40 protein-coding genes (1 of these 40 cut by a window edge) are annotated in these 43260 nt (G+C 39.5%); all 40 read left to right on the top strand.

What is annotated here, in order from left to right; all coding sequences use genetic code 11:
• Nucleotides 1–919 precede the first annotated feature (919 nt).
• On the top strand, nt 920–1978 hold the full coding sequence (gene gmd, locus HMPREF9304_RS04750; protein ID WP_036926911.1) for a GDP-mannose 4,6-dehydratase: 1059 nt from the start codon (nt 920–922) through the stop codon (nt 1976–1978).
• 114 nt (nt 1979–2092) lie between these two features.
• Nucleotides 2093–3304, top strand: a complete 1212-nt coding sequence (locus HMPREF9304_RS04745; RefSeq protein ID WP_036926909.1) for a GDP-L-fucose synthase family protein — start codon at nt 2093–2095, stop codon at nt 3302–3304.
• A 44-nt stretch (nt 3305–3348) separates the two neighbouring features.
• Complete coding sequence (locus HMPREF9304_RS04740; RefSeq protein WP_036926907.1) at nt 3349–4419, top strand: AAA family ATPase; 1071 nt, start codon at nt 3349–3351, stop codon at nt 4417–4419.
• 6 nt (nt 4420–4425) lie between these two features.
• Nucleotides 4426–5049 (top strand): DUF4276 family protein, encoded by a 624-nt coding sequence (locus HMPREF9304_RS04735; protein WP_036926903.1) that lies wholly within the window; start codon nt 4426–4428, stop codon nt 5047–5049.
• A 73-nt stretch (nt 5050–5122) separates the two neighbouring features.
• Complete coding sequence (locus HMPREF9304_RS04730) at nt 5123–6373, top strand: nucleotide sugar dehydrogenase (protein ID WP_036926902.1); 1251 nt, start codon at nt 5123–5125, stop codon at nt 6371–6373.
• Nucleotides 6374–6424: 51 nt separating this feature from the next.
• Entirely contained in the window at nt 6425–7666 is a 1242-nt protein-coding gene (locus tag HMPREF9304_RS04725) for a hypothetical protein (RefSeq protein ID WP_036926900.1), read from the top strand.
• Between the two features lie 43 nt (nt 7667–7709).
• Nucleotides 7710–7913, top strand: coding sequence for a hypothetical protein (locus tag HMPREF9304_RS04720; protein ID WP_036926899.1), 204 nt, complete (start codon nt 7710–7712; stop codon nt 7911–7913).
• A gap of 574 nt (nt 7914–8487) precedes the next feature.
• Nucleotides 8488–9123 (top strand): type II toxin-antitoxin system toxin DNA ADP-ribosyl transferase DarT, encoded by a 636-nt coding sequence (darT, locus tag HMPREF9304_RS04715; protein WP_008125831.1) that lies wholly within the window; start codon nt 8488–8490, stop codon nt 9121–9123.
• A gap of 4 nt (nt 9124–9127) precedes the next feature.
• The gene (gene darG, locus HMPREF9304_RS04710; protein ID WP_036926897.1) at nt 9128–10180 is read left to right on the top strand and encodes a type II toxin-antitoxin system antitoxin DNA ADP-ribosyl glycohydrolase DarG; all 1053 of its coding nucleotides are present in this window, start codon (nt 9128–9130) and stop codon (nt 10178–10180) included.
• A gap of 25 nt (nt 10181–10205) precedes the next feature.
• Complete coding sequence (locus tag HMPREF9304_RS14335; RefSeq protein ID WP_156104762.1) at nt 10206–10463, top strand: hypothetical protein; 258 nt, start codon at nt 10206–10208, stop codon at nt 10461–10463.
• 199 nt (nt 10464–10662) lie between these two features.
• On the top strand, nt 10663–10866 hold the full coding sequence (locus tag HMPREF9304_RS04705; RefSeq protein WP_036926894.1) for a hypothetical protein: 204 nt from the start codon (nt 10663–10665) through the stop codon (nt 10864–10866).
• 39 nt (nt 10867–10905) lie between these two features.
• Entirely contained in the window at nt 10906–11580 is a 675-nt protein-coding gene (locus HMPREF9304_RS04700) for a plasmid pRiA4b ORF-3 family protein (RefSeq protein ID WP_052045906.1), read from the top strand.
• 187 nt (nt 11581–11767) lie between these two features.
• Nucleotides 11768–13141, top strand: coding sequence for an NDP-hexose 2,3-dehydratase family protein (locus HMPREF9304_RS04695; RefSeq protein WP_036926893.1), 1374 nt, complete (start codon nt 11768–11770; stop codon nt 13139–13141).
• 2 nt (nt 13142–13143) lie between these two features.
• A complete protein-coding gene (locus HMPREF9304_RS04690; RefSeq protein ID WP_036926892.1) occupies nt 13144–14127 on the top strand; it encodes a Gfo/Idh/MocA family protein in 984 nt (327 codons plus the stop codon).
• Nucleotides 14117–15208: a DegT/DnrJ/EryC1/StrS family aminotransferase gene (locus HMPREF9304_RS04685; protein WP_036926935.1), complete on the top strand. Its 1092-nt coding sequence runs from the start codon at nt 14117–14119 to the stop codon at nt 15206–15208. Before HMPREF9304_RS04690 ends, HMPREF9304_RS04685 begins: the two co-directional genes overlap by 11 nt.
• Before the next feature lie 10 nt (nt 15209–15218).
• Nucleotides 15219–16778, top strand: a complete 1560-nt coding sequence (locus HMPREF9304_RS13995) for a glycosyltransferase (protein ID WP_156104761.1) — start codon at nt 15219–15221, stop codon at nt 16776–16778.
• Between the two features lie 15 nt (nt 16779–16793).
• The gene (locus HMPREF9304_RS04670) at nt 16794–17768 is read left to right on the top strand and encodes a glycosyltransferase family 8 protein (protein ID WP_036926889.1); all 975 of its coding nucleotides are present in this window, start codon (nt 16794–16796) and stop codon (nt 17766–17768) included.
• Nucleotides 17765–18928 (top strand): glycosyltransferase, encoded by a 1164-nt coding sequence (locus tag HMPREF9304_RS04665; RefSeq protein WP_036926888.1) that lies wholly within the window; start codon nt 17765–17767, stop codon nt 18926–18928. Before HMPREF9304_RS04670 ends, HMPREF9304_RS04665 begins: the two co-directional genes overlap by 4 nt.
• Nucleotides 18925–20004: a glycosyltransferase gene (locus HMPREF9304_RS04660; protein ID WP_036926887.1), complete on the top strand. Its 1080-nt coding sequence runs from the start codon at nt 18925–18927 to the stop codon at nt 20002–20004. The genes HMPREF9304_RS04665 and HMPREF9304_RS04660 overlap by 4 nt, the downstream gene beginning before the upstream one ends.
• An 8-nt stretch (nt 20005–20012) precedes the next feature.
• Entirely contained in the window at nt 20013–21068 is a 1056-nt protein-coding gene (locus HMPREF9304_RS04655) for an EpsG family protein (RefSeq protein ID WP_036926886.1), read from the top strand.
• A gap of 154 nt (nt 21069–21222) precedes the next feature.
• Nucleotides 21223–22266, top strand: a complete 1044-nt coding sequence (locus HMPREF9304_RS04650) for a glycosyltransferase family 61 protein (RefSeq protein ID WP_036926885.1) — start codon at nt 21223–21225, stop codon at nt 22264–22266.
• Between the two features lie 154 nt (nt 22267–22420).
• Nucleotides 22421–23881: a lipopolysaccharide biosynthesis protein gene (locus HMPREF9304_RS04645; protein ID WP_036926884.1), complete on the top strand. Its 1461-nt coding sequence runs from the start codon at nt 22421–22423 to the stop codon at nt 23879–23881.
• Nucleotides 23882–24344: 463 nt separating this feature from the next.
• Entirely contained in the window at nt 24345–25310 is a 966-nt protein-coding gene (locus HMPREF9304_RS04640; RefSeq protein ID WP_036926883.1) for an ATP-grasp fold amidoligase family protein, read from the top strand.
• A 224-nt stretch (nt 25311–25534) separates the two neighbouring features.
• Nucleotides 25535–26419 (top strand): glycosyltransferase family 2 protein, encoded by an 885-nt coding sequence (locus HMPREF9304_RS04635; RefSeq protein ID WP_036926881.1) that lies wholly within the window; start codon nt 25535–25537, stop codon nt 26417–26419.
• 239 nt (nt 26420–26658) lie between these two features.
• On the top strand, nt 26659–27495 hold the full coding sequence (locus tag HMPREF9304_RS04630; RefSeq protein ID WP_197061638.1) for an MBOAT family O-acyltransferase: 837 nt from the start codon (nt 26659–26661) through the stop codon (nt 27493–27495).
• Complete coding sequence (locus HMPREF9304_RS13785) at nt 27440–28006, top strand: MBOAT family O-acyltransferase (protein WP_081953646.1); 567 nt, start codon at nt 27440–27442, stop codon at nt 28004–28006. The genes HMPREF9304_RS04630 and HMPREF9304_RS13785 overlap by 56 nt, the downstream gene beginning before the upstream one ends.
• A gap of 12 nt (nt 28007–28018) precedes the next feature.
• Nucleotides 28019–28915: an SGNH/GDSL hydrolase family protein gene (locus HMPREF9304_RS04625; protein ID WP_036926880.1), complete on the top strand. Its 897-nt coding sequence runs from the start codon at nt 28019–28021 to the stop codon at nt 28913–28915.
• A gap of 69 nt (nt 28916–28984) precedes the next feature.
• A complete protein-coding gene (locus tag HMPREF9304_RS04620) occupies nt 28985–29905 on the top strand; it encodes an SGNH/GDSL hydrolase family protein (protein WP_036926879.1) in 921 nt (306 codons plus the stop codon).
• Entirely contained in the window at nt 29902–31038 is a 1137-nt protein-coding gene (locus HMPREF9304_RS04615; RefSeq protein ID WP_036926877.1) for a glycosyltransferase, read from the top strand. Before HMPREF9304_RS04620 ends, HMPREF9304_RS04615 begins: the two co-directional genes overlap by 4 nt.
• 11 nt (nt 31039–31049) lie before the next feature.
• A complete protein-coding gene (locus tag HMPREF9304_RS04610; protein ID WP_036926929.1) occupies nt 31050–32087 on the top strand; it encodes an NAD-dependent epimerase/dehydratase family protein in 1038 nt (345 codons plus the stop codon).
• Nucleotides 32088–32190: 103 nt separating this feature from the next.
• Nucleotides 32191–33507, top strand: a complete 1317-nt coding sequence (locus tag HMPREF9304_RS04605) for a UDP-glucose dehydrogenase family protein (protein ID WP_036926874.1) — start codon at nt 32191–32193, stop codon at nt 33505–33507.
• 654 nt (nt 33508–34161) lie between these two features.
• Complete coding sequence (locus HMPREF9304_RS04600; protein WP_036926871.1) at nt 34162–35145, top strand: acyltransferase family protein; 984 nt, start codon at nt 34162–34164, stop codon at nt 35143–35145.
• A gap of 33 nt (nt 35146–35178) precedes the next feature.
• Complete coding sequence (locus HMPREF9304_RS04595; RefSeq protein WP_036926869.1) at nt 35179–36003, top strand: glycosyltransferase; 825 nt, start codon at nt 35179–35181, stop codon at nt 36001–36003.
• A gap of 73 nt (nt 36004–36076) precedes the next feature.
• Nucleotides 36077–36940 carry a glucosamine inositolphosphorylceramide transferase family protein gene (locus HMPREF9304_RS04590; protein WP_156104760.1) on the top strand — a complete coding sequence of 288 codons (864 nt, stop codon included), beginning with the start codon at nt 36077–36079 and terminating at the stop codon, nt 36938–36940.
• Nucleotides 36937–37992 (top strand): glycosyltransferase family 4 protein, encoded by a 1056-nt coding sequence (locus HMPREF9304_RS04585; protein WP_156104759.1) that lies wholly within the window; start codon nt 36937–36939, stop codon nt 37990–37992. The genes HMPREF9304_RS04590 and HMPREF9304_RS04585 overlap by 4 nt, the downstream gene beginning before the upstream one ends.
• The gene (locus HMPREF9304_RS04580) at nt 37989–39107 is read left to right on the top strand and encodes a nucleotidyltransferase family protein (RefSeq protein ID WP_036926862.1); all 1119 of its coding nucleotides are present in this window, start codon (nt 37989–37991) and stop codon (nt 39105–39107) included. The genes HMPREF9304_RS04585 and HMPREF9304_RS04580 overlap by 4 nt, the downstream gene beginning before the upstream one ends.
• A gap of 12 nt (nt 39108–39119) precedes the next feature.
• Nucleotides 39120–40289 (top strand): glycosyltransferase family 4 protein, encoded by a 1170-nt coding sequence (locus HMPREF9304_RS04575; RefSeq protein ID WP_036926859.1) that lies wholly within the window; start codon nt 39120–39122, stop codon nt 40287–40289.
• A 47-nt stretch (nt 40290–40336) separates the two neighbouring features.
• Nucleotides 40337–41221 carry an ACP S-malonyltransferase gene (gene fabD, locus HMPREF9304_RS04570; RefSeq protein ID WP_036926856.1) on the top strand — a complete coding sequence of 295 codons (885 nt, stop codon included), beginning with the start codon at nt 40337–40339 and terminating at the stop codon, nt 41219–41221.
• 139 nt (nt 41222–41360) lie between these two features.
• The gene (locus HMPREF9304_RS04565; RefSeq protein WP_036926854.1) at nt 41361–43031 is read left to right on the top strand and encodes an alpha-amylase family glycosyl hydrolase; all 1671 of its coding nucleotides are present in this window, start codon (nt 41361–41363) and stop codon (nt 43029–43031) included.
• Between the two features lie 144 nt (nt 43032–43175).
• Nucleotides 43176–43260, top strand: the beginning of a protein-coding gene (locus HMPREF9304_RS04560) for a GDSL-type esterase/lipase family protein (RefSeq protein ID WP_081953648.1). The gene runs 2048 nt beyond the window's last position; the window shows 85 of its 2133 coding nt (coding positions 1–85); its start codon is at nt 43176–43178; the stop codon falls past the right edge of the window.

Below are 43260 nucleotides of genomic sequence, written 5' to 3'. Positions count from 1 at the left end.
TTTGTCCTGTAATTTTACCAAAAAACGGCCATCTAAAATCTTCAAAATAGAAAAATTTAATAGGCAAACGATATATAAAATTACGCTGATTTTAGCAAAATAAACGTCTTTTCAAGCTGAAACATCAACTTAGCAGGCTTGGAAACATGTATTAGAGGCATTATTCACATGCTTCAGCCGTCTTAAAGCATGCAAATTGCAGGCTTATCTTAATGCTTTAGTCGACAAAAAACGGTAAAAAAGGGAGTGAAAATAAATTCTTTATGCGTAATATATTCAATATCAACGTGTTATAAAAGTCGCTCATTTTTTGCGTATTTGCGACCAACTTTGATGTTGGTTGTTTTTATGCGAGTTATGAGAGGCACTTTGTAAAGAAAATTCAGCATTTATTTTCTTTGAACAAGGCAGTGCATGACCAAATTTACCAGCGCTATTTTATGATTGGATTTCATTGAAGGATAATGGCTATAACAGAAACTAAAAACAGATTATTCTTTACAATAACCCCCTTTCTTTGGCGAAATCTGCAGTTTCTTTGGTGTGAAATAACAGATACAAACGTTTGCGTTGTAAATAAAAATATTTATCTTTGCAAACTGAACAAATACACTTCATAATGAAAGCTCTGCGGGCTTGAACAACCCTACAGTGGAGGTGAAAAATGGAGATGATACCTTATATCGCTTGTTAGTAACGACTGACAAGGAGAGGAGGGTGTCTCTATTTTTCTAACCCCTTTGGAGGAGCATTCATGGGTGTATTGATGTTTAGATACAGGTTTTTTCTTGTGCGATAAGTGATACGTTTTTCTCGCTATCAAGTTATTTCTTTCTGTTTATTGAAATCCCGAATCGCTCACTTAGTTCAGCATGAGATGAAATCTCACCTATAATATTCATGTTTTAATTTTATATTTATGACAAATCGTAAAGTGGCTCTTATTACCGGTATTACTGGACAAGATGGAAGTTATCTTGCAGAGTTTTTGATTGATAAGGGATATGATGTACATGGTATTCTTCGCCGTAGTTCATCTTTCAACACAGGACGTATAGAACATTTGTATTTAGATGAATGGGTGCGGGATATGAAACAGTCTCGCTTGGTGAATTTGCACTGGGCTGACATGACCGATTCGTCCTCTCTCATTCGTATCATTGGTGAGATTAAACCTACCGAAATCTATAATCTTGCAGCACAGAGTCATGTCAAAGTGAGTTTTGATGTGCCCGAATATACGGCAGATACGGATGCCATAGGGGTGCTCAGACTGTTGGAAGCAGTGCGTATTTGCGGCTTAGAAAAGAGTTGTCGCATCTATCAAGCCAGTACTTCCGAACTTTTTGGAAAAGTTCAAGAGGTGCCACAGAAAGAAACTACGCCCTTCTATCCACGTTCGCCTTACGCTGTGGCAAAGTTGTATGGCTTTTGGATTATGAAGAATTATCGCGAGAGTTACGGTATGTATTGTTGCAACGGCATTCTGTTCAATCATGAGAGTGAGCGGAGGGGCGAAAATTTTGTGACCCGCAAAATTACCTTGGCAGCTGCACGTATAGCGCATGGGTTGCAAGACAAGCTGTATTTAGGTAACTTGGATGCTCGACGCGACTGGGGTTATGCGCCCGATTATGTGCAATGTATGTGGTTGATGTTGCAGCAAGAGCAGCCTGACGATTTCGTCATTGCCACAGGTGAATATTATAGTGTGCGCGATTTCGCCACCTTGGCATTCCATCATGCTGGCATCGAACTTGAATGGCGTGATAAAGGGATGAATGAAAAGGGCATTGACAAGGCGACGGGCAAGGTGCTGGTTGAGGTGGATCCCAAATATTTCCGTCCCGCAGATGTTGAACAATTGCTCGGTGATCCGACAAAGGCGAAAGAACAGTTAGGCTGGAATCCCCGCCAAACCAGCTTCGAAGAACTGGTGAAGAAGATGACAGAGTTCGATTTGAAGAATGTGAAATAATAAGGAATAGCTTTTTTATTTCTAAATTCCCTAGATTTCCTAGAATTCCTAGTATCCCTAGTATTCCTAGTGCTCCTAGTATCCCTAGGAAATCTTAAACCCCATCCATTAATCATGGCATTATCAAAAACATCTAAGATATACATTGCTGGACATCACGGCTTAGTGGGTTCTGCGATATGGAAGAATCTTGAAGCAAGAGGATACAGCCAACTGATAGGGCGCAGCCATAGCGAATTAGATTTAACTAATCAGCAGGCCGTTGACGACTTTTTCAAGACGGAACGTCCTGATGCGGTGGTGTTAGCTGCTGCCTTTGTGGGAGGTATCATGGCGAACAGTCTGTACCGAGCCGACTTCATCATGCAAAACATGATGATGCAATGCAACGTGATTTCGTCAGCTTATAAATATGGTGTGAAGAAGTTACTCTTCTTGGGTTCTACCTGCATCTATCCAAAGAATGCACCACAACCCATGAAAGAGGATGTGTTGTTGACCTCGCCTTTAGAGTACACCAACGAAGAATATGCCATTGCCAAGATTGCAGGACTGAAGATGTGCGAGAGCTATAACCTGCAATATGGCACGAACTATATTGCAGTGATGCCCACCAATCTATATGGACCCAACGACAACTTCCATTTGGAGAACAGTCATGTGATGCCTGCCATGATGCGCAAGATATATTTGGCAAAACTGATTCACGAAGATGACTGGGAAGCCATTCGGGTGGATATGAACAAGCGAGCGATTAATCCCGTTAAAGCTTTGGCAGAAAAGATAGGAAAAGACAATGTTGACGGTGAGTGCAGTAAAGAACGAATCTTGCAGGCATTGAAGTTTTATGGCATCGAAGACAATAAGGTAACACTCTGGGGAACAGGCTCGCCATTGCGTGAGTTCCTTTGGAGTGAGGATATGGCGGATGCTTCGGTACACATCCTTCTAAATGTAGATTTTAAGGATATTATCGGCATAGACAAATATTCGAGCGTGTTTTACGGCACTGCTACCGATGGAGAGGTAAATCGCAACAATAGCGAGGGGCGTGGCGGTGCCATTCCCTCCCTTGGCGAGATACGCAACTGTCATATTAATATAGGTACGGGAAAGGAACTGACCATCAAGCAACTCTCCGAACTCATTGTACGAACTGTTGGCTTTATAGGAACCGTTGTGTGGGATGAAAGCAAACCCGACGGTACTCCGCGCAAACTCATCAATGTGTCAAAGCTGCACTCTTTGGGTTGGACGCACAAGGTGGAAATAGAGCAGGGCGTGCAGAAGTTGTACGACTGGTACAGGCAATCGCTGCAAGGATAGAATGCCATCTGGTTTCTACTCCATTCCTTTATAAAATTAACACCATGGAATCTATCGAGATTAAAGGCTATAAATCAATAAGGGATTTGAAGCTGAAATTGTCACCCATTAATATATTAATAGGTGCAAATGGCAGTGGAAAGTCTAATTTGTTGTCTTTTTTTGAACTGTTGAAAAATATGTATCTTCAACGGTTGAAAGAATATGTGGCTTTGCATGGAGGAATGGATAAATTCTTGTTTGAGGGAAGCAAGATAACAGATACGATTTATTCTCATCTTGATTTTGGTAAAAATGGATATTCCTTTGAGTTGAAAGCTGGTACAGAGGGGTTTGTATTTACCAAGGAGGGACTATGGTATGCCAACAATCCGTATATGGATAATCCCATTGACATATCTTCTTTTCAGACCGAATCAAAGATTAATGATTCATCTGTTCCGCGAGCAAATTTCATCAAGGATTACTTGGCTGGTTTAGAGAAGTACCATTTCCACGATACCAGCGAGCATTCGCCATTTACACAGTGGTCAAATATACATAATGATATTTACCGCTTATATGATAAAGGTCAAAATTTAGCAGCTTTCTTGTATCATATTAAAAATGATAATCTGCAAAAGTATAATTTTATCGTTAAAACGGTACAGAGCATAGCGCCATACTTTCGTGATTTCTCTTTTCATCCTAATGCGAAAGGCGATTTGAGATTGCAATGGGAAGATCGGTATAGCTCTATGGTGTATGGTGTTAATGATTTGTCAGATGGCACGATGCGTTTTATCGCTCTTTCTACTTTATTCCTTCAGCCAACCTTACCTCAAGTAATCATCATTGACGAGCCTGAGTTAGGATTGCATCCTGCCGCCATTAGTAAGTTGGCTGGGCTCATTAAGTCGGCTGCCGCAAAAGGATGTCAGGTGATAATAGCCACACAATCGACAGAGTTGCTTTCCAATTTTGAACCACAAGATGTAGTTACCGTGGACCAGATAAACGGTGAGAGTCATTTTGAGCGATTGGATGCAGACCAACTTTCCCAATGGGTTGATGAATATACACTGGATGAATTGTGGAAGCTTAGCATTATCAGCAGAGCCCAACCTAATACCTGATACGGGATGTCAGTAAAACGACTGATTATAATATGTGAGGGACAGACAGAACAAGAGTTCTGCAAAGCCCTGTTGATGCCTGAATTGTCCAAACAGAACATCAGTGTATACTGCCCACGCATAAAAAAGTCAATGGGAGGAATCGTTAAATGGGAAGATTTGAGAAAACAGATATTAAATCATCTCAGAGAAAACGCTTTTGTTACCTTGTTCATTGATTATTACGGTTTAACAGATAAGCATCACTTTCCTGCTTGGGAGGAGGTGCAGTGTAAGCAAGATAAGCAGGAGATAATAAATCGCTTATGCGAGGGAATGGCATGTGATATCAATGATAGGCGTTTCATACCTTACATTCAGTTGCACGAATTTGAGTCCTTGCTATTTCATGACATAGATAGTTTTGATCATGTCTTTTCTGATAAAGATTACATTGATAGAAACGAGCTAACTCGCATCCTTGAACAATATCCAAACCCAGAAGAAATCAATAATGGGCGTGATACATCACCTTTGCACAGGCTATCCAAAATAATCAATGGTTATCAAAAGGTGATATATGGTAATATCATTGCCTTGGAGATAGGACTTGATGGGATAAGAAATAAATGTCCCTTGTTCAATGAGTGAGTAGAGAGATTGTTGGCTTTGAGCTAAGGTTACTTTTGTAAATGGTAAACCAAATGAAATATAATTCTATCCTATGAACAAAAAATATACCATCGCCGTTGCGGGTACTGGTTATGTCGGCTTAAGCATCGCCACGTTGCTCAGTCAACATTATCATGTGTTGGCTGTAGACGTGGTGCAAGCGAAGGTAGACAAAATTAACCGGCGGGAATCTCCCATCAGCGATGAATACATAGAAAAGTTCTTTGCCGAGAAACAACTTGACCTGCAAGCTACCCTTGATGGCGAGACAGCGTATAAGCAGGCTGACTTTGTGGTGATTGCCACACCAACCAACTACGACCCCGTGAAAAACTTCTTCGACACCTCGCATGTGGAAGAGGTCATTGAGCTGGTGATGAAGGTAAATCCTCATGCCATCATGGTTATCAAGAGTACAGTGCCTGTGGGGTATACTGCGAGCGTCAGTGAGAAATACAGTTGTGGAAACATCCTCTTTGCTCCTGAGTTTTTGCGTGAAAGCAAGGCTCTCTATGATAATCTCTATCCCAGCAGAATTATCATTGGTCGGCCAGCGGGTAACGAAAAGTTAGAACAGGCAGCACACGCTTTTGCCACGCTGCTACAGCAAGGCGCAATAAAAGAAAATATCGACACGCTCTTCATGGGAACCACCGAGGCAGAGGCGGTGAAGCTGTTTGCCAATACTTATTTAGCACTTCGAGTGAGTTTCTTTAACGAGCTGGATACTTATGCTGAGATGAAAAACCTCTCCACCAAAGACATTATCCAAGGGGTAGGACTTGATTCACGCATTGGTTCGTTCTACAACAATCCCTCGTTTGGTTATGGAGGTTATTGTCTGCCTAAGGACACCAAACAACTTTTGGCCAACTACGAGGATGTTCCCGAGAATCTGATAGAAGCTATTGTTCAGAGCAATCGCACCCGTAAAGACTTCATTGCTGACCGTGTCTTGCACAAAGCTGGTTATTACGATTATTTCAATCGGGGAGCCTTTGATACCTCTAAAGAGAAAAAATGCGTGATTGGTATCTATCGCCTCACGATGAAGAGCAACAGTGACAACTTTAGGCAGAGCAGCATTCAAGGCGTGATGAAACGCATCAAAGCCAAAGGTGCAGAGGTGATCGTTTACGAGCCTACGCTCAAGGACGGTACTACCTTCTTTGGCAGTAGGGTAGTGAATGATTTGGAAACATTCAAGCAAGAGTCGCAAGCCATTGTTGCCAATCGTTATGACAGCTGGTTGGATGATGTGGAAGAGAAGGTATATACACGCGACATCTTTAAGCGAGACTGATTCGTTTATCTACTTAATAACAGAGGAACACTTTCATTCAAATCCTTACTCATGAAAACGTATGTAAATTTTTGGCTATTATGTTTTATGCTGTTATTTCTTGCAGAGGTAGAAACACATGCACAAAGGTTCTACTTTAAGACGTTATTCAATAATTTTGTGTATAAATATGGCAAAAAACAAACTCAGACAACATTTGAGCCTACCGATAAACTTTATAATCATCAATGGGAATTGACAGTAGATGGAGTGCTTGCTGATAGCGATGTGGATTGCCTGCATGTGGGGAAACAAGAAGAAAAATCTCAAATTATTTGTTTAGCAACCACAACACCGTTTAAGGATGTGGATTTGGTAAGAGTGTCCACAGATATAGCAGACAGACGAAATGGGAGAGGTTACGAAGTAAGAATGACCCTCGGTTCGGATAAAGACAAAAGTGATACATGTAAATACACGAAAAAGAAAAAAGACTCAAATAATAATCTAAGTAATTTTTATATCACGAAGGGTAAAATAAATAGTGGAACTCTTACGGTTGAAATGAAAGGAGACAATTATGAAAAAGGAGCTCTATATTTATATTTTATAGAAGTTGCCTCCGTTTTATCCGGTCAGCAAAAATTACAAACCCAACACATCAAACCTGGAGAGACATATTCATATCAAGTGCAGCGCACGTTTGCATCAGACCATTGGAACACCATCTGTCTGCCGTTTGATGTGAGCAAGGAAGCTTTAAAAGAGGCAATGGGAAATTGCACATTGCTAAAGTTTACTAAAAAGATTGAAAACAACGTGCTGCAGTTTAAGGATACTGTTGTGATTGAGGCTGGTGTTCCTTATCTCATCAAGCCTGTGGTCAAGGTCAAAAATCCTATTTTCTCAAACGTAGTTTATCAAGATGTGAAACCGCAGACAGTTCAAGATGAAACAGGGCAATATGCTTTCGTTGGCACATTCGACCCTGTTAACTTAAGTGTTGATGGCTCCGAATTGTTTTTGTTGGCTAATGGCAACCTTGCCAAACCTAAATCCGAAGAGGAGAGTGAAATGTATGGCATGCGGGCCTACTTTAAAATAAACAAACAAACCAGTTCTTCGGCCAAGCAGATTACTTATGCCATTGATTGTGGCAGTGAAACGGTGAATGGAATACAATTGCTGCACTCACATCCTTCAACGCACAACCAGCACATTTACAATTTGCAAGGTGTAGAAGTAGGAACAGACATCCATTACTTGCCAGCAGGTGTGTATGTGATGGGTGGGAAGACGATAATAAAAAGGTGAGAAGTAAGACAACCCCTATTTACTCACTCATTCTCTAATAATCATGAAACAACACACGGCTCCTACACTGACTATCATTCATTTGGATGAGGCTGCATGCACTCTTTTATCTGCCTCCTCAGTGAAGCAAATCAATAAAGAGAATAATGTCAATATCATCGGCAGCACCGAAGAAGATGATGCTCATAATGCTTGTTCCAAAGGGCTTATGTTTCTGGACGAAGATGACTTTGATGATTGGGAATGATTTCTTCCAAGTTAGATAGTGATAAGATTAATTAATTCCAGATGGCTATCAATAAAGAAAAAATTGAAAAGCTGTCATAATCCGAACTGGTATTCGATTTGTAGCCTCATGATTTGTATAGTTTCGTTGACAGGCCATACTGTTGTATGCTGAACATAACCGAGATACGTGAAGCTGTCGAGGACATCCTCTCAGTCTACTAAGCGTGGTAAAAAGGAGGAGTGGCAAAATAGACTACCCAGTAAGGTCCTATTGCGTTAGAAACAGACGACACCGAATTGTTTCTTGGCGACGATGACAGACTGTAGATGCCGTTAACCTCTGATAGACAAATGTACGGAATATATGCTTTTTCAGAATACAATCAGATGCCATACCGCGACCAAGTCATATTACGCCATCGCATTTGAAGATAAAACGACAGGTATTATCCTCCACCAAGATAAGAACTCTATGTTAGACGAACTGTTAGTTTGTCCTGTTTATGTTGCTGTCGGGTGTATTATGGGAGTAACAGGCGTGTTTATGTGTATAGAGTCGTGCAGGACTGTTTTCTGCAAGCATTTGATAAATAATGTCTGATAATAAGATTAAATACGCATTTAGGATAGTTCACATTGATAATATTCCATATATTCTTGAAAATGGAATTGTGAATGCTGCTAAATCTACAAAGAAAGATGATAGCTATATCTCTATTGGCGACGAAAGTTTAATAGAAGTGCGACGAAATCAGAATATCATTCATACAGAAAGTTGCATAGGCGATTATATACCTTTTTATTTTGGGCCTCGAACACCAATGTTATATACTATCCAGCATGGATATAATGGAGTAAAAAAATGTGATGCCACGAATTTGGTATACCTTGTATTAAAAATTTCGGATATTATAAAAAGCGGATTTCAAGGGTATTTTACTGATGGGCATGCTCGAAATATTTGTTCACATACCTATGAAATAGATAAATTAAATCAGCTTAACGAACTTGTTCATTACGAAAATGTATATCGAACATATTGGTCTATTAGAGAAGATAATAGTGGGGAATATAAACGATTGAAGTCAGCGGAATTGTTAATTGAGAATAATATTCCAACAACAATGATTGCAGGCTATGTTGTATATGATAAAGCAGCCCATGATAAACTTGTTTCTTTTGGCATAGACAACGAGAAAATTATCATTAATAATAACTATTATTTTTAAACAAATGATAAGCTATACCACAGGAAATCTTTTTGACAGTCATGCACAGGCATTGGTTAATACCGTTAACACACAAGGTGTAATGGGAAAGGGTATCGCCTTGCAGTTTAAGGAACGGTACCCTAATAATTATAAGTCTTATCGTCAAGCCTGCAAAGACCAAAAAGTAGTGATTGGAAAAATGTTTATTACTGAAGAAAGGGAGATGGACGGTAATAAACGACTTATTATCAATTTTCCAACGAAGCAACATTGGAGAAACTCCTCTCAATACTCTTATATTTCATCAGGACTTCAAGATTTACGTCAGGAGATAATAGACAGAGATGTTGCTTCTATAGCTATACCTGCTTTGGGAAGTTGCAATGGAGGATTGGATTGGAATAACGTAAAACGTATGATAGAAGAATATCTGCACGATTTAGATTGTCAGATAATGATATACGAACCCAATGCACTTATCATAGACAGAATGAAAAAGGAGAAAGCCAAACTCACACCTGCCCGCGCCATGTTGCTTAGCGTATTATGTGATATGGTTTTAGAAGATGGTACTCCTTCTGAGTTCGCAGCAGAGAAAATTGCATTTTTTCTTCAAGAGTTTGGAGCCAAGGATGCCTTTCGTCTTCAATTTCAAAAAGGATATTATGGACCTTATTCGGGTAAGGTAAAATATGTGTTGCATTATCTCAACGGAAGCTACATCATGGGTATGGAAACAATGAACAACAAGCCTTTTGATGAATTTTGGGTTACAGGCGATGCGGCAAATGTGGTTAGTGAGTATTTGCAAAAAAAAGAAAATCAGCGTTGGCTTGGCATCGCTGAACGAACAAAAGAGTTTCTGCGCGGATTTTACTCTAACTATATGTTAGAACTCTTAGCTACTATTGCATATCTTTCAAAAACGGATAAGACGTTATTGAATGCAAAAACTGAAGAAGAAAAAATAGAAACAATAGGACGTGATTTAGCCCAATGGAGTAATCGCAAGGACAAGATGTTTCATAAGGACAAATATATTGGCATGGCACTGCAGCACTTAGTGGATAAGTGAAAACAGATTGTATCCTCCTGCATAAATGGTAAAGAACCTAACTTTTACCAATGTGGTCTGCACAGAGAAACTCCCGCAAGCGGTGAAAGGTCCCACAGAATGTAGTCGTTTGTTGGCACTTACGATCCCAAAAAGCTCCAAACCGATGGCAGTGAACTATTCCTCGGTGACGGTGATAGACTCTACAAGCCCTCAACTTCAGGCAATCGGATGTACGACATGCGCGCATTCTTCAGGATACGAAAATCATCGAGTGTATCGACAAAAGCCAAATATTCCATAAAATTCGAAGACGAAAGGCAACTGTTAAAACCATTAATACAGATAGGCGACCAACTGCAACCGAACATATGCCCTCCAGGGAATAGCCGTGGACGACACCAAACCCTTGCTCCCAGGAATCTATATCAAGAATGGGAAGAAAATAATAAAAAGGTGAGGAGCAAGTCAAACCCCATTCATCAACTCATTCTCTAATAGCCATGAAACAATACACGGCACCTAAATTGACTATCATTCATTTGGGTGAGACTGCAAACACTCTTTTATCTGCCTCCTCAGTGAAGCAAATCAATAAAGAGAATAATGTCAATATCATCGGCAGCACCGAAGAAGATGATGCTCATAATGCTTGTTCCAAAGGGTTTATGTTTCTGGACGAAGATGACTTTGATGATAGTGAGTGATTTTTCAACTTTGATACTGATAAAGATTCACTGATTCCAATGACGAATAAAAAGGAAAAATTCGATTTGCAACCGCATGATATCGATGCGTTGGCGGATGCTTTGACATCATTAGATAGGACAAGCAAGATCATGGCACGTATGGCGACGACAAGTCCAAGAGGAAAGAAGGGACTGAAACTCACCTATCAGTTCAAGATTAAATTGAGAGGCATCACCAATCCACCCGTATGGAGAAGCGTGTTAGTACCTGCCAACTTCACCTTCTCAGGATTCCACGCCGTGATTCAAGAAGCATTCGGTTGGTGGAACGAACATCTGTATTGTTTCTGTGACAGACAATACGGTCGTATGCTGAACATTGCCGAAGTACGTGAGGATGATTGGGGTTACGCTCCCGACTTCGATGCTCGGAAATTCACAGTAGGAGAGTTTTTCGGCGACGGAGGCATAGTAAATAAACTTTGCTATGTCTATGATTTTGGTGACGATTGGACACACGATATCACTCTTGAGAAGGTTCTCGATGAGTATTCTGACCATGCTACCTGCATTACTGGCAAAGGAGCCTGTCCCGAAGAAGACTGTGGAGGGCAGTGGGGATATGAAGACATGAAAGAAAACGGAGAGATTGACGATCCTAAATTCTTTGACTTGGAAGCGGCAAAAGCATCAGTAGAAGCAGTTGAACCCGAAGGCTTTGGACCGTGGTAAGGGTGTTGTAAATGCTTTTATCAGTTTATAATATAATACTCTCTATCTTAAGAAATTACAATACTACAATATGGATAAAAATATAATTACCGTCACATCACCGTTGCTCCACAAACATCGTTTAATTGTTTTCTCTTATAATCGATTTAGAAAGAGAATGTAATCGTAATCTGTTATATCTTTCACTATGTTAATAAACTCATTGCTTTACAAAGAGAGTATTTTTAATTCAGTACAGGAAATAAAGAATTGGATTAACCAACGTAATCAAGAAGTTCAGGTTTCCGTTGAGAGAATTCCATTCAGTAGGATGGAAAAATGGCATTCTGAACAAGACGGCTCTTTAAGGCATGATTCTGGTAGATTCTTTTCAATTATGGGTATTGATGTTCATACTGAATATGAAAAACAAGAACATTGGCAGCAACCTATCATTTCACAGCCTGAAGTTGGATATTTGGGTATTCTGACAAAAGAATTTGAAGGAGTGCTGTATTTTTTGATGCAAGCAAAAATCGAGCCTGGAAATGTAAATTGTGTGCAAATATCTCCAACATTACAAGCTACGAGAAGTAATTTTACTAGAGTGCACGCAGGAAAAAGTCCGGCATATTTAGAATATTTTGTGAATGCAAAACCTCATCAAATTCTACTGGATCAATTGCAATCTGAACAGGGTGCTCGTTTTCTGCGAAAAAGGAATAGGAATATTATTATAAAAGTTGAAGATGATATACCTGTTCTTCCTGAATTCAAGTGGATGACGCTCGGGCAAATTAAAGAGTTGATGAAAACGGACAATCTAGTCAATATGGATACAAGAACAGTAATTTCTGGGTTGAAACTTAGTGACTATTTGTCTCCTCTTGACAATTTGAACGATTTATCTGAGTTTGGAGCAAATCTGATGCTTTCCTCACAAACAAATCATTGTGTTTTCAGTACTGCAGAACAACTTTCATGGCTCACTTCGCTGAAAGCTAAGTTTGATTTACAGGTTAGTCCTTGTCCTATTATTGGTATGGAAGGATGGACTAAAACGGAGAGTGAGATAGTGAGGGACGATGGTAAGTATTTCAAGATTATAGGAGTCAATGTTGCAATTGGCAATCGAGAAGTAACAAAGTGGTGCCAGCCCCTTGTCCAACCTGCACAGCAAGGATTATGTGCATACATCATAAAAAAAATTAATGGAGTTTATCATTTCTTGGTTCAGGCCAAACTTGAATGTGGAAATTTTGATGTTATCGAGTTGGCACCGACCGTACAGTGTTTGACCGGCAATCTATATGCAGGTCAGAAGAAACCTCATTTCGCTGACTATGTACTCTCTGCACATCAGAGCCAAATCATCTATGACACATTACAGTCTGAGGAAGGTGGTAGGTTCTATAAAGAACAGAATCGTAATATGATAATAGAGGCAGATGCGGACTTTGAAGAGCAGTTACCATATCGATATACATGGATGACGCTTCATCAGATTTATGAATTTCTTCGATTCAACAATTATCTCAATATACAAGCAAGAAGTCTTATTTCTGCACTCTCATATAGTTAGTTATGTCTCAAAAAACTTATCATATTGGTATTTTAGGATGTGCCAATATAGCTACGCGTTCTGTCATACCAGCATTCTACCGTCATCCCCGATTCAAGGTAGCTGCTATTGCCAGTCGCAATATTCAGAAAGCATCTCCTATAGCCAATCAATACTCCTGCAAGGGCTATGGTAGCTACGAAGAACTGCTTTCAGATGAAGAAATTGATTTGATTTATATTCCTCTTCCGACAGGGCTACATCACGAATGGGTTATGAAAGCACTCCATGCAGGGAAGCATGTTTTGTGTGAAAAGTCCTTAGGTGTCTCTTCAAATGAGGTGAAAGAAATGGTAAATTTTGCAACGGCAAATCATCTTCTGTTAATGGAGAATTTCCAGTTCCGTTTTCATCCTCAGACACAATGGGTAAAAGACTATGTAATGTCAGGGGAATTAGGAGATGTAAGATGCTTTCGTAGCCAGTTTGGTTTCCCACCATTTAATGATTCGAACAATATTCGATATGGAAAGCAATTAGGAGGAGGCGCTTTGCTTGATGCTGGTGCTTACACGTTGAAAAGTATGACTGTCATTCTTCCGATGGAAACATTTTCATTGCGAGGTGCTTCCAAAATTGTGCCACAACATTCCGAAGTAGATTTATATGGAGGAGCTTTCTTGGAAAGTACGAACGGCATTATTGCTGAGCTGGCATATGGCTTCGATCATTTTTATCAGTGTGGTTTTGAGATATGGGGAAGTCGTGGAAAACTGATTTCAACCCGAGCTTACACAGCACCAGCAAACTTAGAACCTGTCATTATTGTTGAAACTGCATCAGCTGGACGAAAAGAGTTTGTTTTGCCAGCAGCTGATCATTTTTCATTGATGGTAGACCATGTAGCAAACATATTGGACAATCAAGATTTTGATGAAGAATACCGTCAAGATTTGTTACAAGCTTCGTATATACAACAAATAAATGATTATTGTGATGGAATTTAATAAAAACATTTATGTGACACAACCAACGCTTGCTCCGTTAGAAGAGGTTGATGCTTTATTAAAAGGTATTTGGGAAACTGGTATAATGACTCATAATGGGCCGCTTGTTCAAAAATTGGAGAAAGAACTTCAAACATATTTAGGAGTACCTCATGTTGTATCATGTGTCAACGGAACGTTAGCCTTACAGATGGCAATTCGTGCATTAAAACTAAAGGGTGAGATTATTACTACTCCATTTACGTTTATTGCTACCAGTAATGCAATTTTGTGGGAGTATTGCACACCAGTATTTGTTGATATAGACCCTGAGACCTTTAATATCGACCCTAAAAAGATAGAAGAGAAGATAACATACCATACAGTAGCAATCATGCCTGTTCATGTCTTCGGCAATGCTTGTGAAATAGAGACAATAGATGCCATCGCACACAAGCATCATCTTAAAGTGATTTATGATGCAGCCCATGCTGTTGGTGTAAAGTACAAGGGGCAGAGTATATTTAATTATGGTGATATTTCGATAACAAGCTTCCATGCAACTAAAATTCTGAACACGGCAGAAGGAGGAGCTTGTTTCACAACAAATGAAGAATTGGACGGAAAACTCCGGCGTATTCGTTTCTTTGGTTTTGAGAATCATGCAGATATAGTAGAAGACGGTTCAAACTTCAAGATGACAGAAGTTCATGCTGCTATAGGACTTGCTAATTTAAAATACCTCGATGAAACTTTGGCAGATAGAAAGAAGAAATATTTATATTATAAGACGGAATTGTCAAAAATAGAAAGTCTATCATTTCAAAAGATTTCTGAAGATTGTAATTATAGTTATTTTCCTGTTGTTTTTAAGACAGAGGAAGATTTGCTCAAAGTACTTAAGGCTTTAAATGAGAAAAATGTTTATCCGCGCCGTTATTTCTATCCTTCCATTAATACTTTCAACAAGCTTTTCCCATCTGTTTCAGTGTCTTGTTCAGAGGATATCGCATCACGCATTTTATGTTTGCCTTTGTACTATAGCCTATCAATAGAAAATATAGAGGTGATTGTAAATTCTATTGTAAAGGTGTTGTCATAAATCGTTGATTTTGAAAAATATTATTATACTTGGAGTTGGTCACAATACTCCTGTCTTTATAGATTTGGCATTAGATTGTGGTTACCGTATATCAGCCATGTATCATTATAATAATGATTTAACAGGAAAAGTACATAGTGGGTATGCTGTAGCAGGCTCTTTTGATGACCTTTTTGCAAGCAGTATTGCAGGCAAATCTTTTCTACTGACTATGGGGAATATACAGATTAGACGGGAACTTACAGAACGTATTATTCATTATGGGGGTCATCTTCCAACTTTGGTACATCCATGGGCAGTAGTGTCAAGATTTGCTCGCATATCACCCAACGGAGTTATAGTCAATGCATTTTCTCATATTCAAGCCAATACAATAATTGAAGACGGTGTTGTGATACTTTCTGGTGTTATTATCTGTCATAATAACCGAATAGGTAAGAATAGCTTTATTGCGGACAAAGCTACTATTGGGGCGTTTACTACTATTGGGACTGAAGTTTTTTTTGGACAAGGATCCTTAAGTATTTCAAACAAAGTTCATTTCATAGGTGATGGAGCTTTTGTTGGAGCTAATTCTCTGTTGACTAAGAACGTACCCAGTAAAAGTGTTGTTTATGGTTCACCAGCATGCATCAAAGATAAAGTGAAAGACTCACAACTATTGCTAACTGTTATTTGTCTCACTTTTAATCATGCGCAGTATATCTGTCAATGTCTAACAGGTATCGTCAACCAACAAACAAGATTTGCTTTTGAAGTAATTATACATGATGATCATTCAACAGATGATACTGTTGAGATTATCAAGTCGTTTCAAACAAAATACCCAAATCTTATTTTCCCAATTTATGAAGAAGAGAACCAGTATTCTAAAATAGGCTTTTCTGGTATAGATGAGATAGTGCATCGGCATAGAAGAGGTAAATATGTTGCATTATGTGAAGGAGATGATTATTGGACAGATCCTTACAAATTACAAAAACAGGTTGATTTTTTAGAACTAAATCCTGATTATGGGATGGTATATACGCAGGCAACTGTTCAGGATGAAAAAACCAAGGATACCCGAAAGGCATGGGCTCAGCAAACATGTTTTGAAGATATGCTTTTGAAACTTAATAGGGTCGTCACTCCAACTGTTGTTTATCGAACAGAATTATACGACCAATATGTCTCAGCTATTCAACCTAAGAAATCATGGAAAATGGGAGATTATCCGTTATGGTTGTTTGCTTTCAGTAAAAGTAAGGTGAAATTCTTAGACATTCCTACAGCAGTTTATAGATGTTGTGCTGAATCCGCAAGTCATAGTCAAGACATAAAAAAATCCATCGATTTTATATTGAACACCTTTTCTGTCAGGCTTCATATAGATAAGATTTTGTGCAATGAGCAATACCATCGTAAAATTGTAATAAAAGCAATTAATGATTTGTTTGATTGCTCAAAAGAGCATCATCAAAACTTAGGTGGATATATTCTCAAGTTTGCGAAGGAGAATAATGTTATAAATTTAAGGATATTCCTCAAAGTTATTTTCTATTATATAAGAAGTATTTTATCATTATAAATTTTTGAATTCAATATGATGCATATCCTTTTAAGTACAGATAGCAACTATATCATGCCTTCTGCTGTTATGATGAAGTCGGTGAGTGTTAATAATGCAGATACGGATATTGTATTTCATATTTTGATAGATGATGGAGTAACAGCATTTCAGCAACAACAACTTCATGGTGTCTTGACAAATAAGAGACATATTGTGTCTTTTCATTCGATAGATGGAAAATTCTTTACTAATTTTCCTGCATTAGGTAAAGTAAAGACCTATATAACCAAGGCTACATACTATCGTCTTTTCATATCAGATATTCTTCCAGAAGATATTCAACGTGTTATATATCTTGATGGCGATATGATTGTTCGAGGTTCTTTAGAAGAGTTGTGGAATGCTAATATACAAGGAAAAGCAGTAGGGGTAGTTACCGACATGGCATTGAATTCTAAGGATTTTAGTCGTCTTGGATATTCAGAATCTTATGGATATTTTAATGCAGGCATGTTGTTGGTTAATTTAGCCTATTGGCGTGAGCATCATTTAAAAGATCTTTTTTTGAGTTTGATAATGAATGAGCCACAACGAATAGTGTTGCATGACCAGGATGTTCTGAACATTACGCTTCACGATAGTAAAGTAGAATTACCTGCCAAATTTAATTGCCAAAATGGGTTTTTGATGAAGCCAGAATTCTCGGAATTAGGTAAATGGAAGAGCCAATATGCTAATACAATAGGGCAAGCTATAAAAGCTCCAGTGGTCGTGCATTATACAGATACCATAAAGCCTTGGCATGTTGAAGATGCCAATCCATATGGATATGAATTTATAAAGTATTACAAACAAACAGTCTTTAGGTATACTCCTTTGTCAGAGTGTGGCAGTGGTAAGTTCAGGCATTTTATAGGAAAAGTGTTGCGTAGATTGTATTTGGTGTCTCCAGTAGTTAGGAATCACGATAAATATTATTCATTGGAAGAAATTGGCAGATTATCATGAATGTTCTTTTTTGTAATACATCAGATGTCTCTGAACTTAAAGGAGGAACAGAGCGCATAACGGCTCGTATCTCAGAAGGGCTTATAGCCATGGGGTATAAATGTTTTCTGGCCTACAAAGAAGAGATAGATTCTGAATTGCCCCATGCCGTTTTTGAAGATAAAATAAATGTAACAAAAGATTCTTTAGAGGTATTTCTCTTGAAATATCGTTTTGGTGTTATTATTGTACAGAAAATGACACGCGATGTGAGATTGCTAATAAATATAAGAGCAAAGTACCATTTACACTATAAGGTGATTTCTGTACTGCATTTCAATCCTGGTTATGAGGAGTATAAACTCCAATTCTCTTCTTTTTTAAGGGACTTATGGCAGGAAGGAGGAGTTAAAAACTTTATTCGTACGATGCTGTATCCCATTTATAAAGTTGGTTATCCATTGCGAAATAAAGAATTGTATCGCACGGTATATCGTTATTCTGATAGGGTGGTATTGTTGTCAGCCAATTTCATATCAGAATATCAGAGATATGCACATTTAGGTAATGAAAGCGAAAAGTTTGTCATTATCCCTAATGCATTATCGTTTAACGATTTTTTGCCTTTTAATTATATATCAAGAAAGAAGAAACAAGTTCTTATCGTGTCTCGTTTGGATGAGCGACTGAAACGCTTATCTCTTGCCATCAAAATATGGGCTATGATAGAAAAAGTTGAATGCTTAAATGATTGGTCGCTGAAAATTGTTGGAACAGGACCTTATTTGGAGAAGTATAGAAAACAGATCACCAAGCAGCATCTGTGTAGGATAGAACTTTGTGGGAGGCAGAATCCTTTATCTTATTATCAAGAAAGTGCTGTTTTTATGATGACATCTGCATTTGAGGGATGGGGACTAACGCTTACAGAAGCTCAGCAAATGGGATGTGTACCTGTTGCCTTTCATAGTTTTGCAGCACTAACAGATATTATAACCAATGGCGAAAATGGTATTATAGTAAAAAACAATGATTTGCAAGGATTTGCAAATCAGGTAGCTATATTAATGACTAATGAGACCTTGCGGATACATATGGCTCAAAAAGCTATAGACTCCAGTAAAAGGTATCAGTTGGATACTATCATTTCTCAGTGGGATAAATTGATTAATGAACGATGAAAATATTTATAATAACGCATAATTTATGTAAGGGAGGTGCTGAACGCGTGGCAGCCAATTTAGGTAACGGCTTCGTGGCAAATGGGCACGAAGTGTATGTTATCACAGATACATCTCTTCCAATGGCTTTTCACTTGGATAACCGTGTACATATACTACCTCTTATAAGTGAATATAAAAACAAGCCTCAGAAGTGGTTGCGAGTTATTAAGAATGTTCGTTGTTATGCTAAGCGCTTTTCTCCAGATGTCATCATCGGTTTTATGCATGTGTGTTCTGCTGTTGGTCGTTTGGCTGTTGTTGGATTGAATATACCTGTTATATTGACAATACACCACGCTTTAAGAAGTAGGGCTTGCCATATTTCATGGTCGACGAGAGTACTTGACAGGCTCATGCCGTATTTTTACACCCATACCACCATTCTTACTAAAGCTGATTATATGATATTGTCCAAATACCATAGCAGTATATCTGTCATGCCAAATCCTCTCAGTTACTCCTCGCAATTAAAAATTCCGATGAAGCAAAATCAGATATTTGCAGCAGGTCGGATAGATGATTGGTATTTCAAGGGTTTTGATGTATTGATTAAATCGTGGGGACAAATCGCTCATCAGCATCCACAATGGCAATTATGCATTGCAGGTACAGGCAATGAGCAAAGTTTTAATTATCTAAAAGCGTTAATTTCTCAAAATCATGTAGAGGAGTCCGTTCATTTGTTGGGCTTTCGATCGGACATGTTGAATTTGTATAAAGAGAGTGCTATCTTTGTGCTTAGTAGTCGTAGCGAGGGTTTACCAATGGTATTACTTGAGGCGATGTCGCAGGGATGTGCGCCTGTGGCGACGGCTAATCTTGGCAGAACTCGAGAAATATTGCCTGATGATAGTTATGGCCTTGTTTGTGAACCCAACGATGTGGCTGCACTTTCTACAGCGATAGACTATATGATTACACATAGTTCTTATCGTAGTGCGGTGCAAGCAAAGGCTTTGTTACGTTCCAGGATGTATTCTTTGGAAAATGTGGTGGCCTTGTGGGAAAAGATATTTGACAATGTAGTAAGATAGAATATGTTATGATTTTTCTCTTATTTTTTTATGTGTTGTTTTATATCTTTGCTGTCTACTCAACAAGTCAGTCTCGTGACTATCAGCAAAAGGCATTAATTGTTACATGCGTTGTCTTGGCATTTATTGTAGGGTTCAGAAACTATGGTTGGCCAGATACGACAGTTTATACCAGTGTATTTGAAATAGCTAATAAAGACGTATTTAATGCATCATTGCATGATGAATTTTGGGGATATGTAGAACGTGGCTTTTTTCATTTAGGAAGCATCGTAAAAACATTTACAGATAATGCCACTGCCTATTTGTTGTTTATATCATTGCTGACTTTTTTCGTCATCTATAAATTTACAAGCAAATATTGCATTTTTCCTTTATTAGGTATTTGTGATTATATAGCTCGTTTTATCTTTAATAGAAATTTTATACAAATTCGCTCTGCATTAGCCATAGCCGTAATCATGCTTGCTTTGCAATATATCAAGAATAAAGATATTTGGCGATTTCTTGCAATTATAGGAGTAGCTTATTTGTTTCATCATGCCAGTTTGTTAGCTTTACCTCTTTATATATTTGCTTATTATCGCCCTAAGCGGCGACATATTTTATATGGCATTGCCATATCCTTTGTTTTGGCTTATAGTTTTGCACCTTTGGTATCTAATTATGTTGAAGATTGGAGTACAGATTTGCATTATGACACTTATGTTACAACCGAATATATTGAGTCAGCTAAAGGTTTGAATAACCCGCTGATTTACTTACAGCTATTGGTTTTACTGATTTTTACTTATCAAGAAAAAAAACTGGCACAGATTAGTTCTTATTATTATGTCATTAGAGATACTTATTTTTATTCGACCTGTATTTTGATAATATTTTGTAATTATAGTGCATTGTCAGGAAGAACATCTACCATATTTGCAACTGTAGAAATGATGATAGTACCGATGCTGGCACTGAGCTTTAGAAAAGAAAATCGGTTGTTTTACTATTTTGCTACTGGTCTGATATTAATTATTTTCTTTTATCAAAAACTAATATTAATGCAACCCTATTTATAGAATTGGCGTATTAAGGCTGGTTCTGCAAAAAAAGAAGTGTACTTATATGGTTTGTAGTTTTAGCATTAATTTCGTCTAACTTCACCTAATAAAAGAAGCTAATATTTTGTTTGAAAATATTCTTGGAAATCGTAATTTTAATATATAGTGAGATATGTCATTAGCGGTTCAGAAAATAGAGTCGGGATACATATTACCCTATCGTAAAGGAAAAGGAGAAGGCGGTGTGCTGACTTCTTCTTTGGAATTTGTGAAAAACAGCACATTGCATGAAGAATTCACGGATGGAGCTTATGAGTTTGATAAAAGAAATGTAGTGCAGGTAACAGAGCCAGTTATTTTTATTGGTACTCTTATTTCTGTTTATGGTCATGCAATTACGGATAACTTAAAGAAAGTTTGGTGGCTTAAATCCCAAGAGGCAATGGAGTTGTTAAAATCAGGGATTAAGATAGTTTATATCACCTTTCAAGGCAAACCATTGGAAAGTTATGCAAAGGAGTTATTACAGCTTGCAGATGTTAATATTAGTAGCTTAGTAGAGATTGTAAGTGTTACAAGGTTTCAAAGTATTTACATTCCTGAAGATAGTATAAAGATAATTGGAAATTCGGAAAGAATTTTTTTCCCTCCTTTTGCAACGCTAATTTTCCGTATTAAGCAATCTGTTGAACACCAAGGAGGGGGGGACGTCTATGAAAAGATATACCTGTCACGAAAAGAGCTACATGATAAAAAAGACTTTGGCGAGGAAGCTATTGAAAACTTGTTTGCAATGCATGGTTATAAAGTTATTTATCCCGAAAAACTTTCTATTGTTGAACAAATATGGATAGTTTCCCATTGTAAAGAGTTTGTTGCTACAGAAGGTAGCATATCTCATCAAGCAATATTTTGCTCTCAAGCAACTAAGGTTGTTATACTGAAAAAGGCGAATTATATAAATTCATATCAAAATATGATACATAATCTCATCCAGGCTAATGCTGTATATATATCTGTCCATCATAGCATTGGTAGAAAAGATGCATGGAAAGGTCCTTTTTATTTATGTATTACAAGAGATTTAGGAAAGTACTTTCATAAAGAGGTAGTAGATTTGTACTTTCTTCGCATAAGCTGGTACAAATATTGTCTTCGTTATCTTATAATGAGAACGAGATTAGGGCAAGCGTTAAAAATATTCCATTGTATTTAATATAAAATACGTCTAACTAAAGTTCCTGATTTTAGATTTGGTTGCATCCAAGGTAAAGAAAATTCAGTGCTTATTATCCTTCCATGCAGAGTATCATCCAAATTTATATTAGTTGACTTATAGGTGTTTTCTAAATTCGAAACTTGAGTAAAATATGGCTAATATCGATTTGAAGGAAAAAGCCTTGTCTGGTATTGCGTGGGGAATGTTAGAAAAGTTTTCCATGCAAATCGTTACTTTTGTTGTTGGGATTATACTTGCTCGCTTGTTGTCTCCGTCAGACTATGGGTTGATTGCCATGGCTACAGTATTTGTTACGATCTCTCAAATATTGGTTGATTCTGGTTTCTCATTAGCATTGATTAGAAAAAAAGAACTTACCGAGTTAGACTATTCTACAGTATTTGTTCTTAACATGGTACTATCTGCATTGATGTGTGTTATTTTATTTTTGACATCACCTTATATTGCAGCTTTCTATAATGAGCCTTTATTGGTAAGAATTATCAATCTTAATGCTGTTTATATTCTCCTGGGGTCTTTGCTATCTATACAGTCAACAAGATTACAAGCAGAACTTAAATTTAAGGCGAAAAGCATTATTAATATGATTGAAACTCTTGTTACAGGAGTAGTTTCTCTCGTTATGGCATTTTCCGGGTTTGGCGTATGGTCTTTGATATATCCAAAATTTATTGTTATTTTAGTCGGTTTTTTTCTTTATTGGCGATATCTACATTGGATTCCTAAGATGCGCTATTCACACCAAACAGCCAAAAGCTTATTCTCGTTTGGTTATAAATTAATGTTGTCTACTATTATAGATACTTTTTATAATAATATGTTTCCTATGGTTATAGGTAAGTATTTTTCTGCTGCCAATTTAGGCTTTTTCTCAAAAGGACAAGCTTTTGCTAATTTACCATCTACAACCATTACAACTGTATTGGGGGGGGTTGCTTACCCTGTGCTAAGCAAGGTACAGGATGATAAAATACAATTGCGTCAAATTTACAGACGAATGTTATGTTTATCTGCGTACGTTGTTTTCCCTCTGATGGTAGGAATCGCAGTCTTGGCTCATCCTTTGATTATAGCACTACTTACCGAAAAGTGGCAATCATGTATTATATATTTGCAGATATTAGCTATATCTATGATGTTTTATCCGATACATGCGCTTAATCTTAATCTATTGCAGGTAAGAGGTCGGTCTGATTTGTTTTTACGACTTGAAATTATAAAGAAAATAATAGGAGTTTCAATTTTATTGTTTACCCTTCGGTTTGGACTTGTTTCGATATGTATTGGTATGTTATGTAGTTCGATAATTTGCTTGTGTATAAATACATATTACACAGGTAAAATGATAGAATTGGGTTATTTACAACAGATGGCTGACTTTGTGCCCTTTTTAGTCTTATCTTTTTCTATGGGGGGAGTTATATATATATCCATTCTTGCTATCACATCAGTATTTTTACAATTATTTGTTGGTATTGCTGTTGGCTTAATTTACTATTATGTTGTTTCGAAATTAATAAAATCAAAAGAACTGGCATATTTGCAGCGTATTGTTGGAGATATACTTAAAAAAAAGTGTATTAAAAATTAAGATACGACCTATATCCTATCTTTGTAGACGAACTGTTCATTGAGTCTCTCTAAATATCAGTATATTCATCGAATGCCTTTGATGGTATATTCGTTATATTTTTTGGTACAGAAATGTTGCTGACAAATTGCCATTATATCAAAAGTTATTGGTTGTGTCGAATTTATCCATATATTTATTTTCAAACAATTATATTGGAATGAATGGAGTTTTTAATAATATCTTATGATACGAATTCACATCTTAGGCGACTTTGTTTCTATCGGTGAGGGAATTAAGGCCGTATAAAATAATACTGCGGTATCGGAGAATATGGTGGAATCTTTCCGCCAATCATTTCTCGTAGCCTAACTACTTAAAGCATATATAGGTTTTTTATTTAATCACGCAACAATTTTATTGATAATACACATTTCTAATAAAAAAAGATATAATTATAACAGAGCATTTAATTAGATTTAGAATGAAAATAAAAGAGACATTATTTTATAACAACTTAAAGCGTTGTTATTTCCGTATGAGAGCCTTTCTTATACCCAAAAGGATGTATGCACATATTAAATATTATGTCCTGTATCATACGAAATTAAGTATTGATAACCCACAAACGTTTGACGAGAAAATTTGGTGGTTGAAACTTCATTATTTCAATCCTCTTATGACCATTTGTACGGATAAATATTTGGTAAGAAAATATGTTGAGAAATGTGGCTTACGCGATATCTTAAATGAGTGTTATGCGAGTTTTACAAGTGTAGATGATATAGACATAGAAAAGCTACCGAATGAATTCTTTTTGAAGTGCAATCATCTTTCAGGTGGGAATATAATTTGTACGAAAGATAATTTCGATAAAGAAAAAATAAAAAAAATATTTAGACCTTTACTTCGTAATAACTTTTATTATTATGGTTTTGAATATAATTATAAGTATATAAAGCCTCAAATCGTAATTGAAAAAGTCTTAAGACCTCTTGACGGAAGTTCTCTTTTGGATTATAAGTTTATGTGTTTCGCAGGCGTTCCAAGACTTTTATTCTTGGATATTGGCGCTTGTGACAAAGACGGAGGACATTCAGAGCATTATTATAGAAATGTGTATGATATGCGATTTAATTTGCTTGAAATAAAAGAAACACGTGATAACTTTCTTGATGATTCAATTCAAAAGCCTAAGAATTTTGATTATATGATAGAATGTGCAAAAATTCTTTCAAAGCCATTTCCACACTGTAGAGTTGATTTGTATAATGTAGATGGAAAAGTGTATTTTGGAGAAATCACGTTTTTTCATGGGTCTGGTTATAATCATATTGAGCCACATAAGGCGGATTTGGAAATTGGAAGCTGGATACCTTTAGATAAAAGTTATCCTATAAAATATGGGTTAGAAGAAGTTGAAAAAGCATTCTTAAAACTTACTTCGTAATATATAATAAATAGGTGAATTTGTTGTAGTAAATTCTGATACGGATATAAAAATAAACCGCATACATCCATGCTTGTCCGCTGAAAAAAACAATCTCTTACAATAATGTGTGTGTAGCATCGGAGTTTCACGGACTGCCACAGAATATTAAAAATCCGTGTATATCTGTGTTTATCCGTTGCAAAAATAAGTTGATGTGCTTTTAAGTACTTGCTTTTTACAACATGCCCCTTGTTACAGTTTTTACTTCCACATATAATCGTGCTTATTCATTGCCAAGATTGTATGAGAGTTTAATACACCAGACCTACACAGATTTTGAATGGTTGGTTATTGACGACGGCAGTATAGACGATACAAAAAGATTGGTACAGCAGTGGGCACAGGAGCAGAAGATAACGATACGGTATTATTATCAAGCGAATGGTGGCAAGCACAGAGCAATCAATCGTGGAGTAGAGCTGGCACATGGTGAGTTGTTCTTTATCATTGATAGTGATGACTACCTTCCCACCGACAGCCTTGCTGTGTTGGTTGACTATTATCAGCAAATAAAAGACAACAACAGGTTTGCTGGCGTTGCAGGTATGCGGACATACCCTCATGGCGAACGGATTTGTAAACGATTCACTACCGATGTATTGGATGATGACAGTGTAACGTTTCGGCAGAAACATAAAATGCGTGGCGATATTGCCGAAGCTTTCAAGACGGATGTACTGCGTAAGTATCCTTTTCCAGAATTTATTGGCGAGAAGTTCGTTACCGAGGATGTGGTGTTTAATGAGATAGCCAAAACGTATTTGTTGAGACATTTTAATGCCAACATTTATATTTGCCAGTATTTAGAGGACGGATTATCACATCATCTTCGACAGCTACATCGTCAGTCGCCACAAGGAACCATGCTGTATTATTCACATCAGATGTGTGATGAACGCTTTGGTGTGCAACGGCATGTGCTTGATGCCATTAGCTTTTGGAGATACCTCGTTTGTTATCATGGCAAGAAGCCACGGCTTCCTTGGTGGTGCTACCTTCTTAAACCTGTAGGTTACCTTTTTTACCTGTACGATGTTCTGAAGCACGAGAATGCTGAGGAGAATTAACCCCGTGCTTGCCTGTTGTTATACTGTGTGCGTAGCATCGGAGTATCACGGACTGGCACGGAATATTATAAAATCCGTGAATTTCCGTGCTTTTCCGTTGCAAATAAAAATATCTATCTGTTGCAAAAAGAATATTTGTCTGTTGTGAAAACTACCTATAAACGTGTGATAGCATTTTTATTAGAATCATGTTAGTAAATTCTTTCATTTTTTGGTTATTCTTTATAACCGTGTTGTTATTGTACTTTCCCATTGCGGGACGAAAAAGTCAGTGGCAGAATATGTGTCTTCTTGGCGCATCCTATTTCTTCTATGGATATATTCATGTGGGCATGGCAGTACTGTTGGCTGTTGTAACCCTTGTTTATTATGTTTTGGGACATAGCGTAGCAAAAGGTAAAAAATCTTCGCTATGGTGTGGCATAGGGGTGTCATTGGGTGTTGGACTCTTGGCATATTTCAAGTATGCCAATTTTCTATTAACGCAGGTAGAAGCAGTTTTTACAAGCATAGGTGTGCCGTTTCATCCCATGACGCTCAAGATGCTTGTGCCAGTAGGTATTTCATTTTTCACGTTTAAGCTGATATCCTATCTCGTTGATGTCTACAAGGGCAAGATGATGCCTGTAGACAACATGGTGACGTTTGCAGCATGGGTGTCCTTTTTCCCAACTATTATGTCGGGACCTATAGACAGGGCTATAGACACCGTTCCGCAGCTCGAGGAGAGACGAAAATGGTGTGATGCAAATTTGGTTGAGGGACTCAAACGCATACTTTGGGGAATGTTCTTGAAGATGTGCATTGCTGACAAAGTAGCACCCTATACTGATGCCGTGTTCAACAATTATGGCTTTCACTCCGGATTGACGATAGTCGTTGCCGCTTTTCTATATTCTTTTCAGATATATGCCGACTTTTGTGGTTATTCGGAGATGGCTATAGGAGTTGCTAAGATATTGGGTGTTAAAGTTCCAGAGAACTTTCTGCGTCCCTATTTTTCCACTAATGTGATGGCACATGAGTTTGATGTCATGGTTCAAGGATTATATCTACATCCCTTTGGGAGGCAGTAGATGTTCCGAAGTAAAGACGGGCAGGAATACGCTGACGGTGTTTGCCGTGAGTGGTTTGTGGCATGGTGCCAATTGGACATTTATTTTTTGGGGATTGTATCATGGCATATTGGTCTTCATGAGAAGAATTTGGACTAAGCATGTAGGGCGAACAAGCACAAAGGCTGTTGGCATACCACCGTTTATTGTAAAATATAGTTGTATAACCCTCACATTCTTTTTGATGACGTTAGGCTGGATGCTGTTTAGGGCAAATTCTTTAGATCAATTCTGGGGCATGCTATTGCGTGTGAATGCATCTGGCGGCTTGTTCTTCAGTTGGGCACTCACTGCCGTCTTGCCCATTTGCATTTTGTTTTTCAAGGAATTGAAAGATGAAGAGGGGTGGAACGTGCATTTTTTGCATGCTTCTAATCCTTATTTACAAACGGTGAGCATGGCATTGTTACTGGTGTATATTATTTATACAGGTGAGTTAGAGGGTGCGAAGTTTATTTATTTCCAGTTCTAAAGACACGGTTTTATGAAGAAGGTGTTCATTGGCTTTCTGTTTTTGTTGTTAGTTGTCTTGTCAGATATTTGCGTCGGTGGCATTACAAGAAAGGTTATACTAAATGTACCCGATGTAGGTGTCAACCAAACTAACAGTGTGCAAGCCCTCTTTCATCGAAAAGCAGATGTCCTTGTTTTGGGACCGTCAACCGCAAATCACCATTATGACACCCGATTGTTGCGTGACAGTCTGCGTATGTCTGTCTACAATGCAGGCTTTGATGGTAAAAACATTCAATACAGTGCCATGGTGTTTTACTCGTTTCTCCAGCGATGCAAGCCCAAAATAGTATGCTTGGATTTGGGACCATCTATGTTGAGCGATGAATGGAATGGCTCGATAGGCGAGATGAACATTTTTTATAATATGTCGCCAGTTGTTCACCATATCATCAATGAGAGAGCGACAAGTGTACAAAAAATAAAACTGTGTTCAAATTTGTACCAATGCAACAATAGTTGGCAGTGGTTGTTGCATGCGTATTTGCAGCATGGTGAAAGCACGACAGACGGCTATCGACCTTTGGATGTTGTTTCATCCAACCAATTCAGAGTAAAGCACATGCCGTACGAACAGTTCCGTGTAGACAGCGTCAACCTACAGTATTTAGATGGAATAGTTAACAAATGTAAACAGGGGGGGGTAAAAATCATCTTTAGTGTATCTCCATCGTTAGTTATCACCAAGCGTAGCGAGTTTGAACGATGGATAAGAAATTATGCAGCACGGCATGGTGTAGATTTGTTAGATTTGCAAAATGACGAGCGTTTCTTAAAGCATCCAACTTTATTCTATGACTATACACATCTTAATCGTCAAGGTGCGGTGTTGTTTTCCCAACTTGTTTCAGAATTACTAAAAACGTAAAAGTTGGCAATGTGATTAGAATTTTACTTTATACATTATAGAATATCTTTTTAGATAGAATCTTTTGAAATGAAAAGGAAGATATTATATGTAATTATATTTTTGGGAGTAATTTTCTTTGTAGATTTTATAGTTGGTTATCTTTCAAAAAGATTAATCTCCAAAGTGCCTGATATAGGTGCAAGCCAAACTAATTGTGTGCAAGCTTTATGTCACCGAAAGGCAAGCCTTCTCGTTTTGGGACAATCTACTGCGGTTAGGCATTATGATACGAGAATTCTTGCTGATAGCTTACGTCTATCAGTATATAATGCAGGATGGGATGGACATAATATTCGGTATTCTGCAATGGTATTTTATTCTTTTTTGCAACGTTGTAAGCCTAAAATCGTATGTATAGATTTGTATCCTGAGCAGCTAAATAGTGTAAAAAATGATGCCATGAATGATTTGTATCCATTTTATGGTTTGTCACATGTAGCAGATAGTATTTTAGAAAATTCGATAATTGGGTCTCAAAAATATAAGTTGTGTTCAAATTTGTATCGATATAATAATACTTGGCAGTGGTTGTTATATGCTTATTGCAAAAAGGAGACAGATAAATATAATGGTTTCAGACCGTTGGAGGCAATAAAAAATGAAAGTGTCAATATAAAAAAAATAGATAATGAAGGCATAGATATAGATAAAGAAAATCTTTACTATTTGGATAATATAGTACATAAATGTAAAGAAGAAAAAATAAATTTATTTTTTAGTATCTCACCCTCTTTAATAGTTGCTAATCATAGTGATTATATATCTTGGATACATAGTTATTCAAAAAAGAATGATGTAGAGTTAATAGATTTGTCTCATGATCAACGCTTCTTGAAAAATACATTTCTTTTTCATGACTATATACACCTTAATTGTAAAGGTGCGGTGTTGTTTTCACAAATCATCGTTGACCATATCCGTCAGTCAATGAAAAAAGCAAGTCAATGAAAATTATATTTACTTTAGCTTCTTTGGGCAGTGGTGGTGCAGAACGTGTGGTAAGTCTGCTCTCTGGCGACTTTGTAGATAGAGGTCATCAGGTGGAGATAATATGTTTGCGGTACAGTGACTATTATTATAAGGTGAACAAGCGAGTGAAGGTTATAATGACCGCAAACGAAAAGTCTGCCAAAGGCACGGATGAACAAGTTACAGAAGAAGACAACAATGTAAGATTTGTTGAGAACATACAAGGTATGAACAGACGTAGGGCTTGGCTGAGGAGGCATGTATGCGAGGAAAAGCCCGATGTTGTGATTGCCTTTACAGAAGGTGTCTACCTCTTTACCATATTGGCATTGCTCGGAACGCATACGCCCATTATATCCTCGGAGAGGATAGACCCACGCACACAACCGTTGGTGCGTCGATTGCTAAAGGTCTTCGTCTTGCCCTTTACGAATGTCTTTGTCGTACAAACACAAGCCATTAAGGATTACTTTCCGCATTGGATACGTAAAAAAACTCGTATCGTTTTCAATCCCGTAAGGGAAGAAGCCCTTAAAGAGATGGATAGTACAAAGGTGCATAAAACCAAGACCATCATCTCTGTGGCACGTCTCTATCCGCAAAAAAGACATGAAGTATTGATAGGAGCGTTTGCCAAGATAGCCGCCAAGCATCAAGCATGGAGACTTGTCATCTATGGAGAGGGACCAGAGCGAGGACGGCTTACCAATTATATTAAAGAGTTGGAAGGCATGGTGCCAGGATTGTCGAAACGAATAATGCTGGCAGGTAAGACAGCGGAAGTGGTAGAACGACTCCGAGAAAGTGCTGTCTTTGCGCTGAGCAGCGACTCAGAAGGTATGAGCAATGCCATGATAGAGGCTGTATGCGTGGGGGTACCTATCGTGACGACACGGGTGTCGGGCGTTAAAGAGTTGGTTCATGAGGGCGAAAATGGATATGTAGTGCCATGTGGAAACATTGACCAAATGGCAGAGAGGCTGGATAACTTGTTAGACAAAGAGTCGCTGCTCCGACAATTTGGGCAGAACAGCAGGAAGATGAGAGAACAATTCCGAATAGAAAACATTGCTGCACAATGGATGCAGATAATAGAGAATATAGTCAAATAAACCATCAAAATATGAAAATTCTTATAACGGGTGCTGCAGGTTTCATTGGCTCTAAGCTAATGTATGAACTTGCACAGCGAGGTGACTTTGTAGTGGGCGTTGATTGCATCAACGATTATTATGATGTCCGCATGAAGTATGGGCGTCTGCAAATGTGTGGTTTCAATGAATATGATGTTTCTTGGCACCAGAATATCGTACAGAGTTCAAAATTTGATAACTGCTTGTTTGTGCGCATGGATATTGCAGACAAGGAAGCGATGGAACAACTGTTCTTGCGTTATCACTTTGATAAGGTGATGAACCTGGCAGCTCAAGCTGGGGTGAGATATTCTATACAAAATCCCTTTGCCTACCTGCACAGCAATCTTGTTGGATTCCTGAATGTGTTGGAGTGTTGTAGAAACCATGAAGTTAGCCATTTGGTTTTTGCCTCTTCGAGTTCAGTGTACGGACTTAACGAACATGTGCCATATCATGAGGACGACAAGGTAGACTCGCCAGTGAGCATGTATGCTGCCAGTAAGAAGTCTAACGAGCTGATGGCTCATGCGTATGGCAAATTGTACGGGTTCAGTGTAACGGGACTTAGGTATTTTACCGTTTACGGTCCTTGGGGACGCCCCGATATGTCGCCAATGTTGTTTGCCAACGCCATATCCAAGGGAGAACCTATCAAGGTGTTCAACCATGGCGACATGATACGCGACTTTACTTACATCGATGATATTGTCAATGGAACGATACGGGTGATAGATTCTACTTTGAACGCAGAGGACTGTCCTCACCATGTGCCTTATAAAATTTACAACATAGGCTGTTCGCATCCCGTAAAACTCATGGATTTCATTGCGGAGATAGAGCAGGCATTGGGTAAGAAAGCCGAAAAGATATATTTGCCTATGCAGCCAGGAGATGTGTATCAGACCAATGCAGACACCACAAGGTTGCAGACCGAGTTAGGTTATCAGCCGCATTTTAGTTTGCACGAAGGAATTGGCAAGTTTGTAGAATGGTATCAGTCAGATCAAAATCCATTGAGAGATTAACTTGTCAACTTGTTAACTTGTCAACTTGTCAACTTGTTAACTTGTCAACTTGTTAACTCGTCAACTTAATAACTTATTAACTCATTAACTTAAAAACTCAAATATGAACATAGCAATAGTAGGAACAGGATATGTAGGTTTGGTTAGTGGAACCTGTTTTGCAGAAATGGGTGCCAACGTAACCTGCGTAGATGTAGATCAAAAGAAAGTAGACATGCTTTTGAAGGGCATTGTACCCATTTACGAGCCGGGCTTGGATGAAATGGTGCAGAGAAATGTAAAAGAAGAAAGACTACATTTCACCACAGATTTAGCATCTGTATTGGAAGATGTGGAGGTTGTGTTTTCTGCCGTAGGCACACCTCCAGACGAAGATGGAAGTGCAGACCTTCATTATGTGTTGCAAGTGGCGCATACCGTTGGAGCCAACATCAGTAAATACACCGTGTTGGTGACCAAGTCTACCGTTCCTGTCGGAACTGCCAAGAAAGTCAAGGCCGCTATACAGGAAGAACTTGACAAACGTGGTGTGGATATACCCTTTGATGTGGCAAGCAACCCCGAGTTTCTGAAAGAGGGAGCAGCCATCAAGGACTTCATGAGTCCTGACCGCGTCGTCGTAGGAGTGGAAAGCGAAAGAGCCAAAGAACTGTTGGTGAAGTTGTATCGTCCATTTATGATGAATAATTTTCGTGTCATCTTTACAGACATACCTTCGGCGGAGATGATTAAATACGCAGCCAATTCAATGCTCGCCACTCGTATCAGCTTTATGAACGATATCGCCAATTTATGTGAGCTGATTGGTGCCGACGTTAATATGGTTCGCAAAGGAATAGGTGCTGATACACGCATTGGAAATAAATTCTTGTATCCAGGTTGTGGATATGGAGGGAGTTGTTTTCCAAAAGATGTGAAAGCGTTGATAAAGACAGCCGAGAAGAATGGTTACGACATGAAAGTGCTAAAGGCGGTAGAGGCTGTGAACGCATCGCAGAAAGAAGTTGTTTTCAAGAAACTGAACAATTACTATCAAGGCAAGTTGAAAGGAAAGAAAATAGCAATATGGGGACTTTCCTTCAAGGCAGAGACAGACGATATGCGAGAGGCAACCTCGCTTGTAACTATTGAGTTGTTGAAACAGGCAGGTGCTAATATTTGTGTCTTCGATCCTGTTGCCATGGAGGAATGTCAGCGTAGGGTAGGTGATGCTGTAGTTTACGCTACAGATATGTATGATGCCGTTCTTGATGCCGATGCATTGTTGGTGCTTACTGAATGGAAACAATTCCGTCTGCCAAGCTGGGGAGTTGTGAAGAAATCTATGAACACGCCTTTGGTTGTTGACGGAAGAAACATCTATGTTCCAAGCGACATGAAGGCTCTCGGATTTGAGTATCACAGCATAGGAAGGAAGTAACTCAAGTTTTAGTTTTAGATTTGGTAATATTTGCTGAACGAACGCACGAGCTGTACGTCACTACCATAATGCGGTTACGAGTTCTTGGGTTTTTCAGATAAAGAAATTAGTGGTTTTTGTCCTGTTATTTTACCAAAAAAACGACCATTGAAAATCTCCAAAATAGAAAAAATCAATAGGCAAACGAACTACAAAAATGGGCTGATTTTAACAAAATAAATGTCTTTTCAAACTGAAGCATTGATTTAACGCCCTTGGAAACACGCATTAGAGGTGTTATCTACATGTAATAACCGCATTAAAGCATGCAACTTGCAGGCTTATCTCAATGCTTTAGCCGCAAAAAACTGATAAAATTAGGAATGAAAAGAGATGCTTTTGTTTTAACATCCTCAATAACAACAAATTACAAACATTGCTCATATTTTGCGTATTTGCGACCAACTTTGCTGTTGGTTGTTTTCACGCGAATTATGAGAGGCTCTTTGTAAAGATAATTCAGTATTTATGAGCCTCCTATATACCGTATTATAAATTTTACAAACACTGTTTTGTGAGTATTTCTTGTAACCATGTTATTTTTAAATGAATGCACTATGATAGTGCCTTTTCATAAAAACATTTTTCGAAACTCGAATAAATTAATGATCTCTCATGGAGAAGACACGTATTTTCTGTATTGATGCGCTCAAGGCATTTGCCATACTTGCTGTGATAACAGGTCATTTGCCGTCTTATTGTTATTATGGTTGGAATATTGAACCCAATCCAAGTAGCTTAGCGGATTTTGTAGGTTTGTTTCACATGCCTTTATTCATGCTGCTCAGTGGACTTGTAACAAATGTACAGCAATTTTCATTGGCGAAGAAAATGAAGTTGCTGATTCCTTTTTTCGTGTTTGGACTGTTGTTTACTTATACTATGGGGGGCGGCAATGTGGTATATTTTATAACTAATGAGGCAAAGGCGGGTTATTGGTTCTTGTGGGTATTACCTCTCTACTTTGTGCTGTTGTATGTGATACGAAAGTTACACCTGCCTTTCATTGACGGAGCTGTCATTGTGCAAGTGTTGCTGATGGTACTTCATTTCTACTTTAGGCGTACTGAGGTGGGGACCACCTTATCCACCGACCATTTGTGGGCTTTGTGGCCTTTCTTTTCATTAGGTGTATTTTTGAAAAACAAGGAATGGCGGCATTGGCAGGTCAATAAGTTGATACCTGTGTTTGCAATATTGAGTCTCGCTTCGTTAATAACTCTTAATAGAATAGGGGGGGGTAATGAAATATTGTTAAAACTATATACGGCTTTAGTAGGTTCTCCTTTGTGTTTATTCTTTTTGTCTTTGTTTGTTTGGTTAGAACAACAATTCAAGGGTAAAACTTCAAGGGTAAAAAGTATGCTGAAGCGGATAGGAACTTTGATAGGGACGAACACATTGCAGATTTATGTAATCCATTATTTCTTGATAATGCCTTTCAATCTTAAAATGTTTGGCAATTATATGATTGAAAATAACTTAGTGGCATTGGAGTATTTAATAAGTCCTTTGTTGTCAGTGATGATAGCTATCCTTTGTGTGTATATCTCAAAGGCGTTGTATGCCATGCGGTTAGGATTTGTTTTTGGTAGATAATTATGAACGCTGGGACTAATAAAATAAAAGAGCATGAGTAAGTTGAAGTTTTCTGTCATCATGTCGATTTATAAGAACGACAACCCTGAATATTTGCAGGTGGCTTTGGACAGCATCATTCATCAAACGCTGGTGCCAGACGAGATTGTGCTGATAGCCGACGGTCCTGTACCGCAGTCATTGATAGATGTGGTGGAGAAGACAAAAACTCGGTTTGCAGGTTTGCATGCTTATTATCAGGACAAGAACAGAGGATTGGGTGGAGCGTTGCGCATTGCCGTGGAAAAGGCACAGTATGATTATCTTGCCCGCATGGACAGCGATGACATTTCGTTGCCCGACCGTTTTGAGAAGCAGATGAGATGTTTTGAGGAAGACCATGAGTTGGCGGTAGTAGGGGGGATGATAACCGAATTTGTCGACTCGCCCGAGCATGTGGTAAGCAAGCGTATATTGCCTTTGGACGACAGGGGTATCAAGCGGTTTATGCAATCGCGGTGTGGTGTGAATCATGTTACGGTTGTCATGAAGAAAAGCGAACTGCTGCGTGCGGGCAATTATCAGCAGGATTTCAAGCAAGAAGATTATTATCTTTGGGCGCGCATGATTGAGGCTGGATGCAAGTTTCGCAACATTCCCGACATTGTGGTGAATGTGCGTTCGGGCAGAGACCAGTTTGCACGAAGAGGTGGCATGGCGTATTACAAGGATGTGCTTGCTTTGAACAAGTGGATGTGGCAACACGGCCTCATAACCCTTCCCAAGATGATATACAATGATATGGTGCGTGGCACCGTACAGTTTTTGCTACCCAACAGTGTGAGAACTTGGGTGTACCAACGCTTTCTGCGAAAATAAAGCTATAAAAGCCTGCTTCTTTACTTAACACTCGCTTCTACGGATGCTTTTGGAACGTATATACAACCATGTTGTGAGGGAGAAACAATGGAACATTGGATTTCCTGACAAGTCGTTGGAGGAGTTGGTGCATGGTGCATCTTTCTCTGTTCGTATGCTTCGGCATTTGTACGCCGACCGATGGTTTGCCGACCCTTTTGTGTTGGAGGTGACTGATGACGAAATCTTGCTTTTGGCAGAGGATTATGACATACACTTGAGACGTGGTCGCATATCATTGTTGACGGTGGAGCGCAATACACTCGAGTTGAAGAGGCTCATGCCTGTCTTGGATGTGGAACGGCACCTTAGTTTTCCCTGCATCGTGCGCAAGAATGACAAAGTGTACATTATGCCCGAAAATCTTTTTGGCGAAGGACTTACGTTGTATGAGTTTGATCAGAAGACGAACAGTTGTCGTAAAGAGAAAGTAGTGTCGACACAACCTTTGGCGGATGCCATTCTTACGGATGTGTTTGGGGAGGAGATGCTGTTGGGAACTTACTTGCCGTATGACAATCCTGTATTGCATACGTTTGTTTACAATGCCCAAGGAGAGGAGGTGCGACATGAGTCATACGTTTTTGCAAACAAGACGGCTCGCAATGCGGGAGCGTTTTTTGAATGTGACGATATGCTTTATCGTCCCGCACAAGACGGAAGACTCTATTATGGGCAGGGCATCGTCATACAACAGGTAACAAAAGATGAGACTGGCAGACTCGCATTTCATGAAGTATGCCGACTTTCATCTCCCACAACCAACCAACCGTTGCGTATGCACACGCTCAATAGTTATAAAGGCGTGACGGTGGTAGATATGGCTGCGTGCCAACATCCGCATTTTGCTCGGGTGGCTGTACAATTAAAAAAGCATTTCTGCGTTATTAAAAAGTGAGGATAGCTTATGTGGTTTCTGCGTTGAGGCACGCAGGTCCCGTGTCGGTGGTCATGCAACTGGCGAAGCAAATGGTTGAACATGGTCATGAGTGCAAGGTGTTTTACTTTGACGAGAACATCTTTGAACCTCCTTTTCCCACGGAGAAGGTAGACGGATACCGCCCCATTAACTTTTCCCACTACGATATTGTGCATGCCCATGGCATTCGTCCCAATTTATATCTTACCTTTTACAAGCCGTGGTTTGGCAAGAAAACAAAATTTGTAACCACGGTACATTGTTATATATGGGAGGAATTTCAGGTGGGATTTGGCAGAATGGCAGGCTCTCTTTTCAGTCTGTTGTTTTTGGCTTCTGTCAGGACGTTGGATAAGGTAGTGGTGCTCAGCGATGATGCCGTTGATTATTATTCACGCTGGGTGAACGCACAGAAACTGGCGCGTTGTTACAATGGTATTGACATGCCACAAGGTAGGCTGTCCGCTAAGGAAGAAGAACAAGTGCAGCAATTCAAGGCAGGTCACACGCTCATAGGTACATGTGCCTCTTTGGTGAAGATAAAGGGAGTGGAACAGTTGATACAAGCCCTTGCGCAGTTGCCAGACAGGTTTCGCCTGTTGGTGATTGGTGAAGGAAACTTGCGCTTGCCTCTTCAACGTCGGTGTGCTGAATTGGGCATTTCCCACAGGGTCATGCTCATGGGTTTTGTTCCCGAAGGACATCGATACATGCCACTTATGGACGTGTATGTGCAGACAAGTTTGAGCGAGGGCTTTTGCCTGGCACTGACAGAAGCAGCCATGTATGGAAAGAAGATAGTATGTGCAGACATTCGAGGAATGAAAGAAAAATATGCAGATGATGAGATTACCTATTATCAATCAGGACGTTCGGATGATTTGGTACAGAAAATCCTGCAAGCAGAAAAGGAGGAAGACAAGCCGCTTCGTGCCAAGCAAAAGGCATGTGAGCAGTTCTCTTCTGTGAGTATGTACGAAGCATATCACGCCTTGTATCTCCAGCTTGTGCAAAATAAGAATTACAAATGACGACATTTACGGATACAGAAAAAGTTTTCCTTGAACTGTACAAGGCAGGAGTGTGGGGAGAGATTGCCCACAAAGATGTCCTTGTAGGTAAGCATATAGACAGGAAAGCCGTGTTAGGCATTGCAGAGAAACAAGCTGTTGTAGGCAATGTGTCTGATGGTATTTCGCTTTTGAGAGAAGCAGAGTTGCCTCAGCCATTGAAGATGAAGCTGATAACGTATGTGCTCACCATCAGGAAGAACAACGAAACGATGAACGCTGCCATCCCCGAGATGTATCGCTTGCTGGAAGACATTGGTGTTGTGCCTGTCTTGCTGAAAGGACAAGGGGTGGCACAAAACTATCGTGACCCACTTTCAAGACAGTCGGGAGATGTTGACCTATATATTTCCGACCCGCAACAAATAGCCGAGGCTTACAAGTTGTGTCAACAAAATATGAAGATGATAGAGCCACTCACCACCGATACAATGGAGGCAGTCTTTCAGTATCGTCATGTAGTGGTGGAGCTGCATGGTCGCATCAATGCGTATGTGAATAAAACCTTGGAACGTCGATTCCCCGCTTGGTGTGATGCAATGTTTCGTGAGGAGAAGGAAAGAAAGGTCTGTGTAGGGGGTGGCTTTGCTGTGCTGCCTCCCTTGCGGTTGGACCTTGTCTTTGTCTTTGTACACTTGACAAGACATTATTTTAGTGGCGGAATAGGTTTGAGGCAGATAGCCGACTGGATGCGCCTGCTTTATGCGCACCATACGGATATTGATCAAGAGCAGTTGGCGCATGACGTAACATATTTGGGCATTGAGAAGATATGGAAAGTGTTTGCCGCCATGGCTGTTGACTTCTTGGGATACCCCAAAGACAAGATGCCACTATATAACGGGAGGTATGAGGACATGGGCAAACAGGTGCTGCGCTATGTGTTGGATTCGGGAAACTTTGGTTATCACGATGTACGCACAAAAAGTAAATCAAAGAATTATTATGTACGCCGATGTAAGGCTTTTACTGGAAATATGAGTAAAATCCTGCGTAACTTCTTCATGTTTCCTCACGAGACCATCTACAACATTCCTGGTTATTTGAAAAGTGGCATCAAGCGAACAAGATTTTAAGTAGAGAACATTATGAATTTGAAGTTTCTTTTTTTAGGCATTGTCATTCCTTTTATCAGTGCGTTTGCGTTGGTGACTTGGATTCATCCCCTAATCGTTAAACTTGCCAAACAAAAAGGAATGGTTGACAATCCCGATGCCCGCAAGCTGCAGAAAGCACCTGTTCCCGTATTGGGTGGTATTGCTGTCTTTTGGGGAGTTGTGTTGGGTGTGGGCTTGACGAGTGCAGTCTTTGACAGTTATATTTTCTTTCCTGCGTTCGTTGCCATTACGGTGATGATGTATTTAGGCACGTTGGATGATCTCATAGGATTGAGCGCATGGTTAAGACTGATAGTCGAGTTCTGCGTAATCTTGTTCTTGATATCTACCGAGCATAAATTTATTGACGATTTTCATGGCGCCTTTGGCATACACCAGATGAACGAATATGTTGGCATTGCGCTTTCTTCGTTTGTGGGTGTCGGCATCATCAATTCCATTAACTTGATTGATGGCGTAGATGGACTTTCGTCAGGATTTTGCATGTTCGTTTGCGCCCTCTTCGGTTATGCCTTCATGACATCGGGTTATGGGTCGATGACCGTGCTGGCTTGGATATGTGTGGCTTCCTTGTTTCCTTTTTTCCTGCACAACGTTTTCGGCAAAACGTCAAAGATGTTCATTGGCGACAGTGGAACGCTCATGCTGGGTACACTCATGAGTATTTTTGTTTTTCATATTTTGGAAACCAAATCCATGGTGGCCTATAATTATCCTAACATGGGGGTAGTGGCTTTTACGCTTTCTGCTCTGTCCATTCCAGTTTTCGACACCTTGCGTGTCATGTTTCTACGCATGTTGAGGGGAGGCTCTCCATTCCATCCAGACAAGTCGCATCTTCACCATTTGTTTATAGAGATAGGCTTCTCGCATATCGGTACTACCGTGTCGGTATTGGCACTCAATGCCTTTAATGTGTTGTGGTGGTTTATCTCTTATCAGTTAGGAGCTTCTGCTACTGTCCAACTGCTGGTGGTAATCATGATAGGTGTGTTCAATACGGTAGGTTTTTATTATATTGTGCGCAGGTTGAATCATCAACGCATGCCCTATAAAATATTAAAACGAATTGCAGCCATGTCTCACATTGAGGCAGGTTGTTTCTTTATGAGTATTAGAAAATTTGTAGACCGCCATTAGCTTGGCGCATCTGCTTACATTAGATTTAATCAAACAAAAAAACAAGTATGAAAGCATTTGTATTTCCCGGTCAGGGATCCCAGTTTGTAGGAATGGGAAAAGAACTTTATGAAAATAACCAAACGGCAAAGAAGTTGTTCGATAAAGCCAACGAGGTGTTGGGCTATCGTATCACCGACATCATGTTTGATGGTACCGATGAGCAACTCAAGGAAACCAAGGTGACACAGCCTGCCGTATTCTTGCACAGTGTCATTTCTGCACTCTGTATGGGCGATGCGTTCAAGCCTGATATGGTGGCAGGTCATTCTTTGGGCGAGTTTTCTGCATTGGTGGCAGCTGGTGCATTGAGCTTTGAAGACGGTCTTAAATTGGTTTATGCTCGTGCCATGGCAATGCAGAAGGCATGCGAGGTGGCACCGGGTACCATGGCTGCTATCATTGGACTGCCAGATGAAAAGGTAGAAGAGATATGTCAAGAGGTGAGCAAAGAAGGCAAAGTAGTCATTCCTGCTAATTATAACTGTCCAGGGCAATTGGTTATCTCTGGAGATAAAGAAGGCATTGAGGAGGCTTGCGAAAAGCTAAAAGCTGCGGGAGCCAAGCGTGCGTTGCCTTTGAAGGTGGGAGGTGCTTTCCACTCGCCATTGATGCAGCCTGCCAAAGACGAGTTGCAAAAGGCGATAGAGGCTACCACGGTGAATACGCCTCAATGTCCTGTGTACCAGAATGTAGATGGGAAACCTTATACCGATGCAGCCAAGATTAAGGCAAACCTTATCGCCCAACTTACAAGTAGTGTTCGTTGGACAACAACGGTACAGAACATGATTGCCGATGGAGCTACCGACTTTACCGAATGTGGACCTGGCAAGGCTTTGCAGGGCATGATTGGACGCATCAGCAAGGAAGTGACAGTCCACGGCATCTAAACGAACGAAGTATCTAAACTGTATTGAGCTTTGTCATCTTGCCTGTTGGCTGGATGACAAAGCTCTATTCTTACCTCTCAACAACGTTAACATTATCGACAAACAACTCTCCTCACAGGGAGGAATAAGGAAAGATTACATGCAAATCTATCAAATCTTTACTCGCCTTTTTGGCAATCAAAACATGACTCGCACACCCCATGGAACGCTGGAAGAGAATGGAGTGGGGAAGATGAACGACATCACCACGACCGTGCTCAATCGTATTCACGACATGGGGGTCACGCATGTGTGGTTCACGGGCATCGTTCGCCATGCAACGACAACCGATTATTCTACCTACGGCATCCCTCACCAACATCCAGCCATTGTGAAGGGAAAGTCTGGGTCGCCATATGCTATTACCGACTATTATGATGTTGACCCCGACCTTGCCGTGCAGGTGCCGAAGCGCATGGATGAGTTCGAGGCTTTGGTGAAGCGTACGCACAAGGCAGGCATGAAGGTGATTATTGATTTCGTCCCCAATCATGTGGCACGGCAATACCACTCCATTTGCAAACCTCAGGGAGTGAGAGACTTGGGGGAGAACGATGATGTAAACAAACACTTTGACATTCACAACAATTTTTATTATTGCCCAGGCTATCCCTTTGAACCAGCCATTGATTTGTGCAAGGATGCCAGCGAACCTTATCGTGAATATCCTGCCAAATGTACGGGTAACGATTGTTTTAATGCTTCGCCCTCAGCTAATGATTGGTACGAGACCGTCAAGCTGAACTATGGCATTGATTACACCGATGCTGGTGGATGCAGCGAACATTTCGACCCCATGCCCGACACGTGGCAACAGATGACAGACATTCTGCTGTTTTGGGCTTCTAAGGGAGTGGACGGTTTTCGCTGTGACATGGCAGAGATGGTGCCAACGGCTTTTTGGCAGTACGCTATTGGTAAGCTCAAGGCTACCTATCCTCACGTCATGATTATTGGCGAGGTGTACAATCCCACCCTTTATCGGGCGTATATCGCTTCGGGATTTGATTACTTATATGATAAGGTGGGCATGTACGACTGTTTGCGCGACATTGTGTGTGGCAAACGTCCCGCCCATCACATTACCCGCCAATGGCAATCTGTGGATAATATTTTGCCAAAGATGCTCTATTTCTTGGAAAACCACGACGAGCAACGCATTGCCAGCGACTTTTTTTGTGGCAGTGCTGAGCGTGCCTTGCCGGCTTTCATGGTATGTGCATGGCTGCACACCAATCCTGTCATGGTGTATGCTGGACAGGAGTTTGGCGAGCGAGGCATGGATGCAGAAGGATTCAGTGGACTTGACGGCAGAACGACCATATTCGACTACTGGGCGGTAAAATCTATCATCGAAGGTTATTATCAAAGAGAAAAAATGGACAAGCGAAGCCAACGCCTTTCCGAAGTGTATCAGAAAATTCTGCAATTGTGTCATCAGCCAGCTATTGCGCAAGGACAGTTCTTCGACTTGATGTATGCCAACACTCAGCACTCGGCATTGTTCAACCCCGATGAGCAGTATGTTTTCTTGCGTCAATCGGCAGAGCAACTCTTGTTGATTGTCGTGAATTTCTCGCCCAATCAGCAGCGGGTGCATGTCAACATACCTCAACATGCTTTCGACTTTCTGCACATGCGGCAGGGTACATGCAAGGCGGTCGACCTATTGACGCACCAAGAACAGCGTGCAGAGTGGTCAGCTTCCGTGCCGTTTGTGGCACAAATTCCTGGCTATGGTGGCAGAATTTATGAAATTCAGCAAGTATAACATAGGCGCTTGCCATTAATCATTCGAATGTGTAGGTGTTCAAGATGAAAACTAAACGTTTCATTTTGAGCACCTACTGTCGTTTTGTGGCATTCCTACAAACTTCATCAACCTAACAAAATGCGTACACAACAATTCATCACGATGCGTCCTCAAAATCATCAGTCAAAGCTACTTTTAGCATGTTTGCTTTTATTTTCGTGCTTCGTTGTCTTTCACACAGATGCCA

The organism is Hoylesella timonensis S9-PR14 (assembly GCF_000762405.1).
GTDB lineage: Bacteria > Bacteroidota > Bacteroidia > Bacteroidales > Bacteroidaceae > Prevotella > Prevotella timonensis_A.
The sequence above is the reverse complement of the archived record's forward strand: the minus strand, read 5'-3'. Positions and strand labels throughout refer to the sequence as shown.

Excerpts from the sequence above, each read along its gene's own strand:
- HMPREF9304_RS04720 (WP_036926899.1), top strand. The coding sequence starts at position 7,710 with ATGAAACAACACACGGCTCCTACACTGACTATCATTCATTTGGATGAG.
- HMPREF9304_RS04650 (WP_036926885.1), top strand. The coding sequence starts at position 21,223 with ATGTCATTAGCGGTTCAGAAAATAGAGTCGGGATACATATTACCCTAT.
- HMPREF9304_RS04725 (WP_036926900.1), top strand. The coding sequence starts at position 6,425 with ATGAAAACGTATGTAAATTTTTGGCTATTATGTTTTATGCTGTTATTT.
- HMPREF9304_RS04640 (WP_036926883.1), top strand. The coding sequence starts at position 24,345 with ATGAAAATAAAAGAGACATTATTTTATAACAACTTAAAGCGTTGTTAT.
- HMPREF9304_RS04705 (WP_036926894.1), top strand. The coding sequence starts at position 10,663 with ATGAAACAATACACGGCACCTAAATTGACTATCATTCATTTGGGTGAG.
- HMPREF9304_RS04565 (WP_036926854.1), top strand. The coding sequence starts at position 41,361 with ATGCAAATCTATCAAATCTTTACTCGCCTTTTTGGCAATCAAAACATG.
- HMPREF9304_RS04635 (WP_036926881.1), top strand. The coding sequence starts at position 25,535 with ATGCCCCTTGTTACAGTTTTTACTTCCACATATAATCGTGCTTATTCA.
- HMPREF9304_RS04690 (WP_036926892.1), top strand. The coding sequence starts at position 13,144 with ATGTCTCAAAAAACTTATCATATTGGTATTTTAGGATGTGCCAATATA.
- HMPREF9304_RS04625 (WP_036926880.1), top strand. The coding sequence starts at position 28,019 with ATGAAGAAGGTGTTCATTGGCTTTCTGTTTTTGTTGTTAGTTGTCTTG.
- HMPREF9304_RS04700 (WP_052045906.1), top strand. The coding sequence starts at position 10,906 with ATGACGAATAAAAAGGAAAAATTCGATTTGCAACCGCATGATATCGAT.
- darG (WP_036926897.1), top strand. The coding sequence starts at position 9,128 with ATGATAAGCTATACCACAGGAAATCTTTTTGACAGTCATGCACAGGCA.
- fabD (WP_036926856.1), top strand. The coding sequence starts at position 40,337 with ATGAAAGCATTTGTATTTCCCGGTCAGGGATCCCAGTTTGTAGGAATG.
- HMPREF9304_RS04655 (WP_036926886.1), top strand. The coding sequence starts at position 20,013 with ATGATTTTTCTCTTATTTTTTTATGTGTTGTTTTATATCTTTGCTGTC.
- HMPREF9304_RS04580 (WP_036926862.1), top strand. The coding sequence starts at position 37,989 with ATGACGACATTTACGGATACAGAAAAAGTTTTCCTTGAACTGTACAAG.
- HMPREF9304_RS04745 (WP_036926909.1), top strand. The coding sequence starts at position 2,093 with ATGGCATTATCAAAAACATCTAAGATATACATTGCTGGACATCACGGC.
- HMPREF9304_RS04645 (WP_036926884.1), top strand. The coding sequence starts at position 22,421 with ATGGCTAATATCGATTTGAAGGAAAAAGCCTTGTCTGGTATTGCGTGG.
- HMPREF9304_RS04670 (WP_036926889.1), top strand. The coding sequence starts at position 16,794 with ATGATGCATATCCTTTTAAGTACAGATAGCAACTATATCATGCCTTCT.
- HMPREF9304_RS13785 (WP_081953646.1), top strand. The coding sequence starts at position 27,440 with ATGAGTTTGATGTCATGGTTCAAGGATTATATCTACATCCCTTTGGGA.
- HMPREF9304_RS04595 (WP_036926869.1), top strand. The coding sequence starts at position 35,179 with ATGAGTAAGTTGAAGTTTTCTGTCATCATGTCGATTTATAAGAACGAC.
- gmd (WP_036926911.1), top strand. The coding sequence starts at position 920 with ATGACAAATCGTAAAGTGGCTCTTATTACCGGTATTACTGGACAAGAT.
- HMPREF9304_RS04610 (WP_036926929.1), top strand. The coding sequence starts at position 31,050 with ATGAAAATTCTTATAACGGGTGCTGCAGGTTTCATTGGCTCTAAGCTA.
- HMPREF9304_RS04660 (WP_036926887.1), top strand. The coding sequence starts at position 18,925 with ATGAAAATATTTATAATAACGCATAATTTATGTAAGGGAGGTGCTGAA.
- HMPREF9304_RS04575 (WP_036926859.1), top strand. The coding sequence starts at position 39,120 with ATGAATTTGAAGTTTCTTTTTTTAGGCATTGTCATTCCTTTTATCAGT.
- HMPREF9304_RS04605 (WP_036926874.1), top strand. The coding sequence starts at position 32,191 with ATGAACATAGCAATAGTAGGAACAGGATATGTAGGTTTGGTTAGTGGA.
- HMPREF9304_RS04730 (WP_036926902.1), top strand. The coding sequence starts at position 5,123 with ATGAACAAAAAATATACCATCGCCGTTGCGGGTACTGGTTATGTCGGC.
- darT (WP_008125831.1), top strand. The coding sequence starts at position 8,488 with ATGTCTGATAATAAGATTAAATACGCATTTAGGATAGTTCACATTGAT.
- HMPREF9304_RS04665 (WP_036926888.1), top strand. The coding sequence starts at position 17,765 with ATGAATGTTCTTTTTTGTAATACATCAGATGTCTCTGAACTTAAAGGA.
- HMPREF9304_RS14335 (WP_156104762.1), top strand. The coding sequence starts at position 10,206 with ATGGTAAAGAACCTAACTTTTACCAATGTGGTCTGCACAGAGAAACTC.
- HMPREF9304_RS04740 (WP_036926907.1), top strand. The coding sequence starts at position 3,349 with ATGGAATCTATCGAGATTAAAGGCTATAAATCAATAAGGGATTTGAAG.
- HMPREF9304_RS04615 (WP_036926877.1), top strand. The coding sequence starts at position 29,902 with ATGAAAATTATATTTACTTTAGCTTCTTTGGGCAGTGGTGGTGCAGAA.
- HMPREF9304_RS04695 (WP_036926893.1), top strand. The coding sequence starts at position 11,768 with ATGTTAATAAACTCATTGCTTTACAAAGAGAGTATTTTTAATTCAGTA.
- HMPREF9304_RS04735 (WP_036926903.1), top strand. The coding sequence starts at position 4,426 with ATGTCAGTAAAACGACTGATTATAATATGTGAGGGACAGACAGAACAA.
- HMPREF9304_RS04600 (WP_036926871.1), top strand. The coding sequence starts at position 34,162 with ATGGAGAAGACACGTATTTTCTGTATTGATGCGCTCAAGGCATTTGCC.
- HMPREF9304_RS04620 (WP_036926879.1), top strand. The coding sequence starts at position 28,985 with ATGAAAAGGAAGATATTATATGTAATTATATTTTTGGGAGTAATTTTC.
- HMPREF9304_RS04685 (WP_036926935.1), top strand. The coding sequence starts at position 14,117 with ATGGAATTTAATAAAAACATTTATGTGACACAACCAACGCTTGCTCCG.